Source organism: Streptomyces sp. NPDC032745, assembly GCF_055579465.1.
The window spans coordinates 471,802-527,858 of the sequence record NZ_JBVING010000003.1 but is presented as its reverse complement, the minus strand read 5'-3'; the positions used below and the strand labels follow the sequence as shown (position 1 = coordinate 527,858).

Annotated in this window: 53 protein-coding genes and 2 pseudogenes (2 of these 55 only partly in view); 28 read left to right on the top strand and 27 right to left on the bottom strand. The window is 69.8% G+C overall.

Annotated features, from left to right (window positions below):
- Nucleotides 1-573, bottom strand: partial view of a histidinol-phosphate transaminase gene (gene hisC / locus ACZ5WG_RS10300; RefSeq protein WP_468722038.1) — the 5' portion only. 510 nt of this gene lie to the left of the window's left edge; only the first 573 of its 1,083 coding nucleotides appear in the window; the start codon lies at nucleotides 571-573; its stop codon lies beyond the left edge, outside the window.
- 361 nt (nucleotides 574-934) lie between these two features.
- On the opposite strand from hisC, the gene ACZ5WG_RS10295 reads away from it, so the two are divergent.
- The 3 genes from ACZ5WG_RS10295 to ACZ5WG_RS10285 all read left to right on the top strand — a co-directional run bounded on the left by ACZ5WG_RS10295 (nucleotide 935) and on the right by ACZ5WG_RS10285 (nucleotide 4,414).
- Nucleotides 935-2,050 (top strand): LacI family DNA-binding transcriptional regulator, encoded by a 1,116-nt coding sequence (locus ACZ5WG_RS10295; RefSeq protein ID WP_133897508.1) that lies wholly within the window; start codon nucleotides 935-937, stop codon nucleotides 2,048-2,050.
- 216 nt (nucleotides 2,051-2,266) lie between these two features.
- On the top strand, nucleotides 2,267-3,442 hold the full coding sequence (locus tag ACZ5WG_RS10290; RefSeq protein WP_468722289.1) for a metallophosphoesterase: 1,176 nt from the start codon (nucleotides 2,267-2,269) through the stop codon (nucleotides 3,440-3,442).
- Between the two features lie 150 nt (nucleotides 3,443-3,592).
- A complete protein-coding gene (locus tag ACZ5WG_RS10285) occupies nucleotides 3,593-4,414 on the top strand; it encodes a hypothetical protein (protein ID WP_468722037.1) in 822 nt (273 codons plus the stop codon).
- A 259-nt stretch (nucleotides 4,415-4,673) separates the two neighbouring features.
- Here the strand turns inward: ACZ5WG_RS10285 and ACZ5WG_RS10280 are convergent, their stop codons facing one another.
- Complete coding sequence (locus tag ACZ5WG_RS10280; RefSeq protein ID WP_468722287.1) at nucleotides 4,674-5,723, bottom strand: aldo/keto reductase; 1,050 nt, start codon at nucleotides 5,721-5,723, stop codon at nucleotides 4,674-4,676.
- Between the two features lie 120 nt (nucleotides 5,724-5,843).
- Nucleotides 5,844-7,631 carry a phosphomethylpyrimidine synthase ThiC gene (gene thiC, locus ACZ5WG_RS10275; RefSeq protein WP_468722035.1) on the bottom strand — a complete coding sequence of 596 codons (1,788 nt, stop codon included), beginning with the start codon at nucleotides 7,629-7,631 and terminating at the stop codon, nucleotides 5,844-5,846.
- A gap of 212 nt (nucleotides 7,632-7,843) precedes the next feature.
- On the opposite strand from thiC, the gene ACZ5WG_RS10270 reads away from it, so the two are divergent.
- Nucleotides 7,844-9,253, top strand: a complete 1,410-nt coding sequence (locus ACZ5WG_RS10270; protein WP_468722034.1) for a YibE/F family protein — start codon at nucleotides 7,844-7,846, stop codon at nucleotides 9,251-9,253.
- Between the two features lie 50 nt (nucleotides 9,254-9,303).
- Here ACZ5WG_RS10270 and ACZ5WG_RS10265 read toward each other — a convergent pair whose 3' ends face one another.
- The 4 genes from ACZ5WG_RS10265 to ACZ5WG_RS10250 all read right to left on the bottom strand — a co-directional run bounded on the left by ACZ5WG_RS10265 (nucleotide 9,304) and on the right by ACZ5WG_RS10250 (nucleotide 11,560).
- A complete protein-coding gene (locus tag ACZ5WG_RS10265) occupies nucleotides 9,304-9,753 on the bottom strand; it encodes an SsgA family sporulation/cell division regulator (RefSeq protein WP_468722033.1) in 450 nt (149 codons plus the stop codon).
- Between the two features lie 97 nt (nucleotides 9,754-9,850).
- Nucleotides 9,851-10,588, bottom strand: a complete 738-nt coding sequence (locus ACZ5WG_RS10260; RefSeq protein WP_468722286.1) for an IclR family transcriptional regulator — start codon at nucleotides 10,586-10,588, stop codon at nucleotides 9,851-9,853.
- A 283-nt stretch (nucleotides 10,589-10,871) separates the two neighbouring features.
- Nucleotides 10,872-11,099: a DUF5326 family protein gene (locus tag ACZ5WG_RS10255; protein ID WP_468722032.1), complete on the bottom strand. Its 228-nt coding sequence runs from the start codon at nucleotides 11,097-11,099 to the stop codon at nucleotides 10,872-10,874.
- A gap of 143 nt (nucleotides 11,100-11,242) precedes the next feature.
- Nucleotides 11,243-11,560, bottom strand: a complete 318-nt coding sequence (locus tag ACZ5WG_RS10250) for a cupin domain-containing protein (protein ID WP_468722030.1) — start codon at nucleotides 11,558-11,560, stop codon at nucleotides 11,243-11,245.
- An 89-nt stretch (nucleotides 11,561-11,649) separates the two neighbouring features.
- On the opposite strand from ACZ5WG_RS10250, the gene ACZ5WG_RS10245 reads away from it, so the two are divergent.
- From ACZ5WG_RS10245 to ACZ5WG_RS10225, 5 genes are all read left to right on the top strand, one after another.
- Nucleotides 11,650-12,030 carry a phage holin family protein gene (locus ACZ5WG_RS10245; RefSeq protein WP_365950915.1) on the top strand — a complete coding sequence of 127 codons (381 nt, stop codon included), beginning with the start codon at nucleotides 11,650-11,652 and terminating at the stop codon, nucleotides 12,028-12,030.
- Between the two features lie 11 nt (nucleotides 12,031-12,041).
- Nucleotides 12,042-12,533: a low molecular weight protein-tyrosine-phosphatase gene (locus tag ACZ5WG_RS10240; protein WP_468722029.1), complete on the top strand. Its 492-nt coding sequence runs from the start codon at nucleotides 12,042-12,044 to the stop codon at nucleotides 12,531-12,533.
- Complete coding sequence (locus ACZ5WG_RS10235; RefSeq protein WP_468722028.1) at nucleotides 12,530-13,711, top strand: cystathionine gamma-lyase; 1,182 nt, start codon at nucleotides 12,530-12,532, stop codon at nucleotides 13,709-13,711. The genes ACZ5WG_RS10240 and ACZ5WG_RS10235 overlap by 4 nt, the downstream gene beginning before the upstream one ends.
- Nucleotides 13,712-13,889: 178 nt before the next feature.
- Nucleotides 13,890-14,795: a LysR family transcriptional regulator gene (locus tag ACZ5WG_RS10230; RefSeq protein ID WP_468722027.1), complete on the top strand. Its 906-nt coding sequence runs from the start codon at nucleotides 13,890-13,892 to the stop codon at nucleotides 14,793-14,795.
- Between the two features lie 74 nt (nucleotides 14,796-14,869).
- A complete protein-coding gene (locus ACZ5WG_RS10225) occupies nucleotides 14,870-15,349 on the top strand; it encodes an NUDIX domain-containing protein (RefSeq protein WP_468722025.1) in 480 nt (159 codons plus the stop codon).
- 29 nt (nucleotides 15,350-15,378) lie between these two features.
- Here the strand turns inward: ACZ5WG_RS10225 and ACZ5WG_RS10220 are convergent, their stop codons facing one another.
- Nucleotides 15,379-16,710 carry a globin domain-containing protein gene (locus tag ACZ5WG_RS10220; RefSeq protein WP_468722285.1) on the bottom strand — a complete coding sequence of 444 codons (1,332 nt, stop codon included), beginning with the start codon at nucleotides 16,708-16,710 and terminating at the stop codon, nucleotides 15,379-15,381.
- The gene (locus ACZ5WG_RS10215; RefSeq protein ID WP_468722024.1) at nucleotides 16,704-17,354 is read right to left on the bottom strand and encodes an HAD family hydrolase; all 651 of its coding nucleotides are present in this window, start codon (nucleotides 17,352-17,354) and stop codon (nucleotides 16,704-16,706) included. The genes ACZ5WG_RS10220 and ACZ5WG_RS10215 overlap by 7 nt, the downstream gene beginning before the upstream one ends.
- Before the next feature lie 202 nt (nucleotides 17,355-17,556).
- On the opposite strand from ACZ5WG_RS10215, the gene ACZ5WG_RS10210 reads away from it, so the two are divergent.
- Genes ACZ5WG_RS10210 through ACZ5WG_RS10200 form a run of 3 tightly spaced genes read left to right on the top strand, consistent with a single transcriptional unit; the run spans nucleotide 17,557 to nucleotide 20,150 of the window.
- Nucleotides 17,557-18,444, top strand: a complete 888-nt coding sequence (locus ACZ5WG_RS10210; protein ID WP_468722023.1) for a GNAT family N-acetyltransferase — start codon at nucleotides 17,557-17,559, stop codon at nucleotides 18,442-18,444.
- A gap of 14 nt (nucleotides 18,445-18,458) precedes the next feature.
- Entirely contained in the window at nucleotides 18,459-18,920 is a 462-nt protein-coding gene (locus tag ACZ5WG_RS10205; protein ID WP_468722022.1) for a GNAT family N-acetyltransferase, read from the top strand.
- 54 nt (nucleotides 18,921-18,974) lie between these two features.
- Nucleotides 18,975-20,150 carry a winged helix DNA-binding domain-containing protein gene (locus ACZ5WG_RS10200; RefSeq protein ID WP_468722020.1) on the top strand — a complete coding sequence of 392 codons (1,176 nt, stop codon included), beginning with the start codon at nucleotides 18,975-18,977 and terminating at the stop codon, nucleotides 20,148-20,150.
- Nucleotides 20,151-20,167: 17 nt separating this feature from the next.
- Here ACZ5WG_RS10200 and ACZ5WG_RS10195 read toward each other — a convergent pair whose 3' ends face one another.
- Both ACZ5WG_RS10195 and dnaB read right to left on the bottom strand, forming a co-directional pair.
- Nucleotides 20,168-21,553 carry a serine hydrolase domain-containing protein gene (locus ACZ5WG_RS10195; RefSeq protein WP_468722019.1) on the bottom strand — a complete coding sequence of 462 codons (1,386 nt, stop codon included), beginning with the start codon at nucleotides 21,551-21,553 and terminating at the stop codon, nucleotides 20,168-20,170.
- A 9-nt stretch (nucleotides 21,554-21,562) separates the two neighbouring features.
- Nucleotides 21,563-23,026, bottom strand: a complete 1,464-nt coding sequence (dnaB, locus tag ACZ5WG_RS10190; protein WP_053687861.1) for a replicative DNA helicase — start codon at nucleotides 23,024-23,026, stop codon at nucleotides 21,563-21,565.
- Between the two features lie 452 nt (nucleotides 23,027-23,478).
- On the opposite strand from dnaB, the gene ACZ5WG_RS10185 reads away from it, so the two are divergent.
- Entirely contained in the window at nucleotides 23,479-24,816 is a 1,338-nt protein-coding gene (locus ACZ5WG_RS10185; RefSeq protein WP_468722018.1) for an MATE family efflux transporter, read from the top strand.
- Nucleotides 24,817-24,946: 130 nt separating this feature from the next.
- Here the strand turns inward: ACZ5WG_RS10185 and rplI are convergent, their stop codons facing one another.
- From rplI to rpsF, 4 genes are all read right to left on the bottom strand, one after another.
- Nucleotides 24,947-25,393: a 50S ribosomal protein L9 gene (gene rplI, locus ACZ5WG_RS10180; RefSeq protein ID WP_030292603.1), complete on the bottom strand. Its 447-nt coding sequence runs from the start codon at nucleotides 25,391-25,393 to the stop codon at nucleotides 24,947-24,949.
- 18 nt (nucleotides 25,394-25,411) lie between these two features.
- On the bottom strand, nucleotides 25,412-25,648 hold the full coding sequence (gene rpsR, locus ACZ5WG_RS10175) for a 30S ribosomal protein S18 (protein WP_005315025.1): 237 nt from the start codon (nucleotides 25,646-25,648) through the stop codon (nucleotides 25,412-25,414).
- 43 nt (nucleotides 25,649-25,691) lie between these two features.
- Nucleotides 25,692-26,285, bottom strand: a complete 594-nt coding sequence (locus ACZ5WG_RS10170; protein WP_030292604.1) for a single-stranded DNA-binding protein — start codon at nucleotides 26,283-26,285, stop codon at nucleotides 25,692-25,694.
- Between the two features lie 73 nt (nucleotides 26,286-26,358).
- Nucleotides 26,359-26,649 (bottom strand): 30S ribosomal protein S6, encoded by a 291-nt coding sequence (gene rpsF, locus ACZ5WG_RS10165; RefSeq protein WP_004950685.1) that lies wholly within the window; start codon nucleotides 26,647-26,649, stop codon nucleotides 26,359-26,361.
- A 248-nt stretch (nucleotides 26,650-26,897) separates the two neighbouring features.
- On the opposite strand from rpsF, the gene ACZ5WG_RS10160 reads away from it, so the two are divergent.
- The 3 genes from ACZ5WG_RS10160 (at nucleotide 26,898) to ACZ5WG_RS10150 (ending at nucleotide 29,564) form a co-directional block, all read left to right on the top strand.
- On the top strand, nucleotides 26,898-27,212 hold the full coding sequence (locus ACZ5WG_RS10160; RefSeq protein WP_365950929.1) for a hypothetical protein: 315 nt from the start codon (nucleotides 26,898-26,900) through the stop codon (nucleotides 27,210-27,212).
- 131 nt (nucleotides 27,213-27,343) lie between these two features.
- Nucleotides 27,344-28,462: a lipid II:glycine glycyltransferase FemX gene (locus tag ACZ5WG_RS10155; RefSeq protein WP_030153200.1), complete on the top strand. Its 1,119-nt coding sequence runs from the start codon at nucleotides 27,344-27,346 to the stop codon at nucleotides 28,460-28,462.
- Nucleotides 28,463-28,532: 70 nt separating this feature from the next.
- Nucleotides 28,533-29,564, top strand: coding sequence for an alanine racemase (locus ACZ5WG_RS10150; protein ID WP_053785474.1), 1,032 nt, complete (start codon nucleotides 28,533-28,535; stop codon nucleotides 29,562-29,564).
- A 58-nt stretch (nucleotides 29,565-29,622) separates the two neighbouring features.
- Here the strand turns inward: ACZ5WG_RS10150 and ACZ5WG_RS10145 are convergent, their stop codons facing one another.
- Together ACZ5WG_RS10145 and ACZ5WG_RS10140 are read right to left on the bottom strand one after the other, a co-directional pair.
- Nucleotides 29,623-31,083 carry a glycosyltransferase family 87 protein gene (locus ACZ5WG_RS10145; RefSeq protein ID WP_468722016.1) on the bottom strand — a complete coding sequence of 487 codons (1,461 nt, stop codon included), beginning with the start codon at nucleotides 31,081-31,083 and terminating at the stop codon, nucleotides 29,623-29,625.
- Nucleotides 31,084-31,167: 84 nt separating this feature from the next.
- Nucleotides 31,168-33,750 carry a transglycosylase domain-containing protein gene (locus tag ACZ5WG_RS10140; protein WP_468722015.1) on the bottom strand — a complete coding sequence of 861 codons (2,583 nt, stop codon included), beginning with the start codon at nucleotides 33,748-33,750 and terminating at the stop codon, nucleotides 31,168-31,170.
- A gap of 273 nt (nucleotides 33,751-34,023) precedes the next feature.
- Here ACZ5WG_RS10140 and ACZ5WG_RS10135 point away from each other — a divergent pair, with 273 nt between their 5' ends.
- The 3 genes from ACZ5WG_RS10135 (at nucleotide 34,024) to ACZ5WG_RS10125 (ending at nucleotide 37,156) form a co-directional block, all read left to right on the top strand.
- Entirely contained in the window at nucleotides 34,024-34,626 is a 603-nt protein-coding gene (locus ACZ5WG_RS10135) for a PadR family transcriptional regulator (protein WP_053785476.1), read from the top strand.
- A gap of 49 nt (nucleotides 34,627-34,675) precedes the next feature.
- Nucleotides 34,676-35,758 (top strand): inositol-3-phosphate synthase, encoded by a 1,083-nt coding sequence (locus ACZ5WG_RS10130; RefSeq protein WP_468722014.1) that lies wholly within the window; start codon nucleotides 34,676-34,678, stop codon nucleotides 35,756-35,758.
- Nucleotides 35,759-35,863: 105 nt separating this feature from the next.
- On the top strand, nucleotides 35,864-37,156 hold the full coding sequence (locus ACZ5WG_RS10125; RefSeq protein ID WP_468722013.1) for an MFS transporter: 1,293 nt from the start codon (nucleotides 35,864-35,866) through the stop codon (nucleotides 37,154-37,156).
- A gap of 13 nt (nucleotides 37,157-37,169) precedes the next feature.
- Here ACZ5WG_RS10125 and ACZ5WG_RS10120 read toward each other — a convergent pair whose 3' ends face one another.
- Nucleotides 37,170-38,636 carry a CCA tRNA nucleotidyltransferase gene (locus ACZ5WG_RS10120; protein ID WP_468722011.1) on the bottom strand — a complete coding sequence of 489 codons (1,467 nt, stop codon included), beginning with the start codon at nucleotides 38,634-38,636 and terminating at the stop codon, nucleotides 37,170-37,172.
- Between the two features lie 185 nt (nucleotides 38,637-38,821).
- Between ACZ5WG_RS10120 and ACZ5WG_RS10115 the strand changes: the two genes are divergently transcribed.
- From ACZ5WG_RS10115 to trxA, 7 genes are all read left to right on the top strand, one after another.
- Nucleotides 38,822-41,089 (top strand): DUF6049 family protein, encoded by a 2,268-nt coding sequence (locus ACZ5WG_RS10115; RefSeq protein WP_468722010.1) that lies wholly within the window; start codon nucleotides 38,822-38,824, stop codon nucleotides 41,087-41,089.
- 46 nt (nucleotides 41,090-41,135) lie between these two features.
- Entirely contained in the window at nucleotides 41,136-43,310 is a 2,175-nt protein-coding gene (gene murJ, locus ACZ5WG_RS10110; RefSeq protein ID WP_468722008.1) for a murein biosynthesis integral membrane protein MurJ, read from the top strand.
- 117 nt (nucleotides 43,311-43,427) lie between these two features.
- Nucleotides 43,428-45,155 carry a protein kinase family protein gene (locus ACZ5WG_RS10105; protein ID WP_468722006.1) on the top strand — a complete coding sequence of 576 codons (1,728 nt, stop codon included), beginning with the start codon at nucleotides 43,428-43,430 and terminating at the stop codon, nucleotides 45,153-45,155.
- Nucleotides 45,156-45,256: 101 nt separating this feature from the next.
- Nucleotides 45,257-45,958, top strand: a complete 702-nt coding sequence (gene sigM / locus ACZ5WG_RS10100) for an RNA polymerase sigma factor SigM (protein ID WP_468722004.1) — start codon at nucleotides 45,257-45,259, stop codon at nucleotides 45,956-45,958.
- Nucleotides 45,955-46,902: an anti-sigma factor family protein gene (locus ACZ5WG_RS10095; protein WP_468722002.1), complete on the top strand. Its 948-nt coding sequence runs from the start codon at nucleotides 45,955-45,957 to the stop codon at nucleotides 46,900-46,902. Before sigM ends, ACZ5WG_RS10095 begins: the two co-directional genes overlap by 4 nt.
- 125 nt (nucleotides 46,903-47,027) lie before the next feature.
- Nucleotides 47,028-47,987, top strand: a complete 960-nt coding sequence (trxB, locus tag ACZ5WG_RS10090) for a thioredoxin-disulfide reductase (RefSeq protein WP_468722000.1) — start codon at nucleotides 47,028-47,030, stop codon at nucleotides 47,985-47,987.
- Between the two features lie 54 nt (nucleotides 47,988-48,041).
- Entirely contained in the window at nucleotides 48,042-48,380 is a 339-nt protein-coding gene (trxA, locus tag ACZ5WG_RS10085) for a thioredoxin (protein WP_468721998.1), read from the top strand.
- Nucleotides 48,381-48,480: 100 nt separating this feature from the next.
- Here the strand turns inward: trxA and ACZ5WG_RS10080 are convergent, their stop codons facing one another.
- From ACZ5WG_RS10080 to rpmH, 9 genes are all read right to left on the bottom strand, one after another.
- The gene (locus ACZ5WG_RS10080) at nucleotides 48,481-49,098 is read right to left on the bottom strand and encodes a GNAT family N-acetyltransferase (RefSeq protein WP_468721996.1); all 618 of its coding nucleotides are present in this window, start codon (nucleotides 49,096-49,098) and stop codon (nucleotides 48,481-48,483) included.
- A 103-nt stretch (nucleotides 49,099-49,201) separates the two neighbouring features.
- A complete protein-coding gene (locus tag ACZ5WG_RS10075; protein ID WP_468721994.1) occupies nucleotides 49,202-50,296 on the bottom strand; it encodes a ParB/RepB/Spo0J family partition protein in 1,095 nt (364 codons plus the stop codon).
- On the bottom strand, nucleotides 50,293-51,378 hold the full coding sequence (locus ACZ5WG_RS10070) for a ParA family protein (protein WP_323139574.1): 1,086 nt from the start codon (nucleotides 51,376-51,378) through the stop codon (nucleotides 50,293-50,295). Before ACZ5WG_RS10070 ends, ACZ5WG_RS10075 begins: the two co-directional genes overlap by 4 nt.
- A gap of 235 nt (nucleotides 51,379-51,613) precedes the next feature.
- The gene (rsmG, locus tag ACZ5WG_RS10065; RefSeq protein WP_266627572.1) at nucleotides 51,614-52,330 is read right to left on the bottom strand and encodes a 16S rRNA (guanine(527)-N(7))-methyltransferase RsmG; all 717 of its coding nucleotides are present in this window, start codon (nucleotides 52,328-52,330) and stop codon (nucleotides 51,614-51,616) included.
- 136 nt (nucleotides 52,331-52,466) lie between these two features.
- The gene (locus ACZ5WG_RS10060) at nucleotides 52,467-52,979 is read right to left on the bottom strand and encodes a Jag family protein (RefSeq protein ID WP_030153171.1); all 513 of its coding nucleotides are present in this window, start codon (nucleotides 52,977-52,979) and stop codon (nucleotides 52,467-52,469) included.
- Between the two features lie 15 nt (nucleotides 52,980-52,994).
- The gene (yidC, locus tag ACZ5WG_RS10055) at nucleotides 52,995-54,098 is read right to left on the bottom strand and encodes a membrane protein insertase YidC (protein WP_266665734.1); all 1,104 of its coding nucleotides are present in this window, start codon (nucleotides 54,096-54,098) and stop codon (nucleotides 52,995-52,997) included.
- Nucleotides 54,099-54,101: 3 nt separating this feature from the next.
- Nucleotides 54,102-54,383, bottom strand: coding sequence for a membrane protein insertion efficiency factor YidD (gene yidD / locus ACZ5WG_RS10050; RefSeq protein ID WP_078613072.1), 282 nt, complete (start codon nucleotides 54,381-54,383; stop codon nucleotides 54,102-54,104).
- Nucleotides 54,380-54,754: a ribonuclease P protein component gene (gene rnpA / locus ACZ5WG_RS10045; protein WP_468721992.1), complete on the bottom strand. Its 375-nt coding sequence runs from the start codon at nucleotides 54,752-54,754 to the stop codon at nucleotides 54,380-54,382. Before rnpA ends, yidD begins: the two co-directional genes overlap by 4 nt.
- Before the next feature lie 21 nt (nucleotides 54,755-54,775).
- Entirely contained in the window at nucleotides 54,776-54,913 is a 138-nt protein-coding gene (gene rpmH, locus ACZ5WG_RS10040) for a 50S ribosomal protein L34 (protein WP_018547628.1), read from the bottom strand.
- A 355-nt stretch (nucleotides 54,914-55,268) separates the two neighbouring features.
- Here rpmH and dnaA (ACZ5WG_RS10035) point away from each other — a divergent pair.
- A pseudogene (dnaA, locus tag ACZ5WG_RS10035) lies at nucleotides 55,269-55,872 on the top strand (chromosomal replication initiator protein DnaA); the annotation flags it as partial.
- 41 nt (nucleotides 55,873-55,913) lie between these two features.
- A pseudogene (gene dnaA, locus ACZ5WG_RS10030) lies at nucleotides 55,914-56,057 on the top strand (chromosomal replication initiator protein DnaA); its annotated part runs 969 nt beyond the window's last position; the annotation flags it as partial.

The following is a 56,057-nucleotide window of genomic DNA, read 5'->3' as shown; positions in this document are numbered from 1 at the left end:
CTCGTCCAGCACCACCAGGATGTCCGAGGGCACCCGGTCCAGGAACCGCACCAGCTCGTCACGGCGCACGGCAGTGCCGGTGGGGTTGTTGGGGTTGCAGACGAAGATCAGCCGGGTCCGCTCGGTGATCGCGTCGAACATCGCCTCGAGATCGTGCACGTCCCCGTCGGTCAGCGGGACCTGCACGGCCGTCGCACCCGAGATCTGCGTGACGATCGGGTAGGCCTCGAAGGACCGCCAGGCGTAGATGACCTCGTCGCCCGGGCCGGCCGTCGACTGGACCAGCTGCTGGGCCACGCCCACCGAGCCCGTGCCGGTGGCGATGTGCTCGACCGGCACCCCGAACCGCTCGGCGAGCTCGTTCACCAGGACCGTGCAGGCCAGGTCGGGGTAGCGGTTGAACTGTCCTGCCGCCGCGACCGCGGTCTCCAGCACCCCGGACAGCGGCGGGTACGGGTTCTCGTTCGAGGACAGCTTGTACGCGACGGGCCCGCCCGCGGCAGCGGGCTTCCCGGGCTTGTAGGTGGGAATGCCGTCCAGCTCGGCGCGCAGCTTCGGGCTCTTCTCGCTCACCGCAGGTCCTCCTCGACCGTCCCGTACGACGTCGCCGTCGACTCAATACTGCTCACCTTATGAGGATTCCGCTCTTCCGAAAATGGCGGCGCCAGGATTGCGGGGGAGCGCACGCATATATGCACACGCCGGTGGCCCACGCCGTGGCGCGCATCCCTCGTACAGGTGAGTTGAGACCGGCCCGAGACCACACCGCTTTGGCATGCCCGTACCCGCCGACAAGCGCCCCGCTTACTCTCCGCGCTCAAATGCCTTTAATTCCAAGGTCATTGTGGGTGGCGAACCATGCAGAAACGTGCCTGTCAACGGGTGCATATGCACCCGGACCACCCACCCCGCCGAGCCCTACTATCGGCTCGCCATGACAGCAGCAGGGAAGCATCAGGTGAGCCGGACCGAGACCACCCGGCGGGCCGCCGGCCGACAGGGCCGGGCCGGCATCAGGGACGTGGCCGCCGCGGCGGGCGTCTCGATCACGACCGTCTCCGACGCGCTCAATGGCAAGGGGCGGCTGCCGGACGCCACCCGCCGCCACGTTCGCGAGGTCGCCGACCGGCTGGGCTACCGCCCCTCCGCCGCGGCCCGCACCCTCCGTACCGGCAAGTCGGGCCTCATCGGTCTGACCGTGACGACGTACGGGGATGAACCTTTCACCTTCACCGAATTCGCCTACTTCGCCGAGATGGCCAGGGCCGCCACCTCCGCCGCGCTCGCCCGCGGCTACGCCCTCGTCATCCTCCCCGCCACCTCCCGACACGACGTGTGGTCCAACGTGGCCCTCGACGGCACCGTCGTCATCGACCCCTCCGACCACGATCCCGTGGTCACCGAACTGGTCCGCCAAGGCCTCCCCGTCGTCTCCGACGGCCGTCCGGCCGGCTCCCTACCCGTCACCGCCTGGGTCGACAACGACCACGAGGCAGCCGTACTCAACCTGCTCGACCACCTCGCCGCCGCCGGCGCCCGCCGTATCGGGCTGCTGACCGGAACCACGACCGACACCTACACCCGGCTCTCCACCACCGCCTACCTCAGCTGGTGCGAGCGCGTCGGCCAGGACCCCGTATACGAGTCCTACCCCGCCCACGACCCGTGCGCGGGCGCCGTCGCCGCGGACCGGCTGCTCGCCCGGCCCGACCGGCCCGACGCCGTCTACGGGCTGTTCGACCCCAACGGGACCGACCTGCTCGCCGCCGCCCGGCGCTACGGCCTGCGCGTCCCCGAGGACCTGCTGCTCGTGTGCTGCAGCGAGTCCACCGTGTACGCCAACACCGAGCCGCCCATCACCACCCTCTCCCTCAAACCGCGCCGCATCGGCACCGCCGTCGTGCAGCTGCTCATCGACGCCATCGAGGGTGTGGACACCGGGCGTCCCGTCGAACAGGTCGTCCCGACCGAGCTGATCGTCCGTACCTCCTCGCAGCGCAGGCAGCCCCGTACGACCGTCAGTCCGCCCCGGTCACCGGCCAAGGACTGACCGCCACACCGCGAAACCGGCGGGGCCGACGGCCCCGCCGAGGATTTCAGCAACACCTATTTCGGGAGAAAGCGGCAGGAACTATTGGTTCCGCCCAGGATTCACCACCCCTGGTGCGTCACAGAGCGCGAGCCGCATTCCTATGATGGGCGCACGACATCACGGACCCTCCGCCCCGGAGGTCAGGAGGGTCCGCAGGTGTACGGCAGCGCGACGGTGGTGGAGGGGTCGATGACTCAGGGGGCCGGTCAGGGACCCGCGATGCGGACGGAGACGCTGCGGGACTTCCGAGTTCCGGTCACCGAGCCCGTCCCGTACGGCGTGCCCGGCGGGCTTCCCGACGAAGCCCCCGTGTACGGCGAGTACCCCGCGTACTACGGGGAGGGCGCGTCCGTGCCCCCGCCGCCGCCCCCGGGCCAGGCACCCGCCGCGGGCGGACCGGCCGAGGAGGACGACCTCGACGAGGGCTACACCCCCACACACCGCGATCTGCCGATCATCGGCCGCGGCGGGCCGGGTGACACCGTCCAGGTCCAGTACATCCCCCAGGAGCCCGCGGCCGCGGGCCCCGGGCCGCTGTACGTCGTCGGCGACGTCCACGGCTATTTGGACGAGCTCGTCACCGAACTCCAGGCACAGGGCCTCATCGACGCCGACCGCCGCTGGTCGGCCGGCAACGCACGCATCTGGTTCCTCGGCGACTTCACCGACCGCGGGCCCGACGGGATCGGCGTCATCGACCTCGTCATGCGGCTGTCCGCCGAAGCCGCCGCCTCCGGCGGCTACTGCAAGGCCCTCATGGGCAACCACGAGCTGCTGCTCATCGGGGCCAAGCGGTTCGGCGACACCCCCGTCGCCTCGGGCGCCGGCACCGCCACCTTCCAGGCCGCCTGGCTCCTCAACGGCGGCCAGCGCACCGACATGGAGCGCCTGGAGGACGTGCACCTGCAGTGGATGTCGCGGCTGGACGCGGCCGTGCTGGAAGACGGGCACCTGCTGCTGCACTCCGACACCACCGCGTACCTCGATTACGGCGACTCCGTCGAGGACGTCAACGACACCATCCACGAGCTGCTCAACCGCAACGACGCCGACATCACCTGGGACCTCTTCCGCAAGTTCACCAAGCGGTTCGCCTTCCGCGACGAGGAGACCGGCCCCCAGGCCGTACGCGAACTCCTCGACACCTACGGCGGCGGACGGGTCGTGCACGGGCACAGCCCGATCCCGTACCTGCTGGGCGAGGTGGGCACCGAGGACGGCGACGAATCCCGCGGCCCGGAGGCTGTGACCGGACCGCACGTGTATGCGGAAGGGCTCGCGATCGCCATGGACGGCGGGGTCACGATGGCGGGCAAACTGCTGGTCGTGCAACTCCCGCTGAACGACTGAGGGTTATCAGAAGGGGGGTAATTTCAGGAAAGCCCCTGTCACGGCGTGGCATGGGCGCTCTACCATCGCCCTATCCGTAGCAGGCTCTCCTCCGTTTGTGCCGGCGCCCGGGTCTACGCGGGCAAACCGGTCCCCACGGAGCATCGGGGGATGCACATGAACAGCGCTCCGCACCTGCTGACCGAAGACCGACCCGAGTTCGATCGGCTCCTCGACGAGGCGCTGCGTACCGCACACGAACGGCCCGAGCTCGCCGCGCTCGGCGAACGGCTGAACGCCGAACAACTGCGCACGATGGCCGTCGGGGCCAGCGCACTGCTGACGGCCGCGGCCGCGGCCGAGTACGACCACTACGTGAAACTCCGCGGGGAACGGCGCGACGAGGCCCTGTCGACCCCCGGATCGGCGGGTGTGGACAGGAGTGCCGGGCAGGACGAGGGCGACGACGGCGCCGGGGTCAGCGCCGTGGTTGCGGTGCTCGCGCCGGTCCTGGCGGGCACTGCGATGCTGATCTTCCTTCTGGTGGGCTACATCCTGAAGGCGATCGAGCCCGAACCGGCCTTCGCCGACACGATGCTGACGGCGGGTTGGCTCTTCGGTGCACTGACCGTGGTCTCCCTGCTGTTCGCAGTGATCGGGCTGCTGGTGACGGCCGTCCGTAACCGCGCGACGGAGGTCGTGGCCGAGGACGGGGCGATACCCGACGAGCTGGCGCAGGCCCGCGAGGCCTGGCGGCATGCCCTGCTGGAGCGGGGCATCCTGCCGTTCCTGCGGGACGCGCTGGCCGATCCGAGCGCGGGGCCGGTGTATCCCGCCCCCCGCACGCCGAAGGCCGGGCGCATCCCCAACCTGGGATACACCCGGCCCGACTTCACCAGCCCCGGATCCCCGTCACAGGGACCCCGGCCCGGCTACACGCCTCCAGACTTCACCAGCCCCGACTTCGGCGGCCCGGAGACCGAGCCGTCCTGACAGCCGCGGTGGGCAGTCCGTCCCTGTTTCACGTGAAACATCGCGCCGGACACCCCCTAGGGAGTGTCGTCAAAGTAGCGTCGGCCGCCCGGAAGGGCGGGGCTGGCGGGGGCTGGTGCGTGCGCTCGCAAGGCGGAGGAGGGAAGCGACGCGGTGGGGGCACCTCCCAGCGGTAGCTGGGGGACGTCGTTGACCGACGACAACGCGGCGAGCGTGCGTGCCAGACCCCGCCAGCCAGACGGGACTTTGACGACACGGACTAGCCTGCCGATCGGTCTCCGGGGGTCCGCCGCCGCTGCGCGGTGTCGGTCAGGGCCGGCGGGCGCCACACGCCGTCCGGGTGGTAGAGGTTCGTCCCCGGCGGCACGATCTCGTCGATCCGGTCGAGCGCCACGTCGTCGAGGACCAGTCCGGCACCCTTGACCAGCGAGTTCATCTGGTCCATGGTCCGCGGGCCGATGATCACCGAGGTGACTGCGGGATGCGCGACCGGAAAGGCGACCGCCAGCTCGGGCAGGGTGCAACCGATGCCGTCGGCGAGCTCGAGGAGCTGTTCGACGGCCTCCAGCTTCGCGACGTTGCCAGGGATCGCCGGGTCGAAGCGCGCAGGAGTCAGCGCCGCCCTCCCCGAGCTCATGTCGACGGGCCCGCCGAGCCGGTACTTGCCGGTCAGGAAGCCGGAGGCGAGCGGGCTCCAGGTCAGTACGCCCATCCCGTACCGCCGGGCGACCGGCAGCACGGAGGCCTCCACCCCGCGCGCGAGGATCGAGTACGGAGGCTGCTCCGTCCGGAAGCGTGGGAGAGCCCGCCGCTCGGCGACGTGATGCGCCTCGACGATCTCCTCGGCGGGGAAGGTGGAGCAGCCGAAGGTACGGATCTTGCCCGCCCGCACCAGATCTCCGAGGACCGACAGGGTCTCCTCGACGTCCGTCGAGTGGTCGGGCCGGTGCACCTGGTAGAGGTCGATCCAGTCGGTGTCCAGCCGCCGCAGACTGTCCTCGACGGCCTGCACGATCCACCGCCGTGAGTTCCCGCTGCGGTTGCGCCCCTCCCCCATCCGGAAGTGGACCTTGGTGGCGAGCACGACATCGTCGCGCCGGCCCTTGAGCGCCTTGCCGACGATCTCCTCGGACTCCCCGGCGGAGTACATGTCCGCGGTGTCGACGAAGTTGATGCCCTGATCGAGTGCGGCGTGGATGATCCGCGCGCACTCGTCGTGGTCCGGGTTCCCCACCGATCCGAACATCATCGTGCCGAGGCAGTGTGCGCTGACCTCTATGCCGGTCCCACCCAGACTGCGGTATCTCATGGTCATGAGGCCGCACTGTAGGAGTTGGAGTGCACTCCAGCGCAAGCGATTCCGGCCCCGTGACGCTGCTCCGGGGAGTCCCCTCCTCCTCCCCGGAGCAGCGCCGCCGCGGCGGTCGGGTCAGTCCGCCAGCGGGAGGTACACCCGGTTGCCGCTCGCCGCGAACTCGGCGGACTTCTCCGCCATGCCCGCCTCGATCTCATCGGCCTTCAGGTCCCCGCCGTGCTCACGGCGGATGTCCTGGGAGATCTTCATCGAGCAGAACTTCGGACCGCACATGGAGCAGAAGTGCGCGGTCTTGGCCGGCTCGGCCGGGAGCGTCTCGTCGTGGAACTCGCGGGCCGTGTCCGGGTCGAGGGCCAGGTTGAACTGGTCCTCCCAGCGGAACTCGAACCGCGCGTCCGACAGGGCGTCGTCCCACTCCTGGGCGCCCGGGTGGCCCTTGGCCAGGTCCGCCGCGTGGGCGGCGATCTTGTACGTGATGACACCGGTCTTCACGTCGTCACGGTTGGGCAGGCCCAGGTGCTCCTTCGGCGTGACGTAGCAGAGCATCGCGGTGCCCCACCAGGCGATCATCGCGGCGCCGATGCCCGAGGTGATGTGGTCATACGCCGGGGCGACGTCCGTGGTCAGCGGGCCGAGCGTGTAGAACGGCGCCTCCTCGCAGATCTCCTGCTGGAGGTCGATGTTCTCCTTGATCTTGTGCATCGGGACGTGGCCCGGGCCCTCGATCATGGTCTGCACGTTGTGCCGCTTGGCGATCGTGTTCAGCTCGCCCAGCGTCTTCAACTCCGCGAACTGCGCCGCGTCGTTGGCGTCCGCGATGGAGCCGGGGCGCAGGCCGTCGCCCAGCGAGTACGTGACGTCGTACGCCGCGAGGATCTCGCAGAGCTCCTCGAAGTTCGTGTAGAGGAAGTTCTCCTTGTGGTGCGCCAGGCACCACGCGGCCATGATCGAGCCGCCGCGCGAGACGATGCCGGTCTTGCGGCGGGCGGTCAGCGGCACGTACGGCAGCAGCACGCCGGCGTGGACCGTCATGTAGTCGACGCCCTGCTCGGCCTGCTCGATGACCGTGTCCTTGTAGATCTCCCAGGTCAGGTCCTCGGCGCGGCCGTCGACCTTCTCGAGCGCCTGGTACAGCGGCACGGTGCCGATCGGCACGGGGGAGTTGCGCAGCACCCACTCGCGGGTGGTGTGGATGTTGCGACCGGTCGAGAGGTCCATGACCGTGTCGGCGCCCCACTTGGTCGCCCAGGTCATCTTGTCGACCTCCTCCTCGATGGAGGAGGTGACGGCGGAGTTGCCGATGTTGGCGTTGACCTTCACCAGGAACCGCTTGCCGATGATCATCGGCTCGATCTCCGGGTGGTTCACGTTCGCGGGAAGCACGGCGCGACCTGCGGCGATCTCCTCGCGGACGACCTCGGGGGAGACGTTCTCGCGGATCGCGACGTACTCCATCTCCGGGGTGATCTCACCGCGGCGGGCATACGCGAGCTGCGTGACGGCGGCGCCGCCCCGGCCCCGGCGGGGCTGGCGGGGGCGGCCCGGGAAGACGGCGTCGAGGTTCTTCAGACCACCGCGCGGCGACGTGTGCTTGATGCCGTCGTCCTCGGGGCGCACGGGACGGCCCGCGTACTCCTCGGTGTCGCCGCGGCTGATGATCCAGTTCTCGCGCAGCGGCGGCAGGCCGCGCCGCACGTCGGTCTCGATCTGCGGGTCGGTGTACGGCCCGGACGTGTCGTAGAGCGTCACGTCCTTGCCGTTGGTGAGGTGGACCTGGCGGACCGGCACCCGGATGTCGGGGCGGGAGCCCGCCACGTAGCCCTTGTGCCAGCCCGGCTGGCGCTCGGTCTGGCCGTCGGCGTCCTGGCTGACGGCAGGCGTGCGTGCGTCCTGAATGGTCATGAGACCTGATCTCCCTACGCCGGCATTACCCGGTAACAGGTTCGGCGGTCGACGCAGCCTCTTCCCGTACGCATGTGTGCTGCGCGTACGGTGATCAGCGCCCTCTCAGCCCGGTGCTCCGAGCTCCCGCGTTGTGCAAAGGTGCCCCCACGCTAGCGTCATCTGTGGCGTGCTGAACAGTGGGCCCCCTCAACTCTTGCGATGATCTGCCAGTGACGTCCTCGCCGCAGCCTCCCACCGAGCCCACCGAGCCCACGGGTCACACCGACCACGCACGTGCGGCCCCCGGGCATGACCACGGCCCGTCGCACAGCCCGTCACAGGGCCACTCCCATGGTCATTCCCACGGCCACGGTCCGGCGGCACCCGTCTCGAAGCACCTGCGCAAGGTCATCGCGGCCGTGCTGATCCCCTTCGCCGCCGCCGTCTTCATCGGCATGGTGGTGCTCTGGCCGGGCGGCGCCCCCGCCCACGAGCGCTCCGGGGTGGGCTTCGACCGGCAGACCCAGCAGGGCCGGGTGGTCACGCTCGAACAGGTCGACTGCAAATCCGTGAACGCCTCGCAGGTGCCGCCCACCGCCAACCCCTCCGCCCCGGAGGGCCGGGAGGCCCAGGCCGCGCAGACCGGCGAGTGCAAGAAGGCCACCATCGAGGTCACCACCGGATCCGACAAGGGCCGCACCTTCTTCGAGATCGTCCAGCCGGGCGCCCCACGGCAGTTGGAGAACGACCAGGAGGTGGTCGTCGCGTACGCGCCGGACGCGCCCCGGGATCTGCAGTACTCCGTGATCGACGTGAACCGCAAACTGCCGTTGGCGGTGCTGGCCGCCATCTTCGCGGTGGCGGTCGTCGTCGTCGGCCGGATGCGCGGCCTGTTCGCGCTGATCGCGCTGACCATCAGCTTCGGCGTGCTGACGCTCTTCATCCTCCCGGCGATCCTGCAGGGTTCGAACCCGCTGCTCGTCGCGGTCGTCGGCGCCAGCGCCATCATGCTCATCGCGCTCTACATGTGCCACGGTCTGAGTGCCCGTACCTCCGTCGCCGTCCTGGGAACGCTCGTCTCGCTGCTGCTGATCGGCTTGCTGGGCTCGGTGTTCGTCGACTGGGCGTTCCTGAGCGGCAACACCGACGACAACACCGGGCTGATCCACGGGCTCTACCCGGACATCGACATGAGCGGTCTACTGCTTGCAGGCGTGATCATCGGATCGCTGGGTGTGCTCGACGACGTGACGGTCACCCAGACGTCGGCGGTCTGGGAACTCCACCAGGCCGACCCGTCGATGGGGTCTCGCGCCTTGTACCGTGCGGCCATCCGGATCGGTCGCGACCACATCGCATCGGTGGTCAACACCCTGGTACTGGCCTACGCGGGCGCGGCGCTGCCCCTGCTGCTGCTGTTCTCGATCGCGAACAGCAGCATGGGTTCGGTGGCCAACAGCGAGCTGGTCGCGGAGGAGATCGTACGGACACTCGTCGGGTCGATCGGCCTGGTGGCCTCGGTCCCGGTGACAACGGCCCTGGCCGCGCTGGTGGTTTCTGCCGACCGGCCGGGATCCCCGGCCGGAGCGGCGGCCTCGGGGCCGGTCCGCGGGGGCCGGGGACGGCGGCGCAAGCGCTGAGAGACCCGGGTTGCTCGGGGGCCCGGGGCGGCTCGGCTCGTCCGGTCCGTTCAGCCCGCGTTCTGCTCGTTCTGCCGGGACTCGGCCAGGATCCTGTCCAGCGCTTCGTCGAGGTTGTCCTCGAAGTCGCCGAGGCTGCGCTCCTGACCGAGCGGAACAAGCCGGTCGGTGCGGTCGAGGAACGCCACGAGCGGCGCGGCGCCGGCGCGGAACAGGGCCCGGTCGCAACCGACCTGGAGCCGGATGTGGACATCGGACAGCTCCTCGGGGTCGGTGGGGGCGATGTGCACATCGCCGTCACCGCAGGGCTTGTTGATGCCGTCGAGGAGGAGTTCCCGGCCGAACGCCCAGGTCACGGGCGCGTCCCCGGGAAGGTGGAACGTCAGGCGCACCGCGTAGGGGTCACGGGTGTCGTACCGGAGTTCCACCGGGATCCGGAACGAGAGCTCCTCGGAAACGAGGAAGCTCATCATGACCTCTGCCTGTACCGACTCGCGCATTGACTACCCCGCTGTAGTGGAAGTGGCCAGGAATGATCCCCCAGGGCCCTCTTGACAAGGGTGGTGGACGCGCTTGCAGATCACAAGGAGTGAGTTTTCAGATACTGATAGAGAACGAGAGGGTGCTCAACAGCGCGCCTACTTCACTCCGTAGCCGATCGACCACACACAGCAATCGTTCCTCCTGGTGCAAAGGGAGCGAAATCGCCATTGTTGCGGCGGTATCGCCGGCAGTGATGGGGATGGCTGCACACACTGTGCCCAGCGCGTACTCCTGACGCTCCGTAACCGGCTGCATGCGCCCGAGGGACCTGATCCGGTGCTCCAGGGCGCGCTGGTCTCGGACGGTGTACTGGGTGACGGCCTCGACCGGGTGCCGGTCGTAGTAGTCCTTGCGCGTCTCCTCGTCCAGCTGGGCCAGCAGGCACTGCCCGATGGCGTGCGCGTGCCCTGTCGCACGGAAATCGGCCCACTCCTCGACGGCGGGACTGGCCGGGGTGTCCGAAACGCCCACGAGCTCGATCTCACCGTCGCGGAACACCGCGAAGTAGACGGGGGCCCCGACCGCGTCGCGGAAGTGCGCGAGAGAGTCGAGGATCATGCTGCGACGTTTCTGCTGCAGTCTGCCGCCCGCGAGTCGGCCTGCGGCGGCACCGAGAACGAACACTCCGCCCTCGCGCCGCAGATAGCCCTCGTGGGTGAGCGTGCGCAGCAGGTGGTACGCGGTGGGGAGCGGGAGCCCGGCCTCGCGCGCCAGTTGTTTCGCCGGGGCACCCTCGCTGTGGGAGCCCACTGCTTCGAGCAGTCTCAACGCTCGCTGCACCGAACCGATCAGCGTTGGCACACCGGCATTGTGAACCGAAGACAAAGCTCACCCCCAGGCGTGGCGGCGGGCCTTGGGAGGGCCCGCTCTGCGGGGCCGCCCCCGCACATGCCGTGGTTCCTGGAGGTCGCGCTCGGCTGGTACTGGAGATCGCCGCAGGTCAGGGCGGCACTACCGGCCTTCGACCCAGGGGAACGGCACAGATTGCCACTCTATCCACCGATTCCCGCGGTGTGAGCGGTTTGCCACCTCACGTTCCCCCGCCTGGGTTAATCCCCGGGCTTGACCCCGGGGCCTACCAGTCGCCGGACGAGGACTTCGTACCGCTGCCGCTGAACTTCTTCACTAGGAAGACCAGGCCGGCGACGAGGCCGACGAAGAGCAGCAGCTTGAAGGCGAACCCGATCAGGGCACCGAGGATGCTGGTGATGACACCGCCGAAGACGAAGAGCACCAGAAGCGGGATCGCGACCCACTTAACCCACCAGGGCATGCCTGCGAATGTCTCTCGGATGCCGTCCATGTCCTCAACCTCTTCCTGAGCCGTGACTTCCTGCTCTCGATGCTAGGAGGCCGCGAAGGCGCCCGGGGGCCCTCGAGCCCCCGGAGTCCCCTGATCCGCCCCCTAGGGGGACCAGGGGACCGACCCTTGGTCCGGGGCCCCGGCTATGCCTCCGACGGGGAGAACACCACAAGTACCCGCAGGTCCTCGGTGATGTGGTGGAACTTGTGCACCACCCCGGCCGGGACGTAGACGACGCTGCCGCGGGCCACCGTCGTCGTCTCCTCCCCGACCGTGATCGAGGCGCGGCCGCTCACCACGAAGTACACCTCGTCCTGGCGGTGCGGCTGCTGCGGGTCGCTCTGCCCGGCGTCGAGCGCGTACAGCCCGACCGACATGTTCCGTTCGCGCAGGAACTGCAGATAGGCGCCGTCGTTCGCGAGCCGCTCCGCCTCGAGCTCGTCCAGCCGGAAGGCCTTCATCTTCGTTGTGCCCCTTGCTCTCTCGCGTTCCCTGGCATCCGCTGATCTGCTGATGTCCCACCAGGATCTTCTCTGCCACGATCAGACACATGACGAATTTCGTAGTCAAGACGCTCGCGAACGCCGCAGCCCTGGCCGTCGCCATCTGGCTGCTCTCCGGCATCACGCTCGACGACCACAGCTCCCTGGGCCGCAGGACCCTCACGCTGATCCTGGTCGCGCTGGTCTTCGGCCTGGTCAACATCATTGTCAAGCCCGTGGTGAGGCTCCTCTCGCTGCCGCTGTTCGTCCTCACCCTCGGACTGTTCACCCTCGTCGTGAACGCCCTGATGCTGCTGCTGACCTCATGGCTGGCCACGCAGCTCGACCTCAGCTTCCACGTGGACAACTTCTGGACCGCGCTCGTCGGCGGCCTGATCATCTCCGTCGTCTCCTGGGCCGTGAACATGGCCCTGCCCGACAAGAACTGAACGGACCGCCCATGTACCGCGTGTGCTTCGTCTGCACGGGCAACATCTGCCGCTCGCCCATGGCCGAGTCCGTCTTCCGCGCCCGCGTCACCGAGGCCGGACTCGATGCTCTCGTCGAGGTGGACAGCGCCGGCACCGGCGGCTGGTTCGAGGGGGACGGCGCCGACCCGCGCACCGTCACCGTCCTCGAGTCCGCCGGGTACGAGCAGAGCCACCGGGCCCGGCAGTTCCGGGCCTCGTGGTTCAGCGGTCTCGACCTCGTCATCGCGCTCGACGCCGGGCACCTGCGAGACCTGCGGGCGCTCGCACCCACCCCCGAAGACGCCGCCAAGGTACGGCTGCTGCGGTCGTACGACCCGGCGGCCACGGCAGCGGAGGCCGACGTACCGGATCCCTACTACGGCTCCCTCGACGGGTTCGAGCTGTGCCTGGAGCTCGTCGAGGCGGCGAGTGCGGGCCTGCTGGACGCCGTACGCGAGGCAGTGAAGGAGCACACCCCGTGAACGACCATGCCGACCGGACAACAGCAGCGGCCGGGGCCGCCCGGGCGGACGGGCTCGGCGACGGCACCCGGGCCGTGCGCGCCGGGCTGCCCGAGCCCGTCAAGAACGAACCGCCTCTGCCCGGACCCGTCTTCGCCGCCCACTTCCACCTCCCCGGCGACGTCGAGGGCCCGTACACCTACGGCCGCGACACCAACCCCACCTGGACCCTGCTGGAACGGGCCATCGGGGAACTCGAAGCCCCCGGCCAGGACGGCGTGGACACCGTCGTCTTCGCGTCCGGCATGGCCGCGGTCTCCGCCGTCCTGCTCTCCCAGGCCCGTACCGGGGACACCGTCGTCCTGCCCGACGACGGCTACCAGGCGCTGCCGTTGGTCCGCGAGCAGCTGGAGGCCTACGGGATCCACGTCCGCACCGCCCCGACCGGCGGCGACGCGCAGCTCGCCGTCCTCGACGGGGCCAGGCTGCTGTGGATCGAGACCCCGTCCAACCCCGGGCTCGACGTGTGCGACGTACGGCGCCTGGTCGAGGCCGCGCACGCGGGCGGCACCCTGGTGGCCGTCGACAACACCCTCGCCACCCCGCTCGGCCAGCGACCCCTGGAACTCGGCGCGGACTTCTCCGTCGCCAGCGGCACCAAAGGCCTCACCGGCCACGGCGACCTCCTGCTCGGCTACGTCGTCTGCCGCGACCCGGGGCTCGCCGCCGCCGTCCGGCGCTGGCGCAAGATCGTCGGTGCGATCCCGGGCCCGATGGAGGCCTGGCTCGCCCACCGCTCCCTGGCCACCATCCAGCTCCGCGCCCATCGCCAGTGGGCCAACGCGCTGGCCGTCGCCGAGGCGCTGGCCGACCGTACGGACGTGACCGGACTGCGCTACCCGGGGCTGCCCGCGGACCCGTCGCACAAGACGGCCGCCCGGCAGATGCGGGGCTTCGGATCCGTCGTCTCCTTCACCCTGCCCGACCGTGCGCACGCCGAACGCTTCATGGCCGCCCTGCACCTGGTCGAGGACGCCACCAGCTTCGGAGGCGTACGGTCCACCGCGGAGCGGCGCGGACGGTGGGGCGGCGACCCCGTCCCGGAGGGTTTCATCCGCTTGTCCGCCGGAGCCGAGGACACCGGGGACCTGGTCGCGGACGTGCTGCGCGCCCTCGACGCCGCGGGCGCCGGTGCCTGAGCGACCGCAGACATGGAGCGGTCCGAGCCTCCCCCCTAGTGGCTCGGACCGCCCGGGTTCTGCGCGCGAAGAACCACGCACCCAAGGCTAGTTGACCTAGCGTCAGAGTCCAATCACGGTAACGACAGGGGCCTATCGGCATATTTATAGTTGAAGGCCCCCACCGAGAGGGGCCTTCATGGACCTGGCCCTGCTGCGCACCTTCGTCGCCGTGCATCGGGCGGGCTCGTTCACCCGGGCCGCCGCACTGCTCGGGCTGTCTCAGCCCGCCGTCACGTCCCAGATCCGCACCCTCGAACGCCAGCTGGGGCGACCGCTGTTCCACCGCAGGGCCCGCGGGGTCACTCCCACCGCCGTCGGCGACGAACTCGCCCACAAGGCCGCCCCGCACCTCGACGCCCTGCTGCGGATCACCGAGGCGGAGCGGGAGGCGGCCGGTGCGTTACGCACCCTGCACCTCGCCGGTCCCCCCGAATTCCTGTGCCTGCGCGTCCTGCCCGCTCTCGCACCGCTCGTCGGCCAGGGCCACACCCTGCGCACCGTCCTGCAGACCGGCGCGGAGGAGGCTCTCGACGGGCTCGCCGCCGGCCACCACGACCTCGTCGTCACCACCGCCCGGCCGCGCGGCGGGCTGTTCAGCGCGACCGCCCTGTGCGACGAGGAGCACGTCCTGGTCGCCGCGCCCTACTGGGCCGCCCTCGTCGACCCGGACCGGCTGCGTGAGAGCGGCCCTGCCGCCCTCGACGGCATTCCGCTCGTCGAGGTACACGAGACCCTGCCGCTCGTCGCCCGCTACTGGGCCGCGGTCTTCGAGACCCGACCCGGGACCCGGCCCGATGCCGCCACCATCGTCGCCCCCGACCTCAGGGCCGTCCTGGAATGCGTCCGGGCCGGCGCCGGACTCGCCGTCCTGCCTCGGTATCTGTGCCAGGACGCCCTCGACCGCGGGCAGATCATCGCCCTGCTCGAGCCGCCCGTACCGCCGCTGCGCACCTGGTTCCTCGTCGTACGGGCCGGCAGCCTCGCCCTCGCCCACCTCGCCCGTGCGCACGACCGGCTGCTGCGCGCCGCCGCGCACTGGTGAGCCTCCGCTTCCGGCGTGCGGCGCGTTTCACCGACACGCGTTTCAGACACCGCAGTCTGGGCCACTCTTCTCCCATGACCGAACGTCCCGTGGTCAAACGCACCGCCCGCGCGATCCTGCTCGACGGTGACGACCTGATCCTCATCAAACGCACCAAGCCCGGCGTCGACCCGTACTGGCTCACGCCCGGCGGGGGAGTGGAGTCCTCGGACGCCACCGTCGTCGACGCCCTCCACCGAGAGATCCACGAGGAACTCGGCGCGAAGATCACCGATGTGGTGCCCTGCTTCGTCGACACCGTCGAGCACATCGCCGAAGGCGGAGTGACCGGAGTGAAGGTGCAGCACTTCTTCGTCTGCCACCTCGAATCCATGGACCCCAGCCAGCGGCACGGTCCCGAAGTCGACGAGCCCGCAGGCGAGTACGAGATCGTCCGTGTGCCCTTCAGCCGGGTCGGCATTGCCGCCGTCCACCTCGTCCCGCTGTCCCTGCGCCACTACCTCGACGGCAACATCGAGGGCGTGCGCGCCATGCACGCCCCCGACCTGGGCTGACCTCGGCCCGGGCCGTGTCGGCCCGGGCCTCATCCGGCCGCGCCCACCAGCTCCTCGAGCGCGTCGAAGCGGATCCGGTCCCCGGGGATCCCTATCCGCTTGAGCTCGTCGACACCGCTGCGGATCATCGCGGGCGGCCCCGAGACGAACGCGTCGTACGAGCTCCAGGGCCCGTGCTCACCGATCGCCTGGGGCAGCTGCCCCGCCAGGCCCTCGCAGACCACCGGGCGCACCGACAGCCACGGATGCGAACGCTGCAGCCCCAGCAGGGTGTCCTTGTCGTACAGGTCTCCGTCGCTGCGCGCCCCGAAGAACACCTCCACGGGGCGGCGCTCACCGTGCTCCGCCACGTCCTCGATCAGCGCCTTGATCGGGGCTATGCCGGTACCGCCGCCCAGGCACAGCATCCCGTTGTCGGTGGTGTGGTCCACCACCATCGACCCGGCCGGCGGCCCGAGCCGCAGCACGTCGCCGGGCCGGGCGTGCCGCACCAGCGCATTGGAGACCCAGCCCGCCGGAACGGCCTTGACGTGGAAGGACAGCAGCCCGTCGGCGCGCGGGGCCGAGGCGAACGAGTAGTGCCGCCACACCCGGGGCCACCACGGGGTCTCCAGGCTCGTGTACTGGCCCGCCAGAAAGGCGTAGGGCTGGTCGGGGCGGACCGTCAGCACCGCGATGTCCGGGGTGCGCAGATCGTGCGAGACCACCTCCGCGTGCCACCACGCAGGGGTCTTCACCTCGTCCTGCGCCGCCGCGTCGATCATGATCTGGGACATCGCGGTGTAGGCCCGCACCCATGCGGCCTGCGCCTCTGGCCCCCAGCTGTGCTCCGCGTACCGGGCCAGGGCGCCGATCAGAGCCTCGCCCACCACCGGATAGTGCCCCGCCGCCGTGCCGTACTTCCGGTGCCCGGTGCCCAGTCGGCGCAGATAGGGCACGAGCACGTCCGGGTTGTCGATGTGCTCGGCGGCGGTCAGCAGCGCCTTCAGGAGCCGGTCGCGCTGCGCGTCCATGGCGGCCGGGAACATACCCCGAACCTCCGGGTGCCCCGTGAACACCAGGGCGTAGAAGTACGAGGTCACCTTGTCGGCGATCGGTGCGATTTCCTCGAGGGTCCGGCGGATCAGCACCGCGTCCGGGGAGGGCTCTACCGCACCGCCCCCGGACGGTATCCGGGCCGTCCGTCTGGCCGATCTGGTGGGCGGAGCGTCCATGCGGTGCCTCGCTTCGAACATCTCGGTCGGTAAGCACGCCACGGCCTTCGAATCCGTGGTTCCGGGCCTCAAAGCCTGCCAGCCGCCCCAACCACTCGCGGGGAAACGCGGAAAATCCGCGTTTCGAACCCACTTTCCTCCTAAGATGCTTGGACTTCCGGGCGCGCCGCCCCGACCAGCTGATAGGCCTCTCGCAGGTCCCGGCCCTCGTAGACATACGTCGCCCGCTCCGCCAGGTACGGCCGCGCGTTGACCGCCACCGACACCGAAACGGCCTCGAACAGCACCGCGTCGGTCGATGAATCCCCGTACGCGACACAGTCGGCCCGGCTCACCCCGAACTGCGCGCACAGCCGGTCCGCCACCGTGACCTTCCCTTCGGGCGTCAGGATCCCGGACGCCTCCACAGGACGGGTGAAAGGCACCTCCGGGAACACCGAGCCGTGTGCGGCATGCGCGCCCCACTCCAGCAGCAACTCCACGAAGAACGAGGGCGACAGCGAGATCACCGCGCAGTAGTCCCCGCGCTCCCTGATCTCCCCCCACACCTCGCGAATCCCCGCCAGCCAAGGAGCTCCGTCGAACGCCGCCCGGACATGCGCGGGCGTCAGCCCTGCCCACAGCGCATGTGCCGCCACCGAGAATTCGTGCGGCCCGATCTCCCGGGCTCCGAACGATCGCTCCAGCTCGGCGATCTCCGCGCTCAGGCCGAGCTGTCGCGAGATCTCGACCGGCGCCGCCGAGCCGTGCATCAGCGTCCCGTCGAGATCGAAAAGGTGCAGGAGGGTCATGGCAGTCGAGGCTAGCCGGTCGATTTCACCGAGGGCACCTCCCGGCCGCGGCGGGTCAGAAACACGATGTTTCACGTGAAACATCGCCGGCTCCCACCGGGAGCCTCCCGCGGTGACCCGGGAAGAGACATCGGATGTTTCACGTGAAACATGCACCCCAAATCCTCTGGACGCCCTCCATCCGGTGATCCACTCTGGGCCGGTGACACCACCACACCTGACCGACCTGCCGATCCGTGCGCTGACCGTGGACGACCTCCGCCACTGCGCCGACCTGTCCGAAGACCGCGGGTGGCCGCGCGAGGACCACAAGTGGGGGCTGCTCCTCGCCGCGGGCAGCGGCTACGGCATCGATGCCCCCGACGGACAGGGGCTCGCCGCCGCCTGCGTCGTCACCTCGTACGGCCACACCCACGCCGGCCCCGAAATGGCCGCCATCGGAATGGTCCTCGTCGCCGAGCGCTACGCCCGCCGGGGCCTGGGCCGCCGCCTGATGACGTATATCTGCGACGACCTGCTCCAGGGCGTCCCGCTCACCCTGCACGCCACTCCCTACGGCCGCCCCCTCTACGAGGAGCTCGGTTTCGACACCACGGGCCGCGCGGAGATGCTCCGGGGCTCGTTCCGCCAAGACCCCGCGGCTCCGGGGCCGGACTCCGTGGCGGTCCGGCCGGCGACCGGCGAGGACATCCCGCGGATCCTCCGCCTGGACACCGAGGTCTTCGGTACCGACCGGACCCACATGATCACGCGGCTTCCCGCCTTCGCGGACCGGCTGCTGGTCGCCGAGGACGGCGGGGGCCAGCTCGTCGGCTACGCCGCGATCTGGCCCAATATGGAGACCCACGTCATCGGCCCGCTGATCGCCCGTGACACGGCCGGCGCCCAGGCACTCGTCACCGCTCTCGCCGCCGCCACCGACCGGCCGCTGCGGACCGACATCGACGTACGCCACGAGGAGCTCCTGACCTGGCTCAAGGACCGCGGCCTCGACTCCGTCGCCTTCAACGCCGTCATGACCCGCGACATCCCCGGCCTCCCCGGCGACTGGACCCGCCGCTGGGCCCCGCTCACCGTGGCAGCGGGCTGAGAAAGGACGTCTCCATGACCGACCCCGACGAACCGGCCATCCGCCCCGCCACCGAGGAGGACCTGCCCGCCATCGTCGCCATGCTCGCGGACGACCCCCTCGGCGCCACCCGCGAATCCCCCGACGACCTCACCCCGTACATCGCGGCTTTCAAGCGCCTGACCGACGACCCACACCAGCACGTGGTCGTGGCGGCCCGCGAAGGCCGCGTCGTGGGCACGCTCCAGCTCACGATCGTCCCCGGGCTCTCCCGCAAAGGAGCCACCCGCGCGATCATCGAAGGGGTCCGCGTCCACGCCGACGAGCGCGGCAGCGGCCTGGGCACCCGGTTCATCCAATGGGCCGTCGAGCGGGCCCGCCGTGAGAACTGCCAACTCGTCCAGCTCACCTCGGACGTGACCCGTACCGACGCCCACCGCTTCTACGAGCGGCTCGGGTTCACCGCGTCCCATGTCGGGTTCAAGCTCTCCCTCTGATCGCCCGTACGGAAGGCCGGGCCGGCGTCGGTGGCCCGGCCTACGATCGGGAGGATGAGCCCCAGCCTCCCTCTCGTCACCACCGCCGAGCGTCGCCACCGGCTCGGCCGCAGACACCGCCTGGCTCCCTCGGCGCATGCGGCCACGGTCGCCCAGGCTGCGGACGCCGTCGTGGCGCTGCACGCCACCGACGCCGCGACCGTGTTCCTCTCCGCCCGCGCCCGGCTCACGGAAAGCGGCCCCGCCGTCGTCGAGCAGGCGCTCTACGGGGACGTCTCGCTCGTCCGGCTGCTCAGCATGCGCAACACGCTCTTCGCCGTCTCCACGGAACTCGCCCCGTACGTGGACGCCTCGACCGCCCGCGGCATCGCCGTCAAGGAGCGCCGTACGTTCCTGAAGCACCTCGACGAGGACGGCCAGGGCCTCGATGCGGCCTGGCTGGCCCGGGCCGAGACCGCCGTGCTCGATGCCCTCGACACCGGCGGCCCCTGCACCGGCAGCCAGCTCTCGGCAGCCGTGCCCACGCTGCGCGAGAAGATCACCATCGGCCGGGGCAAGAAGTACGAGACCAAGACCGGCGTCGCCACCCGTGTCATCCGGCTACTGGCCGCCGACGGCCGGATCCGCCGTGACCGACCGCGTGGATCATGGACCTCCAGCCAGTTCCGCTGGGTACACACCGAGCCCTGGCCCGCCGTTCCCGCAGCCGAGGCCCGCGCCGAGATCGCCCAGCGCTGGCTGCACGCCTACGGTCCGGCCACGGAGGCGGACCTCAAGTGGTGGACGGGCTGGACTCTCAGCGACGTCCGCAAGGCCCTCGCCGTCGTCGGCCCCGACCAGGTCCGTCTCGACGACGGCAGCACGGCCCTGGTCAGCCCCGGCGACACCGCGCCCGAACCCGCCCCGGAGCCCTGGGCCGCGCTGCTGCCCGGACTCGACCCCAGCGGCATGGGCTGGGCCGACCGGGGCTTCCACCTCGACCCCGCCCACCGGCCCGCCCTCTTCGACTACGCCGGCAACATCGGCCCCACGGTCTGGTGGAACGGCGAGATCGTCGGCGGCTGGGCCCAGCGCGCGGACGGCGAGATCGTCTGGCGGCTGCTGGCCGACCCCGGCCGCGCCGCCGAGGAGGCGATCACGGCCGAGGCGGCCCGCCTCGCCCGGTGGGTGGGCGAGGCCCGGATCACCCCGCGCTTCCGCACCCCGCTGGAACGCGAACTCGTCGCCTGAGCCTGCGGGCCGAAGTGTCAGCCGATGCCCCGCCAGCCCTGCGGGTCCACCCCGCCGGGCACCGGGGCCTGGGCGTCGTACGGCTCCCTCGTGAACACGAACGAGCCCAGGTCGAGGTGGCTGACCGAACCGTCCTCGCGCCGGACCGCCCGCAGCGTCTCCCCCGCGTAATAGCCGGAGAGTCCGGTCCAACTGCCGTCGGGCTCGGCCCTGAACCGGGCCGACCGGCCCGTCGCGCCCACCGGGGCGAGTTCCAACAGCCCGTCAGCCTTCAGCCTCAGCACCTGCGCCGACGTACCCCAGTACCAGGGGCCGCACAGCTCCAGCGCAACCGGATCGGCCTCCCGGAACGGCCGCCAGGGCTGCGGGAACCGCGGCTCCGCGTCCGCGACGATCGCCACCAGGTCCGCGGCCACCGTCGCGGCGGGCAGCCCCGACGTGCAGTTCGCCAGCACCACGGCCGCCACGTCGTCCGCCTCGCTCAGCCAGATCCCCGCCACGAACCCCGGGAGCGAGCCGCTGTGGCCGGCGAGCCTGCGCCCGCCACTGTCCGCCAGCTGCATGCCGAACCCGTAGCCGAGCTCGGCGAAACCGGGCTCCGGCGGAGAGGCCGGCGTCCGCATCTCCCGTACGGTCTCCGCGCTCAGCACCCGCTCGTCGCCACGGGCGAGGAACACCGCGAACCGCGCCAAATCGCGCGTCGTGGACCAGAGCTGCCCGGCCGCGGCCATCAGCCCCAGATCCTCCAGCGGCTCGGGCATCATCACGTCGGCCCACGGGTGCACCGCCCAGCCGCCCGCGTGCGGAGCCTGGGGCTGTGCCGTCGTACGGTCCAGGGCCAGCGGCTCCAGGACCTCGGCCCGGAGCACCTCTTCCCACGGCTTCCCGCGTACGGCCTCCACGAGCGAACCCAGCAGCGTGTAGCCCGGGTTGGAGTAGTGGTGCCGCCTGCCGGGCCGGAAGCGGAACGGTTCCTCGCCCAGCACGTCAGCAAGTCCGGGGCGCAGCGCCGCGGGCGTGCGCTCCCACCACTCGCCCGGCGTCTCCGCCGCCAACCCACTGGTGTGGGCCAGCAGTTGGGCGATGGTCACCTCGCCGGCGCCCGTCCCGGGCAGGTGCTTCTCCAGCGGGTCCTCGAGATGCAGCAGGCCCTCGTCGCGCAGGCGCATCACCAGAACAGCGGTGAAGGTCTTGCTGATCGACCCGATCCGGTACTGCACGTTCCCGTCCGGCCCGTGCCCCTCGACGGAGGTCCGGGAACCCTCCCAGACCACCTCACCGCCGCGGGCCACGGCCGCCACCACCGACGGCGCCCGTCCCTCGCTCTGCGCGAGGGCGATCCGGTGTCTCAGCGCACGCCGGGTCGCAGGGAGCAGATCCAGGTCTTCAGATGCGGCATCCATGATCGGATGCTACGTGTTGGCCATGTCCACGAACCGGGAATAGTGGCCCTGGAAGGCGACGGTGATCGTCGCCGTGGGGCCGTTACGGTGCTTCGCCACGATCAGGTCCGCCTCGCCCGCGCGGGGCGACTCCTTCTCGTACGCGTCCTCGCGGTGCAGCAGGATCACCATGTCGGCGTCCTGCTCGATCGAGCCCGACTCACGCAGGTCGGAGACCATCGGCTTCTTGTCGGTGCGCTGCTCGGGACCACGGTTCAGCTGGGACAGCGCGATCACCGGCACCTCGAGCTCCTTGGCCAGCAGCTTGAGGTTTCGGGACATGTCCGAGACCTCCTGCTGGCGGCTCTCGGGACGGCGCGAGCCGCCCGACTGCATCAGCTGGAGGTAGTCGATGACGACGAGGGAGAGGTCGTTGCGCTGCTTGAGGCGCCGGCACTTCGCCCGGATCTCCATCATCGACAGGTTCGGGGAGTCGTCGATGTAGAGCGGGGCGGCGGAGACGTCGGGCATCCGGCGGGCCAGCCGGGTCCAGTCGTCGTCCGTCATGGTGCCCGAGCGCATGTGGTGCAGCGCCACCCGGGCCTCGGCCGACAGGAGGCGCATCGCGATCTCGTTGCGCCCCATTTCGAGGGAGAAGATCACGCTCGGCAGGTTGCTCTTGATGGAACAGGCCCGGGCGAAGTCCAGCGCGAGGGTGGACTTACCCATGGCGGGACGGGCCGCGATGACGATCATCTGGCCCGGGTGCAGGCCGTTGGTCAGCGAGTCGAGGTCCGTGAACCCGGTCGGGACGCCCGACATCTGGCCACTGCGCGAGCCGATGGCCTCGATCTCGTCGAGTGCGCCCTCCATGATGTCGCCGAGCGGCAGGTAGTCCTCGGAGGTCCGCTGCTCGGTGACGGCGTAGATCTCGGCCTGGGCGCTGTTGACGATCTCGTCGACGTCGCCGTCCGCCGCGTATCCCATCTGCGTGATCTTCGTACCGGCGGCGACGAGGCGGCGCAGGACGGCCCGCTCGTGGACGATCTCCGCGTAGTACTCGGCGTTGGCCGCGGTCGGGACGGACTGGACGAGGGTGTGCAGGTACGAGGCCCCGCCGACCTTGCTGATCTCGCCGCGGCGGGTCAGCTCGGCGCCGACCGTGATCGGGTCGGCCGGCTCGCCCTTGGCGTACAGGTCGAGGATCGCCTGGTAGATCGTCTCGTGCGAGGGCCGGTAGAAGTCGTGGCCCTTGATGACCTCGACCACGTCCGCGATCGCGTCCTTGGACAGCAGCATGCCGCCGAGCACCGACTGCTCGGCGTCGAGGTCCTGCGGCGGGACGCGCTCGAAGCCGCCGCCACCGCCGTCCCAGGAGCCGCCCTCGCGGCCCCGCTCGTGCTGTTCGTCCCCGCGGCCCCGGCTGTCGCTGTTACGGCGCGGACGGGCGGGCAGACGGTCACCTGGACCGCTGTCGGCCCAGGGGTCGTCCATGGGCTCGGGCATGCTCACCGGGCCGCCTCCTCCCGTCCGCAACGCGGACCTCGCCGTGCCACTCTTTCTAGGGCACGGCTCTGACATTTGGGGCACCCGAATCCGCAGTCGGCGAGTCGGGCAACGCACAACGGTAGGGCCGGGAGCGACGTCAGCCAATCTTGTTATCCACAGGCTGTGTGGATGAGATGTGGATGACCGACCCAATGCTGTGGGTAAGTCGCCGGAAGCTGTGCACGGACCGGGGGACGGTGCTGTGGACAAAATCACCTGCCCTACCCACACACCTGACCTGACCTGCATTTTCTTCCTCCACGGGCTGTGGGGGAGAAATTTCTTGGCCCTGTTCCCGAGATCGCCTCCAACGGGGTGCCGAGAAGACGCGAGTCAACTCACAGGTAAGGATCCAAAACTAGTTGCGTCTATTACCTGTGGAAGATTAGATTGAGCGCATGACACAGGCCCTGGCCCCGCTGAAGGCTGCCCCGAGACGGCACGACCGCGAGATACTCGCGCTCGCCGTGCCGGCTTTCGGCGCCCTCGTCGCCGAACCCCTGTTCGTGATGGCAGACAGCGCCATCGTGGGGCACCTCGGCACCCCCCAGCTGGCCGGCCTCGGCATCGCAGCCGCCCTGCTCACCACCGCCGTCAGCGTCTTCGTGTTCCTCGCGTACGCCACCACCGCGGCCGTCTCCCGCCGGGTCGGCGCGGGAGACCTGCCGGCAGCCATCCGGCAGGGCATGGACGGCATCTGGCTCGCTCTCGTGATCGGGGCGGCCGTCGTCGCCGTGACGCTCCCCACCGCGCCCTGGCTGATCTCCCTCTTCGGAGCCTCCGACACCGTCACCCCGTACGCGGTCACCTACCTGAGGATCTCCGCCCTGGGTATCCCGGCCATGCTGATGGTGCTGGCCGCCACCGGTGTCATCCGCGGCCTCCAGGACACCCGTACCCCGCTCTACGTCGCCGTCGGGGGCTTCGCCCTCAACGCGGGCCTGAACGGCGCCCTCGTGTACGGCGCGGGCTTCGGCATCGCCGGCTCCGCCTGGGGCACCGTGATCGCCCAGTGCGCCATGGCCGGCGCCTATCTCGTGGTGGTGGTCCGCGGAGCCCGCCGCCACGGGGCTTCCCTGCGCCCCGACTCCGCGGGCATCCGGGCCTGCGCCCAGGCCGGCGTACCGCTGCTGGTGCGCACCTTGTCGCTGCGCACCGTCCTGATGATCGCGACCGCTGTGGCCGCGCGGCTCGGCGACGCGGACATCGCAGCCCACCAGATACTGCTCTCCCTGTGGAGCCTGCTCGCCTTCGCTCTCGACGCGATCGCCATCGCCGGGCAGGCCATCATCGGCCGCTACCTGGGCGCCGGCGACACCGAGGGCGCCAAAGCCATCTGCCGCCGCGTGGTGCAGTGGGGCATCGTCTCCGGGATGGTCCTGGGCGCACTGGTGATCGCAGCCCGCCCGCTGTTCATCCCGCTGTTCACCGGCGATCGCGCGGTCGAGGACGCCCTGCTGCCCGCCCTGCTGGTCGTGGCCCTCTGCCAGCCGGTGGCCGGCATCGTGTTCGTGCTCGACGGGGTCCTCATGGGCGCGGGAGACGGCCGCTACCTGGCCCGGGCGATGCTCGTTACGCTGGCCGCGTTCACCCCGGTCGCACTGCTCGTCCCGGCCGTCGGCGGCGGCCTGACCACGCTCTGGTGGGCCATGACCCTGATGATGCTGGTCCGGATGGCCACCCTCCAGCTGCGGGCACGCTCCGGCCGATGGCTGGTGGCGGGGGCGACCCGCTGACCCGCGGGCCCATGTTTCACGTGAAACATGGGCTGCTCCTCGGCATGTTTCACGTGAAACATCGGCCCGAAGCCCCCGACAACGACGAAGGGCCGCACCCCTGTGGGGTGCGGCCCTTCGCGTGCAGCACTTAGGCGGCGACGACCTCGACGCCCACGTTCGCGGCGACCTCGGCGTGCAGACGCACGGAGACCTGGTACGAACCGAGGGTCTTGATCGGGGCAGCCAGCTCGACGCGGCGCTTGTCGACCTTCGGACCACCGGAAGCCTCGATCGCCGTGGCGATGTCGGCCGGGGTCACAGAGCCGAAGAGACGGCCGGCGTCACCCGAGCGGGTGGCCAGACGGACCTTCGTGCCCTCGAGCTTGGCCTTGACCTCGTTGGCCTGCTCGATGGTCGCGATCTCGTGGATCTTGCGGGCGCGGCGGATCTGCGCCACGTCCTTCTCGCCACCCTTGGTCCAGCGGATCGCGAAACCACGCGGGACCAGGTAGTTGCGAGCGTAACCGTCCTTGACGTCGACGACATCGCCGGCGGCACCGAGGCCAGAAACCTCGTGGGTCAGGATGATCTTCATTAGTCGGTCACCCTTTCCTTATCGCGCGGTGGACGTGTAGGGCAGCAGCGCCATCTCACGGCTGTTCTTCACGGCCGTGGCGACGTCACGCTGGTGCTGCGTGCAGTTGCCGGTGACGCGGCGGGCACGGATCTTGCCGCGGTCGGAAATGAACTTCCGCAGCATGTTCGTGTCCTTGTAGTCCACGTACGCGGTCTTGTCCTTGCAGAACGCGCAGACCTTCTTCTTAGGCTTGCGCACAGGCGGCTTCGCCATTGTGTCTCTCCTGTGTGATCAAGAAGTGGGGATGCGAGCTTCCCTAGAAGGGAGGCTCGTCCGAGTAGCCACCGTTGGAGCCGCCGGAGCTTCCGCCCCAGCCGCCCCCGCCGCCCTGCTGCTGCTGGCCGCCGGCCGGCGCGCTGGACGCCCACGGGTCGTCGGAGGGAGCTCCGCCGCCCTGCGGGGCGCCGCCGCTGGGGGCTCCGCCCCAGCCGCCGCCGCCGCCCTGCTGCTGACCGCCGCCGCCGTATCCACCCTGGCCACCGCGGCCGGTGGTCTTGGCGACCTTGGCCGTGGCGTTCTTCAGGCTGGGGCCGACTTCCTCGACGTCCAGCTCGTAGACCGTGCGCTTGACACCCTCACGGTCCTCGTACGACCGCTGCCTCAGCCGGCCCTGCACGATGACGCGCATGCCCCGCTGAAGGGACTCGGCGACGTTCTCGGCCGCCTGCCGCCACACCGAGCAGGTCAGGAACAGGCTCTCGCCGTCCTTCCACTCGTTGGTCTGGCGGTCGAAGGTGCGGGGGGTGGACGCGACACGGAACTTCGCGACCGCCGCACCCGAGGGGGTGAAGCGCAGCTCGGGGTCGTCGACGAGATTGCCGACGACCGTGATGACGGTCTCGCCTGCCATGGATGAACCTCTCGGCGGGGATTTGCTGCTGGGCTGCTGTGCTACTCGGTCCCGATTACCGCTGAACCGAAGTTCAGTGGGTCTCGGGGCGGAGGACCTTGGTCCGGAGAACCGACTCGTTCAGGTTCATCTGTCGGTCAAGCTCCTTGACGACCGCAGGCTCGGCCTGAAGGTCGATGACCGAGTAGATGCCCTCGGGCTTCTTCTTGATCTCGTAAGCGAGACGACGACGGCCCCAGGTGTCGACCTTCTCGACCTTTCCGTTGCCCTCACGGACGACGGAGAGGAAGTTCTCGATCAGCGGGGAGACAGCGCGCTCCTCGAGATCGGGGTCGAGGATGACCATCACTTCGTAGTGACGCATGTGGAACCCACCTCCTTTGGACTCAGCGGCCACGGTCGTTCCGTGGCAGGAGGGTCGTGATGCGTGCGCACGGCGTCTGTGAGCAGACACCGCGCAGCTGTACAGACTACCTGCTCGACTCCTTCCGGTTGAAATCCGGCAGGAAGAGGCCACACTCTGTATTCATCGGGTGTGCTCGGTGCTATGCCCTCGGCCCCTGCCGGAGGCGCCCCGCGCACCGCTCTGCTTCAGCCAGGAGGTGCCTTCCGATGGCACAGGCAATGCGACCCCAGTCCTCGATCTCGCTCCTCGCAACCGACGGCAAGCCCCATCCGCTGCAGGACACGCTCATGGTGGCCACAGTGGTGCTCGGCGCCGTGGCGTTCGTCACGGGGTTCTTCGACAATCTGCACCTGCTCAGCTCGTGGACCGGGCTCGTCGGCATCCTGACCGGCGCGTACGGACAGTTCATCTCGGAGACGACACGCGAGCGCTTCGCACTGATCATCGGGCTTGGCGCCTCGGCCGTGGGCTTCTACCTCGGCATGGCGCACGGCGGTCTCTTCGGCGGCTGGGCGGGCTGACCGGGGCGCCTCGGCGACAGGGCGCCGGCCGCACACCGGCCCGGGCCCGGCCCGGCCCCCAGATGGGTGGCGCCCCTGTCGCAGTAGGCTTCGCGCCATAGCCAGCGAAGCCGCCGGAGGAGACGCCCCGCATGAGCCTGTCCCTGAGGACCATCAGCCGAGAGCAGCATCTGGGATACCTCCAGAGCCTGCCCTCGGCTAGCCACTGCCAGGTCCCGGCGTGGGCCGACGTGAAGAACGAGTGGCGCTCCGAGAACCTCGGTTGGTTCGACCAGAACGACGAACTGGTCGGTGCCGCCCTCGTGTTGTACCGCCAGCTGCCCAAGGTGAAGCGGTATCTCGCCTACCTTCCCGAGGGCCCGGTCATCAACTGGTACGCCCCGAACCTGGAGGAGTGGCTCCAGCCGATGCTGGCCCACCTCAAGCGCCAGGGCGCCTTCACCGTGAAGATGGGGCCGCCCGTCGTCATCCGCCGCTGGAACTCCGCCGCCATCAAGGCCGGTATCCAGGACCCGGAGGTCAAGCGCCTGCGGGACGTGGAGGCCTCGCACATCGAGCCCCGCGCCTTCGAGGTGTCCGACAAGCTGCGCCGCATGGGCTGGCAGCAGGGCGAGGACGGCGGCGCCGGCTTCGGCGACGTGCAGCCCCGCTACGTCTTCCAGGTGCCGCTCGCCAACCGCTCGCTGGACGACGTCCTCAAGGGCTTCAACCAGCTGTGGCGCCGCAACATCAAGAAGGCCGAGAAGGCCGGCGTCGAGGTCGTCCAGGGCGGCTACGAGGACCTGCCGGTCTGGCAGGAGCTGTACGAGATCACCGCCGAGCGCGACAAGTTCCGCCCGCGCCCGCTCAGCTACTTCCAGCGTCAGTGGACGGCCCTCAACTCCGAGGACCCGAACCGGATGCGGCTGTACATCGCGAAGCACGAGGGGGAGCCGCTGGCCGCCGCCACGATGCTCACCGTCGGCCAGCACGTCTGGTATTCGTACGGCGCCTCCGCCAACCACAAGCGCGAGGTGCGGCCCTCGAACGCGATGCAGTGGCGCATGCTGCGCGATTCGTACGCGCTCGGTGCCAGCGTCTACGACCTGCGCGGCATCAGTGACACGCTGGACGAGAACGACCACCTGTTCGGCCTGATCCAGTTCAAGGTCGGCACGGGCGGCGAGGCCGTCGAGTACGTCGGCGAGTGGGACTTCCCGCTCAACAAGATGCTGCACAAGGCGCTCGACATCTACATGTCGCGCCGCTGACCTGCTTCGGCATCCCCCAGACACCGCACTGCTGCACCTTGCAGCTTTTCAAGAGAGGCTCCGGACGGGCATGGCGCTCACGCTCTACGTCGACACCGCGCGCTGGCGTGCGCACCAGAAGCAGATCCAGGACCAGTTCCCCGGGATGATCCCGGTCTGCAAGGGCAACGGCTACGGCTTCGGCCATGAGCGGCTGTGCGAGGAGGCGACCCGGCTGGGCGCCGACGTCCTCGCCGTCGGGACCACGTACGAGGCCGCCAGCATCAAAGACTTCTTCGGCGGCGACCTGCTCGTCCTCACCCCGTTCCGGCGGGGCGAGGAGCCGGTGCCGCTGCCGGACCGGGTGATCCGGTCAGTGTCCTCGCTGGACGGGGTCCGCGGCCTGGTCGGTGCCCGCGTGGTCATCGAGTGCATGAGCTCGATGCGCCGCCACGGCATCTCCGAGCAGGACCTGGGCCAGCTGCACTCGGCGATCGAGGACGTGCGGCTGGAGGGCTTCGCCCTGCACCTGCCGCTGGACCGCCCCGACGGCTCGGACGCCGTCGAGGAGGTCATCGGCTGGATGGACCGGCTACGCGCGGCCCGGCTGCCGCTGCACACCATGTTCGTCAGCCACCTGCGGGCCGAGGAGCTGGCGCGGCTGCAGCAGCAGTTCCCGCAGACCCGCTTCCGGGCGCGGATCGGCACCCGGCTGTGGCTGGGCGACCACGAGGCGACCGAGTACCGGGGCGCCGTTCTCGACGTCACGCGCGTCGCCAAGGGCGACCGGTTCGGCTACCGGCAGCAGAAGGCGGCTTCCGACGGCTGGCTGGTCGTGGTCGCGGGCGGCACCTCGCACGGGGTGGGCCTGGAGGCCCCCAAGGCCCTGCACGGCGTGATGCCGCGCGCCAAGGGCGTGGCCCGGGCCGGCCTGGCCACCGTGAACCGGAACCTGTCGCCGTTCGTGTGGGCGGGCAAGCAGCGCTGGTTCGCGGAGCCCCCGCACATGCAGGTGTCGATCCTGTTCGTGCCGTCGGACGCCCCCGAGCCGAAGGTCGGCGACGAGCTGGTGGCGCACCTGCGCCACACCACCACGCAGTTCGACCGGGTGCTCGACGCCTGATACCCACCCGGTCGGTGAAGGGGCCCGGTCGGTCCCCGGCCGGTCAGCCCCCGGGCACTCAGTCCCTGGGGGCCATGCCCCACTCGACCCGCTGACCCTGCGAGGGCTCCGCATCCTGCGGCGCCCTCGCGGCGTCCGACAGCGCGAACACGTCCTCGGCCCCGTCCAGGACCCCGCCGGACGGGTCGTCCGACCCGTCGCGGCGTACGACGTCCCTCTCGGGCATCAGGATGTCGCGCACGACCACCGCACACAGGTAGAGGGTCGCCAGCAGGTGGGCGGTGATCGCCACCTGGTAGCCCTCCACGGGCAGACCCTGATGCTTGTCCCCGCTCGTCGTGTAGGCGAGGTACAGCCAGATCCCGAGGAAGTACACGACCTCGCCGGCCTGCCAGATCAGGAAGTCCCGCCAGCGCGGCCGGGCCAGCGCCGCCAGCGGGATGAGCCACAGCACGTACTGCGGCGAGTAGACCTTGTTGGCCAGGATGAAGGCGGCCACGACCAGGAACGCCAGCTGGGCGAAGCGGGGCCGGCGGGGAGCGGTCAGCGTGAGCACTCCGATGCCCGCGCACAGCAGCAGCGTCAGGCCCGTCGCGTACGTGTTGGCGTCGTGCAGGGGGTTCCCGGAACGCTGGGAGATGAGCAGCCACACGGACCCGAAGTCGATCGGCCGTTCCTGGCTGAACGTGTAGAACTTCTTCCAGCCGTCCCAGGCGAGGAGCATGACCGGCAGGTTCACCACGAGCCAGGAGACGGCCGCGCCGAGCGCGGCGGAGCCGAACGCCCGCCACTTCCCTGCCCGCCAGCACAGCACGAACAGCACACCGAGCAGCAGGACGGGATAGAGCTTGGCCGCGGTGGCCAGGCCGATGAAGACGCCGAAGAGCACGGTCCGGCCGCGGGACCACATGAGCATTCCTGCGGCGGTCAGGGCGATGGCCAGCAGGTCCCAGTTGATCGTCGCAGTGAGCGCGTAGGCGGGCGCGAGGGCGAAGAGCAACGCGTCCCAGGGCCGGCGGTGGTGGGTGCGCGCGACGCACACGGCGATGACCGCGGCGCAGGCCATCAGCATCCCCGCGTTGACCATCCAGTACATCTGCTCGCGGTGCTGCATGGAGCCGCCGCCGGGGGTCAGCCAGGACGCGACCTCCATGAAGAGCCCGGTCAGCACCGGGTACTCCAGGTACTCCATGTCGCCGGGGAGCCGGTCGAAGTAGGGCGTGAGTCCGTCGGCGAAGCCGCGTACGGCGAAGAGGTGCGGGATGTCGGAGTAGCAGGCGTGGGTGTACTGCGAGCCGGCTCCGCGGAACCACGCCCAGTCGTAGCAGGGCAGCTTCTGCACCATGCCGAGCGCGAACAGCCCGATGGCGACGAGGGCCACGACGCGCACCGGGGTCAGCCAGTGGCCGCCCAGCCGGGCGTAGCGGCCCATCGGGCCGCCGATGAACTCGCTGCCGGCCGCGGCGACCTCGTCCTGCTGTGTGGGCAGTACGGGCCGTTCCTCGTGCACCTTGGTCATGCGCTCATCCTGCCGTACGGGGCCGGACATGCGGGAGGGCCGCCGCACCGTGTGCGACGGCCCTCGTCGGAACAGGGGAGGGCGTCAGCCCGAGGTCCCCACCGTGGTCCCCCAGCTGGTGCCGCCCGGGCGGCCCGGTTTGCCCGATGGCGTCGGAGACGGTGATCCGCTGGATCCGCCGGCGCCGCCGTTGGTGGTGCCGCTGTTGGTGCCGCCGCCGGTGTCCGGGATGCAGTACAGCTCCCACGGCTTGCAGGACGGCTTGCCGCCCCTCGACGGGGTCGGGGAGACCGGCGGCGAGGAGGTTGCCGAGGGCGAGGGCATCGACGGGGACGGCGACGGGGAGAACGAGGGGCTCGGCGAGGGGGCACCGGAGGCGTCCGCGGTGACCCCGATCTTGTCGGCCTCCGGGAACTCCTTGACCGGGGTGCCCTTGAGGGCTTCCTTCATGTACTCGGTCCAGATCGCGGCCGGGATGTCGCCACCGTGGATGGAGTCGACGCCGCCCACACCGTTCATGGAGATCAGCTTCTTGTCCGCCGAGTTCGGGTCGGTGCGGAACAGGGCGACCGAGGTGGACAGCTCCGGGGTGTAGCCGACGAACCACGCCGACTTGTTCTGGTCGGTGGTTCCGGTCTTGCCGGCGGCGGGCCGGTTGAAGCCGAGCTTCCTGACCTTGGTGCCGGTGCCGTTCTCGACGACGTTCTGCAGGACCTTGGTGACGTTGTCGGCGATGTCGTTGTCCATCGCCCGCTGCTCCTTGGGCGCCCCGAAGCCGGGCAGCTCCTTGCCGTCCTTTTCGACACGGGTCACGGAGAACGGATCGCGGTGCGTACCGGAGGCGGCGAAGGTGGCGTAGGAGTCGGCCATGCGGATGGCGCTCGGGGTCGAGGTGCCGAGGGCGAACGAGGCGTCGTTGTTCGGGTTCATCGAGTCCTTGAGGATGCCCGTCGCCTCGGCGACCTCCCGGACCTTGCTGTGGCCGACGTCGAAGACGAGCTGCGCGAACGGCACGTTGATGGACTTCTCCATCGCCTCGTTGAGGGTCACGTATCCGTAGGGGTAGGTGCTCTCGTTCTTCTGCTTGAACGGCTTGCCGGACGCGTCACGCAGCGGCTTGCCGTCGCGGTTGTTGATCACCGTCAGGTCGTTCGCGTTGTACTTGCTGTCGGCCGAGATGCCCCGGCCGTTCGAGTTCTGGGTGCCGTACTGCATCGCGGCCGCCAGGACGTACGGCTTCCAGGTCGATCCGACCGGGACACCGAGGGTGTCGGCGTTGTTGCTGAAGTACTTCTTGTCCATGCCCGGGCCGCCGTACAGGGCCACGATCGCCCCGGTCTTCACGTCCACCGAGGCGGCGCCGAACTGGACGAAGGTGTCGTACTCGGGCCGGGCCTTCTCGTCCAGGAAGTCGTTGCGGGTGTCCTCGACGGCCTTGGCCAGGGCGTCCACCTTCGGCTTCTGGAAGGTGGTCTTGATCTGGTAGCCGCCGCGGGCCATCTCGTCGGGCGTGATGCCGGTGACCTTCATCACGTACTTCTTGGCTGTGTCGACCAGGTAGCCGGTCTGGCCGGACAGGCCGCGAGCCTGCTCGGAGTCGACGAGCTTGGGGAACTCCTTGAACTGGTCCCGGTCGGACTTCTGCATCCGCTTCACCACGACCTCGCGGTCCAGGACCCAGGCCCAGCGCTCCTTGGCCCGCTCGGTGTTCTTCTCGGGGGTGGCCGCGGCACCGATGCCGCCGTCCGGGTTGTAGAGGTTGGGGCCCTTGAGCACGGAGGCGAGGAAGGCGCTCTCGGAGGGCGTGAGGTCCACGCAGTCCTTGCCGAAGTAGGCCCGCGCGGCCGCCTGGATTCCGTAGGCGTCCCGACCGTAGTAGGCGGTGTTCAGGTAGCCCGCGAGGATCGTGTCCTTCTCCTCGGACACGCCCAGCTTTATCGAGATGAAGAGCTCGGTGACTTTGCGCTTGAGCGTCTGGTCGGAGTCCAGGTACGTGTTCTTCACGTACTGCTGGGTGATGGTCGAGCCGCCCTGGGTGGAGCCGCCCTTGGCCATGTTCCACACGGCTCGGACGATGCCCATCGGGTCGACGCCCTTGTCCGTCTCGAACGACTCGTTCTCGGCGGCGATCACGGCGTCCTGCATCGACTTGGGGATCTTGTCGATGGGCACGATCTGCCGGTTCATCGAACCGCCGGTGGCCACCATCTGGGTGCCGTCTTGCCAGTAGAAGACGTTGTTCTGCGCCTGGGCCGCCTTGTTCGGGTCGGGCGTGTTCACCGACGCGATGCCGATGCCGGCCCCTGCCGTGATGATCGCGAAGAATCCGAGGGCGGTGCCGCAGACCAGCTTCCAGGACGGCACGAAGCGCTGCCAGCCCGCCTTGTCGGAGCGCGGGTAGTTGATCAGCCGCTTGTCCGGGCGGCCGGGGCCGCGGCCCGCGGGGCCGGCGGCGCGTCCACGGCCTCCGGATCCACGGGGGGCGGCCCGGCGTGCCCCGGCACGGCTGCCGTGGCCGGGCGGCTCTGCGTACGGTCCGCTGTGTGACGCAGTGGGGACGTCACGTGCGGGCCCGGCGCCCTGGCCAGGGCGCTGCTGGGCGGCCCGGCGGGCCGCGGCACGACCGCCACCCTCGGGCTGCGGCGGTTTGCGGCGGTGCTCGCTCATCGAACGACTACTCCTCGGGCAGGCGAGTGGCCTGGAAGCGGCAGGTGAATTCCGGTTCCCCCCGTTGTCATGGCCCACAGACTACGCACGCTCAAAACCCGAACAGTGCCGAAGTTCACCCCAAATCAGGCAACTCGCCTGGTACGAATTGGTGATGTGACGCCGGTCACTACATCCCCCCTTGTCGCCGAAGACGGCCCGTTCTATCGTCTGGATGTATCGAGCCGATACATCAGCTCGGTATAAAACCTCAGGGACGAAGGAGGCAGGCGGATGAGCAGGCGCTCAGGCATCCTCGAGTTCGCCGTCCTCGGCCTCCTTCGCGAATCCCCCATGCACGGGTACGAGCTCCGCAAGCGGCTCAACACCTCGCTGGGGGTGTTCCGGGCGTTCAGCTACGGAACGCTCTACCCCTGCCTCAAGACGTTGGTCGCCAACGGCTGGTTGATCGAGGAACCGGGCAACGCCCCGGAAGACGCTCTCGCCACTTCACTCGCAGGGCGCCGAGCCAAGATCGTCTACCGGTTGACGGCCGCAGGTAAGGAGCACTTCGAGGAGCTCCTGGCCCACACGGGCCCCGACGCCTGGGAGGACGAGTCCTTCGCCGCCCGCTTCGCCTTCTTCGGTCAGACCGAGCGGGAAGTGCGCATGCGGGTCCTGGAAGGCCGTCGAAGTCGACTCGAGGAGCGCTTGGAGAAGATGCGCGCCTCACTGGCCCGTACGCGGGAGCGCCTCGACGACTACACGCTTGAGCTGCAGCGGCACGGAATGGAGTCCGTGGAGCGCGAAGTGCGCTGGCTGAACGAGCTCATCGAGAGTGAGCGGGCGGGACGGGATCAGAGACGACCCGGTCCGCCCGACGAAACTGCAAAGTGAGGCCTGCATCTCGCAGGCCTCGTCCGAGAACAAACAGGGAGCAACCGGAATGGGTTCGGTTCGCGTAGCCATCGTCGGCGTGGGCAACTGCGCCGCCTCGCTGGTGCAGGGCGTCGAGTACTACAAGGACGCCGACCCGGCGGCCAAGGTCCCCGGTCTGATGCACGTCCAGTTCGGCGACTACCACGTGCGTGACATCGAGTTCGTCGCCGCGTTCGACGTCGACGCGAAGAAGGTCGGCCTCGACCTTTCGGACGCCATCGGCGCCAGCGAGAACAACACCATCAAGATCTGCGACGTCCCCAACAAGGGCGTGACCGTGCAGCGCGGCCACACCCTGGACGGCCTGGGCAAGTACTACCGCCTGACGATCGAGGAGTCCGCCGAGACCCCGGTCGACGTGGTCCAGATCCTCAAGGACCGCGAAGTCGACGTCCTGATCTGCTACCTGCCCGTCGGCTCCGAGGACGCGGCGAAGTTCTACGCCCAGTGCGCCATCGACGCCAAGGTCGCCTTCGTCAACGCCCTCCCGGTCTTCATCGCCGGCACCAAGGAGTGGGCGGACAAGTTCACCGAGGCCGGTGTCCCGATCGTCGGCGACGACATCAAGTCGCAGGTCGGCGCCACCATCACGCACCGCGTGATGGCGAAGCTGTTCGAGGACCGCGGCGTCCGTCTTGAGCGCACCATGCAGCTCAACGTCGGCGGCAACATGGACTTCAAGAACATGCTCGAGCGCGACCGCCTCGAGTCGAAGAAGATCTCCAAGACGCAGGCCGTCACCTCGCAGATCCCCGACCGTGAGCTCGGCGAGAAGAACGTCCACATCGGCCCGTCCGACTACGTCGCGTGGCTCGACGACCGCAAGTGGGCCTACGTCCGCCTCGAAGGCCGCGCCTTCGGCGACGTCCCGCTGAACCTCGAGTACAAGCTCGAGGTGTGGGACTCCCCGAACTCCGCCGGTGTCATCATCGACGCCCTGCGCGCCGCGAAGATCGCCAAGGACCGGGGTATCGGCGGCCCGATCCTGTCGGCCTCGAGCTACTTCATGAAGTCCCCGCCGGTGCAGTACTTCGACGACGAGGCCCTGGCCAACGTCGAGAAGTTCATCAAGGGCGAGGTCGAGCGCTAAGTCGCACTCCGAGGGTCTTCGGACACCTGGTCTTCGACTGTTCTTCCGCGGAGGGTCCCCGGGCAATGTGCCCGGGGACCCTCCGCGTATGTGACCCTTGCCCTCATGCCTGTCGTACGTGATCTGCGCGTACTCCTGCGCCTGAGGGACTTCCGCAACCTGCTCGCCGTACGGCTGCTCTCCCAGGCGGCGGACGGCGTGTACCAGGTGGCGCTCGCCACGTACGTGGTGTTCTCCCCGGAGAAGCAGACCTCGCCCGTGGCCATCGCCTCTGCCATGGCGGTACTGCTGCTGCCCTACTCGGTGATCGGCCCCTTCGCCGGGGTGCTGCTCGACCGCTGGCGGCGCCGGCAGGTCTTCCTCTACGGCAACCTGCTGCGGGCCTTCCTCGCGTGCGGCACCGGCGTGCTGATCGTCGCGCACGTCCCCGACTGGCTCTTCTACGCCTCGGCCCTCTCGGTGACCGCCGTCAACCGCTTCGTCCTGGCCGGGCTCGCCGCGTCCCTGCCCCACGTCGTCGACCCCGCCCGGCTGGTCACCGCCAATTCGCTCTCACCCACGGCCGGGACGCTCGCGGCAGTCGCCGGCGGCGGACTCGCCTTCCTCGTCCAGCTGCTGGCCTCCGACTCCAACGCCGTGGTGGTGCTGCTCGGCGCCGCGCTCTACCTGTGCGCGGCCCTGGTCTCGCTGCGTCTGGCCGTGGGGCTGCTCGGACCGGACCACCCTGCCGGACGGGTCCACCCGTCGGTCACCGAGGGGGTCGCCCTGACCGTCCGCGGGATGGCCGAAGGCCTGCGGCACCTGGCCTCCCGGCGCGAGGCGGCGCAGACGCTCACCGCCATGACCCTGATGCGCTTCTGCTACGGGGCCCTGTTCGTGACGCTGCTCATGCTCTGCCGCTACTCCTGGTCGGACACGGAGTCCGGCGGCCTCGCACTGCTGGGTATCGCGGTCGGCGTCTCCGGGGCCGGGTTCTTCACGGCCGCCGTCGTCACCCCCTGGCTGGTGGGCCGGCTGGGCACCCGCGGCTGGATCACGGCCTGCTCCGCCGGGGCTGCCGTCCTGGTGCCCCCGCTCGGCCTGTTCTTCAAGCCCGGACCGATGCTGGTCGCGGCCTTCGTGCTCGGCCTCGCCACCCAGGGCGCCAAGATCTCCACCGACACGGCCATCCAGTCCCATGTGGACGACGACTACCGCGGCCGCGTGTTCTCCGTCTACGACGTGCTGTTCAACATCGCGTTCGTGAGTGCGGCCGCCGTTGCCGCCCTCATGCTCCCCCCGGACGGGCAGTCCGTCGCGCTGATCGTGGGCGTGGCCGTCCTCTACGCGCTGACGGCTCTCCGCCTGAAGCGGCAGGGCGATGTTTCACGTGAAACATCGCCCCGCTCGGACGCGTGACACGCCGGCCGCATCAGGCCTGTGCGGCCCACCACTCCTTGAGGGCGCTCACCGCGGCGTCGCGCTCCATGGGGCCGTTCTCCAGCCGCAGCTCGAGCAGGAACGCGTAGGCCTTGCCGATCACCGGCCCCGGGCCGACGCCCAGCACCTGCATGATCTCGTTGCCGTCCAGGTCGGGCCGGATGGCATCGAGCTCCTCCTGCTCCTGCAGCTGCGCGATGCGCTCCTCCAGACCGTCATAGGTGCGGGAGAGAGCGTTGGCCTTGCGCTTGTTGCGGGTGGTGCAGTCGGACCGGGTCAGCTTGTGCAGACGCTCCAGCAGCGGGCCGGCGTCACGGACGTAGCGCCGCACCGCGGAGTCGGTCCACTCGCCGTCCCCGTAGCCGTGGAAGCGCAGGTGCAGCTCCACGAGCCGGGACACGTCCTTGACCATGTCGTTGGAGTACTTCAGCGCGGTCATGCGCTTCTTGGTCATCTTCGCGCCCACCACCTCGTGGTGGTGGAAGGAGACCCGGCCGTCGCTCTCGAACCGGCGGGTGCGCGGCTTGCCGATGTCGTGGAGCAGGGCCGCCAGCCGCAGCACCAGGTCCGGGCCGTCGTGCTCGAGCGCCATCGCCTGCTCCAGCACGATCAGCGAGTGGTCGTAGACGTCCTTGTGCCGGTGGTGCTCGTCACTCTCCAGCCGCAGGGCGGGCAGCTCGGGCAGCACGTGGTCGGCCAGCCCGGTGTCCACGAGCAGGCCCAGACCCTTGCGGGGGTGCACGGACAGCAGCAGCTTGTTCAGCTCGCCCTGCACCCGCTCCGCCGAGACGATCTCGATCCGGTCGGACATCGCCTGCATCGCCGCCACGACATCGGGGGCGACCTCGAAGTCGAGCTGGGCGGCGAAGCGCGCCGCACGCAGCATCCGCAGCGGGTCGTCGGAGAAAGAGTCCTCCGGGGTGCCGGGAGTGCGCAGAACGCCCGCCTGGAGGTCCTCCAGGCCGCCGTGCGGGTCCACGAACTCCTTCTCCGGCAGTGCGACCGCCATCGCGTTCACCGTGAAGTCGCGGCGGACCAGGTCCTCCTCGATCGAGTCGCCGTAGGAAACCTCCGGCTTGCGCGAGGTGCGGTCGTACGACTCCGAGCGGTACGTGGTCACCTCGATCTGGAAGTTTCGATCAACGTCTGCGACGCGGGCGCCCTTCTGGGCCCCGACCGTGCCGAAGGCGATGCCGACGTCCCACACGGAGTCGGCCCACGGCCGGAGGATCCGCAGGACGTCCTCGGGGCGGGCGTCGGTGGTGAAGTCGAGGTCGTTACCGAGACGCCCGAGCAGCGCATCGCGTACGGACCCGCCGACCAGGGCGAGGCGGAAGCCCGCCTCGTGGAACCGGCGGCCGAGCTCGTCGGCGACAGGGGCGACCCGCAGCAGTTCACTGACCGCGCGGTGCTGCACCTGACTCAGGGCACTGGGATTGTCTTCGTTGGCGTTCGGCACAACAGAAAAGGGTACGTGCCCGGCCCGGCGAGGGCTTCCCTGTTTGCGGCCACCCCGGCCTGTGGTGCCGCCGGGGCGGCCACGATCATGTGGGGCAAGGCGCGGCACTCGCGCACAGCGGGTCTCGTTACCATGCGTGGACGCACAAACGACGACCACTGACACTTCGAGGGACGGGCTAGCGCGTGGCCGAGGCGGCAGACATCCAGGGGGCATCCCCCGCACCTGCCCGGCGCCGCTGGCTGCGGCGCGCAGTCGTTCTGCTGGCCGGGACCCCCGTGCTCGCCGCTCTGGTCTACTCGCCCGCCCCGCAGGCCGCCCAGGCCGCCGAGGCGGGCACCGTCGACGTGCAGCTGGACGGGATGGCCCCCGCGGCCCCGGTCAAGGGCGACACGCTCACCATCTCCGGCAGCGTGGTCAACAACGGCCGCGAGACGATCACCGGCGCGCACGTGGGCCTGCGGGTCGGGCCCGCCCTGGGCGACCGGGCCTCCATCGACGAGGCGGCGGAACGCGCAGGCTTCCGGGCCGGCACGGATCCCGGTGAGATCGACCAGGCCTACGCCGTGAAGATCGCCTCGCTGCCGTCGAAGGTCAAGCAGGACTTCACCCTCACGATCCCGGTGAACAAGCTGGAGCTGGACAAGGACGGCGTCTACCAGCTCGGCGTCTCGCTGTCCGGGGAGACCGAGAGCCGCCCCTACGAGCAGGTCCTCGGCATCAAGCGGACCTTCCTGCCCTGGCAGCCGGAGGCGGCCTCCAAGCGCTCCCAGCTCACCTACCTGTGGCCGCTGATCTCCACCACGCACCTGACGGCGGAGACCGGCTCGGACGAGCTCCAGACCCCCGTCTTCCTCGACGACTCGCTCGCCGAGGAGCTCAAGCCCGGCGGGCGCCTCCAGCAGATGGTCGCCCTCGGCAAGGACCTGCCCGTCACCTGGGTCATCGACCCCGACCTGCTCTACACGGTCGACGCGATGACCAAGGGCTACCGGTACCGCACGCCGGACGGCCGGATCGTCCAGGGCAAGAACAAGGCAGTCGCCGAGCAGTGGCTGAGCTCCCTGGAAGCCGCGGTCCAGGGCAAGAAGATCGTGGCGCTGCCGTTCGCCGACCCGGACATCGCCTCCCTCGCCCACCAGGGCAAGGACGTCTCGGGCACCCTGGGCCAGCTGCGGCCGGCCACCGACAAGGCGAAGCAGGCCGTGGAGACGGTGCTGCACGTCTCCCCGTCCACCGACTTCTCCTGGCCCCTGGACGGCGCCATCGACCCGTCGATCGTCAACGTGGCCACCTCGGCGGGCGCCCACAACGTCCTCACGCGCAGCGACAGCCTCCAGGAGACCGGCGCCCTGGGCTACACCCCCTCGGCCGCCCGTCCCATCGGCGCGGGCACCACCGCCGTCGTCGCCGACGCCGATCTCTCCACCGCCTTCGAGGGCGACATGCTGGGCGCCGGGAACTCCACCCTGGCCGTGCAGCGCTTCCTCGCGCAGAGCCTCGCCCTGAACCTGCAGAAGACCGACAACCAGCGCAGCTTCGTCGTCACCCCGCAGCGGATGCCCTCCTCCAGCCAGGTGCAGACGATGGCAGCAGCCCTGCGGGGTCTGCAGGCGGGCCGCTGGACCCAGCCGGCCGACCTGGAGGCCGCGGCCGCCGCCAAACCCGACCCGGGCGTCAATACCCAGGTCCCCGGCGCCGGCCAGTACCCCGATGCGCTGCGCAAGACGGAGCTTCCGGTCTCCGCCTTCGAGAAGATCCGCACGACCCAGAACACCCTCGACCACTTCAAGGTGATCCTCACCGCGCCCGACCGCGTGGAGATCCCCTTCGGGAACACCACCAACCGCGAGATGTCCACCTCCTGGCGGGGCCGCCCCGAGGAGGGCCGGCTCTACCGGGACCAGGTGCAGGAGTACCTGATCGGCCTCACCGAGAAGGTCAAGGTCGTCCCCAAGTCCGACGCCACCCTGTCCGGACACAGCGCGACCATCCCGGTCAGCGTCCAGAACAGCCTCGTCCAGGACGTCCACAACCTGGTCCTGCGCGTGAAGTCCGCCAACCCGACCCGCCTGGTGTTCGGCGACAGCGGCCAGGCCGAGCAGGAAGTGACCGTCACGGGCGGCCACAGCCAGACGGTGAAGTTCACCGCCAACGCCACCGCGAGCGGCCCCGTCGAGGTCACCGCGCAGCTCTTCACCACGGACGGCGTGCCCTACGGCAAGCAGCGCAAGTTCACCGTGGAGGCCACCGAGATCACTCCCACCGTGATGCTCGTCATCGCCGGCGGCGTCCTCCTCCTCGTCCTGGCAGGCATCAAGATGTACGCCAGCCGCAAGCGCGTGGCGGCCCGGGCGGCCGCCGAGGAGAGCACGCAGCCGAGTGACGAGACTCCGGACACCGGACCGCAAAGCACCGGGCCGTCCGGCACGGGTGAGACAGTGGACCGTTGAGCGATGCCGTGGCCGGTCGGCCTGGGGACGATGAGGTGGGGTTTCGATGAACGCGCCGTACGACGGTGACCGCGCGCAGGGCACTGGTGGGCCCGCGCCCTCCCAGGGCACTGCCCCGGGCACCCCGGTGCCCGGGCAGGTTCCCGTGCCTGCGCCCGCGCCGGACCGCGACCCGTATGTCCAGGACGCCTACGACCACGACCCCTACCGGTCGCAGGACCTGTCGGCCCAGGATCCCGTCGCCGAGGTCCTGTACGACCGGGCCTCCCACCCTCCGCCGCCGCCCGGTACCTACCAGGAGCCCGGCCCGCTCTACGCGGCGCCGCAGGCCCCTGTGCACGCCCCCGACCCGCACGTCTGGGCGCAGACCCCACCGCCCGAGCCGGACGGGCCCTCCCGGCACCTGCCCTACGGCGACCACGCCACGACCACCCAGTTCGTCGGAGTGGACTCCCTGGTCACCAAGGCGGCGGACGCGCAGCCCGAGCCCGACGCCTTCGCGCACCTCTACCGGGACCAGCAGGGCGCTTCCGGCACCCCCGTGGAGGACGCCCCCGTCGCGGCCCCGGCGCCGAGCAAGCCCGCCGGCCGAGCCTCCAGCCTGCTCAAGTCCAGCGCCCTCATGGCCGCCGGCACGATCGTCTCCCGCATCACCGGCTTCCTGCGGACCCTCGTCATCGCCGGTGCCATCGGCGTCGGCACGTTCAACGACACGTACCAGATCGCCAACACCCTGCCGACGATGATCTACGTGCTGGTCGGCGGCGGCGCGCTCAACGCCGTCTTCATCCCGCAGCTGGTACGGGCCATGAAGCAGGACGACGACGGAGGCGAGGCGTACGCCAACCGCCTCCTGACCCTCGTCGTGGTCCTGTTGGCCGCCATCACCACCATCTGCGTCCTCGCCGCACCGGTATTCATCACGATGATGTCGCCGAAGCTCGCCTCCGACCCCCAGCAGATGGACGTCGCGGTCGCCTTCGCCCGCTACTGCCTGCCGACCATGTTCTTCATGGGCATCCACGTGGTCCTCGGCCAGATCCTCAACGCACGCGGCCGGTTCGGCGCGATGATGTGGACCCCCGTCCTCAACAACATCGTCGTCATCGCCACGTTCGGAGCCTTCATCTGGGCCTTCGGCGGTTTCACCACCTCCGGTGTCAGTGCCACCACCGTCACGGCCGACGGTGTCCGTCTGCTCGGCCTCGGCACCCTGCTGGGCCTCACCGTCCAGGCGCTCGCGATGCTGCCCTACCTGCGCGATGCCGGGTTCCGGCCGCGGCTGCGCTTCGACTGGCGGGGCCACGGCCTCGGCAAGGCCGCCCGCCTGGCCAAGTGGACGTTCTTCTTCGTCCTCGCCAACCAGATCGGCCTCGTCGTCGTGACCCAGCTCGCGACCTGGGCCGGATCAGTCGCCGAGAAGCAGGGCCACCCGGGCACCGGCATCACCGCCTACAACTACGCGCTGCTGCTGTGGCAGATGCCGCAGGCCATCATCACCGTTTCCGTCATGACGGCCGTCCTGCCCCGCATTTCCCGCTCCGCCCACGACGGGGACGCCGCCGCCGTCCGCGACGACATCTCGTACGGTCTGCGTACCTCGGCCGTCGCGATCGTGCCGTGCGCCTTCGCGTTCCTCGCCCTCGGCGTCCCCATGGCCACGCTGCTGTACGCCGGTTCCGGTTCCGGCGCCCAGAACATCGGCTACGTCCTGATGGCCTTCGGCCTCGGACTCATCCCGTACTCCGTCCAGTACGTCGTCCTGCGCGGGTTCTACGCCTACGAGGACACCCGGACGCCCTTCTACAACACGGTCATCGTCGCCACCGTCAACGCGGCCGTCTCCACCGCCGCGTTCTTCGTGCTCCCCGCACGCTGGGCGGTCGTCGGCATGGCGGCCGCCTACGGTCTCGGCTACACCGTCGGCGTCGGCGTCGCGTGGCGTCGCCTGCGCAACCGGCTGGGCGGCGACCTCGACGGCGCCCACGTGAGGCGCACCTACGCCCGCCTCACCGGCGCCTGCGTCCCCGCGGCCGCCGTGGCCGGTGCAGCCGCCTACGCTGTCACCCAGTGGCTCGGCAGCGGAGTCACCGGTTCCCTCGCCGCGTTGGTCACCGGCGGTATCGCGCTGGGCGCCGTGTTCCTCGTGGCTGCCAAGAGGATGCGCATCGAGGAGCTCAACGCCATGGTCGGAATGGTTCGCGGACGCTTGGGGCGCTGATGCGCACAACCGTCGGACCCCTTCGCGTGTCGTGCATAGCGGCGGACTGTGGGCACAATTGGCATGGCTTCGCAGACTGGCCGACAGCGCGTAACGGATGGGGAGGCAGGAACGACGGTGGCGGAACGTAGCACGGCTGCCGTCGACGTGGCCGACAACGGCGGCGACCAGCCGCCGGCCGCAGATGCGGCGAAGGCCACGGCCGACGGGGTGGACACCCAGAACGGACGAGCCGCGGACGGATCCATGACCGAAAAGGACGGCGAACGCAGAAAAGCGGCCCCTGCTGCCGCCCCCGAACTCCACAGCGGCCACAAGCTCGCCAGGCGCTACCGCCTCGAGGAGTGCGTCACCCGTCTGGACGGATTCAGCAGCTGGCGCGCGATGGACGAGAAGCTGCGCCGGGCCGTGGGCGTCCATCTGCTGCCTGCCGACCACCCGCGGGCCCGCGCCGTGCTGGCCGCTGCCCGCTCCTCCGCGCTGCTCGGAGACCCCCGGTTCGTCCACGTCCTCGACGCCGTGGAGGAGAACGACCTCGTCTACGTCGTCCACGAGTGGCTGCCCGACGCCACCGAGCTGACCGCGCTCCTCGCCGCGGGCCCCCTGGAGCCCCACGAGGCCTACCAGCTCGTCACCCAGGTCTCCCAGGCCATGGCCGCTGCGCACCGCGAGGGCTTGGCCCACCTGCGCCTGACGCCCAGCGCCATACTGCGCACCTCCACGGGCCAGTACCGGATCCGCGGGCTCGCCGTGAACGCCGCCCTGCGCGGAATCACCAGCGACACCCCGCAGCGCGCGGACACCGAGGCCATCGGCGCGCTCCTGTACGCCGCCCTGACCCAGCGCTGGCCGTACGAGGTCGACGCCTACGGCCTCACCGGCCTGCCCAAGGGCGTCGGCCTGATCGCCCCCGATCAGGTCCGCGCCGGGGTGCACCGGGGGCTGGGGGAGCTCGCCATGCGCGCCCTCGCCAACGACGGGGCCACCGCTTCCCGTCAGGAGCCCGCCTGCACCACCCCGGAGGAGCTGGCCAAGGCCGTCGCCGCGATGCCCCGCATCCGGCCGCCGGAGCCCGCTTTCACCCCGCCTCCCGAGTACCAGCACACCACCTACCAGCAGGGCAGCTACGGCCGTCCGTCGGCTCACCCCGGCGCGCCGGCCACCCGCCCCATCGTCGTCCCGCCGCCCCCGCTGCAGAGCCGCACCGGTCGCGTCCTGAAATGGGGTGTGGCCGCCCTGCTCATCGCCGCTCTGGGCCTGGGCAGCTGGCAGCTCGCCGATACCCTCCTGGACCGCGTCAAGGGCGACAGCGGCGGCACCAGCAACTCGCAGTCCACCAAGACGAAAGAGGACGAGAAGAAGCCGAAGGAGAGCAAGCCGCTGCACATCGCCGGCGCCTCCGCCTTCGGCAAGGAACCGATCAAGGCCGAGGACGCCGACAAGGCCATCGACGGCAACCACGACACCGCGTGGGTTACCAAGATCTTCTACGGCTACGACGGAAAGTTCGGCAACCTGGACGACTATGACGACGGCAGCGGCATCGTCGTCGACCTCGGCAGCGTCCAGGAGGTGACGGGCATCGAGGTGGAGATGCGCAGTGCGGGGCACAAGGTCGAGGTCCGCGCCGCGGCCCCTGAGGCCATCACGCCGCGCGGGATCTCCGACTTCCCCCAGGAGCTCGTGAAACTGGGCAACGCGGGGAAGAAACTGCAGGCCACGCGGGACACTCCGATCAAGACCCGCTTCGTGGTGGTGCACATCACCGCACTGCCCTCCGAGGGCGGTGGGGACGGCTTCCGCGGCGGCATCAACGAGATCAAGGTGCTCGGCACGGCCGATTAGGACCTGGCCGCCAGGCATACGGGACCGCTGCGCCGACTGCGCAGCGGTCCCTCGTATTCAGCCCGCCCGACCCGTACGCTCCCTTCCGGAGGGGAGGTGTGATGCACTCAGCCACGGGAGACGACCGGGGCGACCAGGAACTGCTGGCGCTGCATGCCGCCGGTGATCCCGACGCCTTCGGGGAGCTCGTACGGCGGCACCGCGACCGGCTGTGGGCCGTGGCCCTACGCACGCTCGGCGACCGCGAGGAGGCTGCCGACGCCGTGCAGGACGCCCTCGTCTCCGCCTACCGGGCCGCCCACACCTTCCGCGGGGAATCGGCCGTCACGACCTGGCTGCACCGCATCACCGTCAACGCCTGCCTCGACCGGGCCCGCAAAGCGGCCTCCCGCAGGACCGCGCCCCTCGACGACACAGAGCGCCTGGAACGCCTCCTGGAGCCCCACGAGTCCGCCGAGGCCCCAGCTGAGCGCCAGGAGCTCCACCGGCAGCTCCTGGCCGCCCTCGGGACGCTCCCGGCCGAGCAGCGGGCCGTCCTCGTCCTCGTCGACATGCAGGGATACCCCGTCGCCGAGGCCGCACGTATCCTCGACGTCCCCACCGGCACGGTGAAGAGCCGGTGCGCGCGCGGCCGGGCGAAACTCCTCCCGATGCTCACTCATCTGCGCTCGAATGCCGGGGATAACACCGCCGCCGAGCGGGGAAGGAACCGGACGCCGGGGACACCCGTCCCACCAGCGGCAGACCCCAGTCAGCCAGCCCCAGACGCAGACACGGTGAAGGGCGGAGGTGGACGAACGTGACTCCCACAACCGGCACGATCCGGCACCCTGACGTCTCGGAGATCTCCGACCTGACCGAAGGGCTCCTGTCCCCGGTCCGGACCGCCGAGGTACGCCGCCATCTGGGCGACTGCCGGCTGTGTGCCGACGTCCACGCCTCCTTGGAGGAGATCCGGGCGCTACTCGGCACCCTGCCGGGGCCGCCGCGTATGCCCTCCGACATCGCCGGGCGCATCGACGCGGCCCTTGCCGCGGAGGCCCTCCTCGACTCCACCACGCCCAGAGCCGGCACCGCCCCGGCCTCCGGGCCCGGCACGCCACGCGATGTTTCACGTGAAACATCGCCTGCCGCACCCGCCGGTCCGGGCGCCAGGCGACCCGCCGGTCACCCGGCCGGAGCAACCGGCCCCGGGCGCCGTCGCGCCCGCCGCCGGATCGCCGTCATCGCGGGCCTGGCCGGAGCGGCCGCCTGCGCCCTCGGCATCTTCCTTGCGGGCAACCTGCTTGGAACCGGCTCTCCGGACACCGCCGCCCGCAAATCCGGCACGAGCGCGGCCGCCGAGGCCCCTGCCGACGGTACGTACACCGCGCAGGGCCTTCAGGACAGCGTCCGCCGGCTCCTGGTCCCCGGACAGGGCGCCAAGACCGCTCCGCAGGGGGAACAGCCGAACAACACGTACGGGTTGGAGAACACCACTCCCTCACCGGGACTGGTCCCCGGCGACGGCAACCGCACGGACGTCTCCTCGGTTCCGCCCTGTGTCCAGGGCACCACCGGGCGCCCCGACACCCCGCTCGCGGCCGAACGAGGCAGCTACCAGGGCACCGAGGTCTACCTCCTCGTTCTGCCGCACCCCGGCGACTCTGCCCGGGTGGACGCCTACCTCGTGGGCGTCGAGTGCACGAACACCCCGTCGACAGCCTCCGGCAAACCGTTGCTGACCAGGACATATCCTCGAAGCTGACACCTTCGGGACCGCGAGGGAGCGGGGCGGGAATGCATGCGCCGTAGGATCCGTTGGGTGGGGTGAGACAACACACGGCCCCTTCGGCAAGCAGCGTGCAGTCCACAGAGACGAGGAAGAAACCCGTGAGCGACGTACGAAACGTGATCATCATCGGTTCCGGGCCGGCCGGTTACACGGCAGCCCTGTACACCGCACGCGCTTCGCTCAAGCCGCTGGTCTTCGAAGGCGCCGTCACCGCCGGTGGCGCGCTGATGAACACCACCGAGGTCGAGAACTTCCCCGGCTTCCAGGACGGCATCATGGGTCCGGACCTCATGGACAACATGCGCGGCCAGGCCGAGCGTTTCGGCGCCGAGCTCGTCCCCGACGACATCGTTTCCGTGGACCTCACCGGTGAGATCAAGACCGTCACCGACACCGCCGGCACCGTGCACCGCGCCAAGGCCGTGATCGTCACCACCGGCTCCCAGCACCGCAAGCTCGGACTGCCGAACGAGGACGCCCTCTCCGGCCGCGGTGTCTCCTGGTGCGCCACCTGCGACGGGTTCTTCTTCAAGGACCAGGACATCGCCGTCGTCGGCGGCGGCGACACCGCGATCGAGGAAGCGACCTTCCTCTCCCGGTTCGCCAAGTCCGTCACCATCGTGCACCGCCGCGACAGCCTGCGCGCCTCCAAGGCCATGCAGGACCGCGCCTTCGCCGACCCGAAGATCAAGTTCGCCTGGGACAGCGAGGTCGCCGAGATCCACGGCGAGCAGAAGCTCTCCGGCCTCACCCTGCGCAACACCAAGACCGGTGAGACCTCCGAGCTCCCCGTGACGGGCCTCTTCATCGCCGTCGGCCACGACCCGCGCACCGAGCTGTTCAAGGACCAGCTGGAGCTCGACGAGGACGGCTACCTCAAGGTCGACGCCCCCTCGACGCGCACCAACCTCACCGGCGTGTTCGGCGCCGGCGACGTCGTGGACCACACGTACCGTCAGGCCATCACCGCCGCGGGCACCGGCTGTTCCGCGGCCCTCGACGCCGAGCGCTTCCTCGCCGCCCTCGCGGACGCCGAGAAGGCCCACGCGACGGTCTGACCCCCCACGCTCACCCCCCACCCCACACCCCGCAGGAAGAAATAGGAGGCCGCTGTGGCCGGCACCCTCAAGAACGTGACCGACGCTGACTTCGACGAGGTCGTCCTCAAGAGCGACAAGCCCGTACTGGTGGACTTCTGGGCCGAATGGTGCGGCCCGTGCCGCCAGATCGCCCCCTCGCTCGAGGCCATCGCGGCCGAGCACGGCGAGATCGAGATCGTCAAGCTCAACATCGACCAGAACCCGGCCACGGCTGCCAAGTACGGCGTCATGTCCATCCCGACCCTGAACGTCTACCAGGGCGGCGAGGTCGTCAAGACCCTCGTCGGTGCCAAGCCGAAGGCCGCCATCCTGCGCGACCTCGAGGGGTTCATCGAGGCCACGGCCGTCTGACGGCCGGAGCTGCGCCCGGCGGTGGCCGGGTGAGTTTCACGTGAAACGGGGCCGCCCCCTCAAGGGGCGGCCCCGTTCGCACATCACAGCCGTTCGCCCATCACAGCGGGCGCAGCGCGGGCTCCTTGCGCGCCGCACCGAGCAACCGGTCCAGCGCGAGCTCTACGTCTTCCTTCCACGAGAGCGTCGAGCGCATCTCCAGCCGGAGCCGCGGATGCACGGGATGCGGCCGCACCGTCTTGAAGCCCACGGCCAGCAGGTGGTCCGCAGGCAGCAGGCACGCCGGGCCCTCCCACCGCGCGTCCCCGAACGCCTCGATCGCCCGGAAACCGCGTCGCAGCAGATCCTTGGCCACCGTCTGGACCATCACCCGCCCCAGGCCCTGGCCCTGATAACCCGGCATGATCCACGCGGTGATCAGCTGCACCGCATCCGGCGACACCGGACTCGTCGGAAAGGACGCGGCCCGAGGTACGTACGCCGGCGGCGCATACAGCACGAAGCCCACCGGGATGTCGTCCACGTAGACCACACGGCCGCACGAGCCCCACTCCAGCAGGACGGCGGAGATCCACGCCTCCTTCTCCAGCGCCGGAGTCCCCGCCTTCACGGCGGCCTCACCGCTGACCGGATCCAACTCCCAGAACACACAGGACCGGCAACGCCGAGGCAGGTCCTGAAGGTTGTCCAGCGTGAGTGGTACCAACCGACGCCCCATGAGCGCATCGTATCCACTGCCCGAATCAGGAGAAACCGCTGCACGGCAAAGGGCGGACCGCACCGGTTCGCACCGGCACGACCCGCCCTCGGCGGCCCGGGACTCACTCCCCGGACAGACCCTGCTCCAGCACCCGGCCCTCGCCCGGCGCCAGCGTCCCCAGAATCCGCTCCAGATCCTCCATCGAGGCGAACTCGACGGTGATCTTGCCCTTCTTCTGCCCCAGATCCACCTTCACGCGCGTCTCGAACCGGTCCGACAGCCGCGTCGCCAGCTCGCTGAGCGCCGGAGCCACCCGGGCGCCCGCCCGCGGCCCCTTCGGCTTCACGGCTCCGGAGGGCTCCGAGCCCATCAGCGACACGATCTCCTCGACCGCACGCACCGACAGACCCTCGGCCACGATCCGGTGCGCCAGCCGGTCCTGGACCTCGGACTCCTCCACCGACAGCAGCGCCCGCGCATGCCCTGCAGAGAGCACACCCGCGGCCACGCGGCGCTGTACCGGCGGCGACAGCTTCAGCAGACGCAGCGTGTTCGACACCTGCGGGCGCGAGCGCCCGATACGGTCCGCCAGCTGGTCGTGCGTGCAGTTGAAGTCCTGGAGCAGCTGGTCGTACGCAGCCGCCTCCTCCAGCGGGTTCAGCTGCGCCCGGTGCAGGTTCTCGAGCAGTGCGTCCAGCAGCAGCTTCTCGTCGTCCGTCGCCCGGATGATCGCCGGAATGCGCTCCAGCCCGGCCTCCCGGCACGCCCGCCAGCGACGCTCACCCATGATGAGCTCGTAGCGGCCCGGAGCCGACTGCCGCACCACCACCGGCTGAAGCAGACCCACCTCCTGGATGGAGGTCACCAGCTCCGCCAGCGCGTCCTCGTCGAAGACCTCACGGGGCTGCCGCGGATTGGGCGTGATCGCGTCCATGGGGAGCTCGGCGAACGTGGCCCCGGCGACCACATTGGCCTCGGGCTCCACTGCCACCGGCTCATCCACCACTGCGACCGCGCCCGCCGATGTTTCACGTGAAACATCCGCCTGCGCCAGCGAAGCCAGCTTCGCAGCCGCGATCCCGCGCTCCGATGTCATGACCGGCACCGCTGACGGGGACGTCGACCCGGCACCGATCACCGGCGGCGTCTTCTCCTGCGGAGCTGCGGGGATCAGCGCGCCGAGCCCCCGCCCCAGACCCCTACGTCGCTCACTCACTGGATCCCCTCCGCCACACTCTGCGTGCTGTTCATGCCCGCGCCCAGATGGGCGTGCTGGGCGTCGTACGAAATTCCGGCCCCCCGCAGCGCGATCTCACGCGCCGCTTCCAGGTAGGAGAGAGAACCGCTGGAACCAGGATCGTAGGTGAGCACCGTCTGGCCGTAGCTCGGCGCCTCGGAAATACGCACCGACCGCGGGATGCTCGTGCGCAGCACCTCCTTGCCGAAGTGGGTGCGCACCTCCTCCGCCACCTGCGAGGCCAGCCGGGTCCTGCCGTCGTACATCGTCAGCAGGATCGTCGAGACATGCAGCGTGGGGTTCAGGTGCGCCCGCACCAGGTCCACGTTGCGCAGCAGCTGGCCCAGCCCCTCCAGCGCGTAGTACTCGCACTGGATCGGGATCAACACCTCGGCGCCGGCCACCAGCGCGTTCACCGTCAGCAGCCCCAGCGAGGGCGGGCAGTCGATCAGGATGTAGTCCAGCGGCTGCTCGTACGCCTGGATGGCCCGCTGCAGCCGACTCTCCCGGGCCACCAGCGACACCAGCTCGATCTCCGCACCCGCCAGGTCGATCGTGGCCGGAGCACAGAAGAGCCCCTCCACGTCCACCACCGGCTGGACGACCTCGAGCAGCGGCCGGCTGTCCACGAGCACGTCGTAGATCGAGGGCACATCCGCGTGGTGGTCGATACCGAGCGCCGTGGAGGCGTTGCCCTGGGGGTCGAGGTCGACCACCAGGACCCGCGCACCGTGCAGAGCGAGCGAGGCCGCCAGGTTCACGGTCGTCGTGGTCTTGCCCACGCCGCCCTTCTGGTTGGCGACCACGATGACCCGCGTCTGCTCCGGGCGGGGCAGCCCCTCGCCGGCGCGCCCCAGCGCCTCGACCGCCAGCTGGGCGGCACGGCCGATGGGCGTGTCGTTGTCTACTAGGGGCGAGGATGTTTCACGTGAAACATCCTCCCCCGCCGATTCAGAGCGGGGACCGGGGACCGGATCGGCCATCGGCCCCGCGAGGTTGGCGTCGGACCGCACGGTGTCACTCTCCTCGACATCAGGCTCGCGATGAACAGAGCCTGCCATGGCATCGGGGTTGCGAACCAGCGGGGCCCGTACTCCTGTGGATGAATCCACCGATGTGGACAACTCCGTCCCCCCTTCGTTCTTGCGATCGCGGGGGGACGCAGCCGCACGGCCGCGGCTGATGATTCCGTGCAGCAGAGAGCGACGTTTCACGTGAAACACGATGCCCGGACGGAGTCATCACGCCGCTACGACACTCCGAAATCCATACCTATAGGGCGCAACGCACCCGAAATCAGCGACGTCGACGGGTCCGGCTGGTGCGAGCGGCCTTAGCCCGCTTGGCCGCGAACCTCACCCCACCGGGGCTTTCTCCGACCTCGACCCGGACCACCGTCGACATGGGATCCACCACACCCTCGCCCACGTGCAGTACCGAGGTCTTCACCACACCGAGCTTCGCCAGCGCGACCTTCGCCGCCACCAGCTCCTCTTCGGCGGTGTCGCCCTTCAGGGCCAGCATCTCCCCGTACGGACGCAGCAGGGGCACGCCCCAGCCCGCCAGCCTGTCCAGCGGAGCCACGGCACGCGCCGTCACCACATGCACCGGCTGCACCTTGCCGAGAACCTCCTCTGCCCGGCCGCGCACCACCGTGACGTGGTCCAGGCCCAGCAGCTCCACGGCCTCCTGCAGGAAAGTCGTACGCCGCAGCAGCGGCTCCAGCAGCGTGATCTTCAGATCGCGCCGAACCAGAGCCAAGGGGATACCGGGCAGGCCGGCACCCGAGCCGACGTCGCACACGGTGACGCCCTCGGGCACCACCTCCGACAGCACCGCGCAGTTCAGCAGGTGCCGCTCCCACAGCCGTGGCACCTCACGCGGGCCGATCAGGCCGCGCTTGACCCCCGCGTCCGCCAACAGCTCCGCATACCGCACAGCTTCCGGGAAAAACTCGCCGAACACCGCGCGCGCCTCTTCAGGCGCCGGGGGAAGCTCCGCTGCCTCCGTCACGGGGACCGTCCTTCCGTACCGCATGGATCGTTGAAAACGCACTGCTCGAAATGGCACCGCCCGAACGGGCACTGCCAGGCTGACAAACTTCGGCCCCGTCTGCGACACAGACGGGGCCGAACACTCAGGGTTGCGATCAGGCCGGGAGCACGACGACGAAGCGCTGCGGCTCCTCGCCCTCCGACTCGCTCTTCAGGCCGGCAGCCGCCACGGCGTCGTGGACGACCTTCCGCTCGAAGGGCGTCATCGGCGCCAGCTTCAGCGGCTCACCGGACGCCTTCACGTCCGCGGCCGCCTGGGCGCCCAGCGCCGCCAGCTCCTCGCGCTTCTTCGCACGGAACCCGGCGATGTCCAGCATCAGCCGGCTGCGGTCCCCGGTCTCCCGGTGCACAGCGAGGCGGGTGAGCTCCTGCAGAGCCTCCAGGACCTCACCGTCTCGGCCCACGAGCTTCTGCAGATCGCGGCTGGCCGAGTCGCTGACGATCGACACCGCGGCCCGGTCGGCCTCGACGTCCATGTCGATGTCCCCGTCCAGGTCGGCGATGTCCAGCAGACCCTCGAGGTAGTCGGCCGCGATCTCACCCTCCTGCTCGAGGCGGGTCAGGGTGTCGCCACTCTCAGCGGCGGCGGTGGTGGTGCCTTCCGTCACGGGAGGGACTCCTTCTTACTTCTTGGAAGAGGGCTTGGGGGGCGTCTGACGCTGCGACTTCGACTGCCGCTTCGGCTGCTGCCGCTTGGCGGCACCGCCGCTTGCCGCGTCCGAATCGGCCGTGGCCTCGACACTCTTGATCACAGACCCGTCCGCCTGGGCAGCCAGACCCTGCTTCGTGAGAGCCGCGATGAACTTCCGCTCGTTGTCGTTGCGGTCCGGGCCCTTGGCCACGATCGCCGCGACGATCTTCTTCTTGCCCCGGCCCTTGACGTCTCCGTGCGTGGTGACGTGCTTCAGCAGACGGGTCAGGTACTGGTCCTGCGCCTTGCTGCCGGGGGTCGGGTTCTGGTTGATCACGTACATCTGCTGGCCCATGGTCCACACGTTCGTGGTCAGCCAGTAGACGAGAACACCCACGGGGAAGTTGATGCCCATGACCGCGAAGATCAGCGGGAAGATGTACATCAGCATCTTCTGCTGCTGCATGAACGGCGTCTTGACCGAGAGGTCGACGTTCTTCTGCATCAGCTGGCGCTGGGTGTAGAACTGCGACAGCGACATCATGACGATCATGACCGCGGTCACGATGCGGACATCCGTGATCGAGGCGCCCAGGGAGGCGGCCTTCTCGGCGCTGTCCGTGAACTTCGCCGCCAGCGGGGCACCGAAGATGTGCGCCTGACGCGCGCTCTCCAGCAGCGACTGGTTGATGACGCCGATGGTCTCGCCATTGGCGATGGACGACAGCACGTGGTACAGAGCGAAGAAGAACGGAGACTGCGCCAGGATGGGAAGGCACGAGGAGAGCGGGTTGGTACCCGTCTCCTTGTACAGCTTCATCATCTCTTCGGACTGGCGCTGCTTGTCGTTCTTGTAGCGCTCCTGGATCGCCTTCATCTTCGGCTGGAGCGCCTGCATGCCGCGTGTCGCCTTGATCTGCTTCACGAAGAGCGGGATCAGGCAGATACGGATCAAGACCACCAGGGACACGATGGACAAGCCCCAGGCCCAACCGCTGTCCGGGCCGAAGATCGCGCCGTACAGGCTGTGGAACTGGACGATGACCCACGAGACAGGCGTGGTGATAAAGCTGAACAGACTGGCAATCGTGTCCACTAATCAGGCTCCTTGAGCATTGCGAGATCTACGCAACGCACTGCGCAGCTGCTCGTGCCAACGCGGGCGTTTACGGGGTGGGACATGGTCGACACCACCGGCGGACCACGGATTGCACCGCAGGATCCGCCAGCCGGTCAGAACCGTCCCCTTCACCGCACCATGCCGGTCGATGGCCGTGAACCCGTAGTGCGAGCACGAGGGGTAATAACGGCACACCGGCCCGAGCAGCGGACTGATCGTCCACTGGTACAGCTTGATCAATGCGAGCAGCGGGTACTTCATCGAGCCACGCCTCCCAGGAGCCGCGACAGGGCGGCATCCAGGTCCCGGGCCAGTTCGCCGACACCGGCATCACCCGCGCCGGGCAATGCCCGTACCACCACCAGGCTACCGGCGGGCAGCTGGGACAGCCGCTCGCGGACAAGATGGCGCAAACGGCGCTTCACCCGGTTACGGACGACGGCGCCACCCACGGCCTTGCTGACGACGAAACCCGCACGCGTCGAGGGATCGATCTCCCCCGGCTCGTGCGGGTCCGTTGCACCGCTTGTACGTAGGTGGACGACGAGGAGCGGGCGACCAGCCCGACGACCTCGACGTACCGCGCTCGCGAAGTCCTCGCGCCGCCTCAGCCGATTCTCGGGAGACAGCACGACGTCACGACCTGCGCGTTGTTACGCGGAGAGGGCGGCGCGGCCCTTGCTGCGGCGGTTCGCCAGGATCGCGCGACCGGCACGGGTACGCATCCGCAGGCGGAAGCCGTGGGTCTTGGCACGACGGCGGTTGTTCGGCTGGAAGGTGCGCTTGCTCACTCGGGGGCTCCAGAGAATAAATCGTTGTGGCGGGACATCGCCTGGCTGTCACCGTGCGCCCACGAGGAAACTCGCGTGTTCGCCCGAGTGGCACCGCTAAACGATCACAAAAGGTGATCTTCGCCCATCGGTAGGCAGGCGGCAGCAGCCATCGACAACTCGACCTCGTTACGGTACGCGCGGCTACGCCATCCGGTCAAACCGAGCCTACGTGGCCCCACACTGTGCACAGGCTGTGGACAACGACTTGAACCGTACCCGTCGGCCTGACTACCGTTGTCTGATCCCGGATTTTTTGTCCCGACCGTCCCAAAGAACCACACATTCGTGGGACCCCTGTGAGAGAGCGTGCTCTGTGGCTGACGTACCTGCCGATCTTGCCGCAGTGTGGCCAAGGGTGCTCGAAAAGCTCCTCGGGGAGGGACAGCAGGCGATCGAGCCCAAGGACAAGCAGTGGGTCGAACGCTGTCAGCCTCTGGCTCTCGTCGCCGACACCGCACTTCTCGCCGTCCCCAACGAGTACGGCAAGCGCGTCCTGGAGGGCAGGCTCGCCCCGCTGATCAGCGATGCGCTCAGCCGTGAGTGCGGCCGCCCGATCCGCATCGCCATCACCGTGGACGACTCCGCCGGCGAGCCCGCGCCCCTGCCCGCGCCCGCGCAGCAGCGTCCCGAGTCGTACGAGCCGTACGGCGGCCAGCGCCCGGGCGGCCCCGGCGGCCCTGCCGACGACCAGCTCCCGACCGCCCGCCCCGCCTACCCGGACTACCAGCAGTCGCGCCCCGAGCCCGGCTCCTGGCCCCGCGGCGGCCAGCAGGACGACTACGGCTGGCAGCAGCCGCGCCTCGGCGGCTTCCCCGAGCGCGACCCGTACGCCTCCCCGCAGCCGGGCTACCTCCAGCAGTCCGAGCCCGGCGGATACGAGCAGCAGCAGTACGAGCAGCAGCAGTACGAGCCCCGCCCGCAGCAGTCCCATCAGTACGAGCAGCAGTCGTACGAGCAGCCGGCCCCGCGCCCGGCGCCCGGCCGGCCCGCGCCGCCCCCGGCCCCGTCCGGCGGCTCCACGTCGGGCCCGCTCGAGCCGACTGCCCGGCTGAACCCCAAGTACCTGTTCGACACCTTCGTCATCGGTGCCTCCAACCGCTTC

Coding starts and splice junctions, on each gene's coding strand:
- ACZ5WG_RS10295 (WP_133897508.1), top strand. CDS start 935: ATGACAGCAGCAGGGAAGCATCAGGTGAGCCGGACCGAGACCACCCGG.
- ACZ5WG_RS10285 (WP_468722037.1), top strand. CDS start 3,593: ATGCACATGAACAGCGCTCCGCACCTGCTGACCGAAGACCGACCCGAG.
- ACZ5WG_RS10280 (WP_468722287.1), bottom strand. CDS start 5,723: ATGAGATACCGCAGTCTGGGTGGGACCGGCATAGAGGTCAGCGCACAC.
- thiC (WP_468722035.1), bottom strand. CDS start 7,631: ATGACCATTCAGGACGCACGCACGCCTGCCGTCAGCCAGGACGCCGAC.
- ACZ5WG_RS10265 (WP_468722033.1), bottom strand. CDS start 9,753: ATGCGCGAGTCGGTACAGGCAGAGGTCATGATGAGCTTCCTCGTTTCC.
- ACZ5WG_RS10255 (WP_468722032.1), bottom strand. CDS start 11,099: ATGGACGGCATCCGAGAGACATTCGCAGGCATGCCCTGGTGGGTTAAG.
- ACZ5WG_RS10250 (WP_468722030.1), bottom strand. CDS start 11,560: ATGAAGGCCTTCCGGCTGGACGAGCTCGAGGCGGAGCGGCTCGCGAAC.
- ACZ5WG_RS10245 (WP_365950915.1), top strand. CDS start 11,650: ATGACGAATTTCGTAGTCAAGACGCTCGCGAACGCCGCAGCCCTGGCC.
- ACZ5WG_RS10240 (WP_468722029.1), top strand. CDS start 12,042: ATGTACCGCGTGTGCTTCGTCTGCACGGGCAACATCTGCCGCTCGCCC.
- ACZ5WG_RS10230 (WP_468722027.1), top strand. CDS start 13,890: ATGGACCTGGCCCTGCTGCGCACCTTCGTCGCCGTGCATCGGGCGGGC.
- ACZ5WG_RS10225 (WP_468722025.1), top strand. CDS start 14,870: ATGACCGAACGTCCCGTGGTCAAACGCACCGCCCGCGCGATCCTGCTC.
- ACZ5WG_RS10215 (WP_468722024.1), bottom strand. CDS start 17,354: ATGACCCTCCTGCACCTTTTCGATCTCGACGGGACGCTGATGCACGGC.
- ACZ5WG_RS10205 (WP_468722022.1), top strand. CDS start 18,459: ATGACCGACCCCGACGAACCGGCCATCCGCCCCGCCACCGAGGAGGAC.
- ACZ5WG_RS10200 (WP_468722020.1), top strand. CDS start 18,975: ATGAGCCCCAGCCTCCCTCTCGTCACCACCGCCGAGCGTCGCCACCGG.
- ACZ5WG_RS10195 (WP_468722019.1), bottom strand. CDS start 21,553: ATGGATGCCGCATCTGAAGACCTGGATCTGCTCCCTGCGACCCGGCGT.
- dnaB (WP_053687861.1), bottom strand. CDS start 23,026: ATGGACGACCCCTGGGCCGACAGCGGTCCAGGTGACCGTCTGCCCGCC.
- ACZ5WG_RS10185 (WP_468722018.1), top strand. CDS start 23,479: ATGACACAGGCCCTGGCCCCGCTGAAGGCTGCCCCGAGACGGCACGAC.
- rplI (WP_030292603.1), bottom strand. CDS start 25,393: ATGAAGATCATCCTGACCCACGAGGTTTCTGGCCTCGGTGCCGCCGGC.
- rpsR (WP_005315025.1), bottom strand. CDS start 25,648: ATGGCGAAGCCGCCTGTGCGCAAGCCTAAGAAGAAGGTCTGCGCGTTC.
- ACZ5WG_RS10170 (WP_030292604.1), bottom strand. CDS start 26,285: ATGGCAGGCGAGACCGTCATCACGGTCGTCGGCAATCTCGTCGACGAC.
- rpsF (WP_004950685.1), bottom strand. CDS start 26,649: ATGCGTCACTACGAAGTGATGGTCATCCTCGACCCCGATCTCGAGGAG.
- ACZ5WG_RS10160 (WP_365950929.1), top strand. CDS start 26,898: ATGGCACAGGCAATGCGACCCCAGTCCTCGATCTCGCTCCTCGCAACC.
- ACZ5WG_RS10155 (WP_030153200.1), top strand. CDS start 27,344: ATGAGCCTGTCCCTGAGGACCATCAGCCGAGAGCAGCATCTGGGATAC.
- ACZ5WG_RS10150 (WP_053785474.1), top strand. CDS start 28,533: ATGGCGCTCACGCTCTACGTCGACACCGCGCGCTGGCGTGCGCACCAG.
- ACZ5WG_RS10145 (WP_468722016.1), bottom strand. CDS start 31,083: ATGACCAAGGTGCACGAGGAACGGCCCGTACTGCCCACACAGCAGGAC.
- ACZ5WG_RS10140 (WP_468722015.1), bottom strand. CDS start 33,750: ATGAGCGAGCACCGCCGCAAACCGCCGCAGCCCGAGGGTGGCGGTCGT.
- ACZ5WG_RS10135 (WP_053785476.1), top strand. CDS start 34,024: ATGAGCAGGCGCTCAGGCATCCTCGAGTTCGCCGTCCTCGGCCTCCTT.
- ACZ5WG_RS10130 (WP_468722014.1), top strand. CDS start 34,676: ATGGGTTCGGTTCGCGTAGCCATCGTCGGCGTGGGCAACTGCGCCGCC.
- ACZ5WG_RS10125 (WP_468722013.1), top strand. CDS start 35,864: ATGCCTGTCGTACGTGATCTGCGCGTACTCCTGCGCCTGAGGGACTTC.
- murJ (WP_468722008.1), top strand. CDS start 41,136: ATGAACGCGCCGTACGACGGTGACCGCGCGCAGGGCACTGGTGGGCCC.
- sigM (WP_468722004.1), top strand. CDS start 45,257: ATGCACTCAGCCACGGGAGACGACCGGGGCGACCAGGAACTGCTGGCG.
- ACZ5WG_RS10080 (WP_468721996.1), bottom strand. CDS start 49,098: ATGGGGCGTCGGTTGGTACCACTCACGCTGGACAACCTTCAGGACCTG.
- ACZ5WG_RS10070 (WP_323139574.1), bottom strand. CDS start 51,378: ATGGCAGGCTCTGTTCATCGCGAGCCTGATGTCGAGGAGAGTGACACC.
- yidD (WP_078613072.1), bottom strand. CDS start 54,383: ATGAAGTACCCGCTGCTCGCATTGATCAAGCTGTACCAGTGGACGATC.